We start from the raw sequence: 57,671 nt of genomic DNA on the forward strand, positions 1-57,671 counted from the left end.
CCCCCGGCGTGACAGGCCGGTATTCTAACCAACTGAACTACCACTCCATATTTTCGTTGCTGTTTAGGTCTCCCTGACAGCGGCGTGAATAATACGAACCAACCCCTATTTCGTCAAGGGCTTTTTTGTTTTTTTATAGGTTTTTTAGTCATCTGTCATCGAAAGGTTTAAAATTTCACCTGATCTGTCATTTTTTGAGCCGTTTTTACCAACTTGATTTTTTTCTGTGTCGGCAACATCACCTTCACTTGTTTTCTTTTTCTTTAAAAAAGGCAGCTTCACTTTAAATTTAATCGGTTTTTTCTGAACAAATATACGAATTAACAACCAACCGAGTAATAAAATGAGCGTATTGCAGCCTACAATTAAGCTAATAATTGTAGACGTGGCCATTTTTTCTTCAACAGGTTCATTCTCAATCATTTCATCTGGGGTAATAATCGTTGCAGGATCAATTTCGGGCACCGCTTCTATAGGTCGTTCTATCTCAAATTTGTACGTTGGTAGCGTTGCCATAAATTCGCGGCCATTAATATTAGTCCCAAAAACTGACAGCTCAACGCTATACCTACCCCAATCATAATTTTTAACACTCAGTTGGCGTAAATCTTTAGCTGCAGCATCTATGGTAAACATTTGCTCTTCGTTATTGGGATAGTAGATTTTTCCCTGGATGATGACTGTTTCTGGCTTAACAATACTTGAGTCTATATTTATAGTTAACAGATGCTCGTCTGTGTCTTGCTCTGCTAACGCGATTTCGGTTACAAAAGGCGGCTCGTGCACTTCTATTGTATTTTGCACAATGCGGCGCTGCAGCAGAGGTGTTGCAACGTAAAGCTCTGGTGTCCATTCACCCGCAGGGAAATCTAAAGTAAACTCGCCAGTAAACACACCATCTTTAGGGCGCTCATCAAATCCACGTCCATCGTCTTTAAATTCAGCGACTTCTTGAATGCCTGCGCCAAAGTTAGCAAAGTTTTCATTGTTAGTACTTACAAAGTCGACATTAAGGCTCACAACATCTCTAAATAGGTTTGTATTAATTGGCTCACCGTCATTTAGTATTTTGCCAGTGATTTTTATTGTCTCCCCTCTAAACAACATTGAAGGAAGAGGCTCTGCCTCAAGAGATATCTCGCCTAATACGACTATTCGGCTGTCGGGCAAAATACTGCCTATGACTTGCCAAGGACCNCCTGCCATAGGTTTTTTTATGGTTACTAAATCGTAGCTGAGTTCGTCAAACCATTCTAAGTTAGGGTTTTTAACAGAGTCAGCAGCAAAGTACTTACTGCCATCGGGCCTCACTAAAATAACAGCAGGTGCACCTGATTTTCTAAAAAAAAGCAGTGTTATTTCATCTATTTTGCTATCTATGCGAAAACGATTATCAAGTAAAGGGATCTCATTTTGATGCCCATCGCGCTTGAGCACTTCTACTTGTTTTACGCCATATGCATTGCCAGTAAATAAACTAGCTGCACATAACGCTGTTAAAAAATACATCGTTTTCATTAAATCGCCTTATTCAGCGCGCCAGATACATTGGCCGCCTTCATTATTTACAAGATCCAATCGTGCCTCGTGTGCGCTTTGCTCAGCGTCACTTGCTCGCAGAACAACTAATGGGGCTCTATCACTATTTAAACGCTTTATACCGCCCTTCTGTTGCTCGCTGCCGTCATCTTTGTTTTGATTCAAATTCAACTTTGTTTGACCGCCCGTCATGGCAAGGTAAACATCGGCTAAAATCTCAGAATCCAGTAGCGCGCCGTGAAGCGTTCGTTTACCGTTATCTACATCGTAACGACGACATAATGCATCAAGGTTGTTCTTTTGACCTGGATGCAAGTCACGCGCCATTTTAAGCGTGTCGAGAACTTGACAAAAAGTATCTGTTTTAGGATAACCCTGATTAAGCAACGCAAATTCGTTATCCATGTGGCCAATATCGAACGGCGCGTTATGAATAACTAACTCAGCCCCTTCAATATAGTCGAAAAACTCTTGGGCAATTTGATGAAACAACGGTTTATCACGTAAAAATTCGTTAGTGATACCGTGAACGTCTATCGCTTCTTCTTCACTTGGCCGTTGTGGATTTATATAAACGTGAAAGTTATTGCCTGTTAAACGGCGATTTACTAACTCCACACACCCAATTTCTATAATACGGTGCCCTTGTTTAGGGTCTATGCCGGTGGTTTCTGTATCTAAAACTATTTGTCTACGTGCCATATCGAATTTAGCCTGATTCTGGTATCTTTCTATAATCACTTTATTGTACATAAGATCAAGGTAAAACAGTGCAAAAAACCGTAGAGATTTACACCGATGGCTCATGTTTAGGTAATCCAGGCCCCGGCGGTTATGGTATTTTTATGATTTATAACGGCCACGAAAAAGAAATGAGCCAAGGTTATAAACTCACAACAAATAACCGAATGGAAATGCTCGCGGCTATTGTAGCCCTAGAATCACTCACTCGAGAATGCGAAGTAAATCTAACAACCGATAGCCAATATGTTAAGCAAGGTATTGAATCGTGGATCACTAACTGGAAAAAACGTGGCTGGTTAACATCAGCTAAAAAGCCGGTTAAAAACGTCGATTTATGGAAACGCCTAGATAAAGCCTGTAGCGAGCACAATGTAACCTGGAAATGGGTTAAAGGGCATAGCGGCCATAAGTACAACGAAATAGTTGACGATTTGGCGCGCGATGCAGCTGGCAGCAAAGATTTACTAGAAGATGTAGGCTACCAGCCTTAATTAGCTGTTGTTACACCAATTTTATTAAAAACAAGTTCATTCTATCGCATTAAATAACTCACTAACTGCGTTAAAAATGATTCATATAGAACAACTATATGTCACAATTTTCGTCTTGTTAATGTGCTATTTTCTTAGCGCTATAATAGATCACTTATTTAATGCAATTGGTATTATTTTCTTGGTCGCACGTTTTGTAATGCTGCTTTGACGTTTGTCTAAGCCCTGCCCCTTTTACTGGTGCAAACTGCGGCCTTGCATGCCACTTAGGTTTTATTGGCGTAAGTGGCGCAACTCTTTTTCGTGCCACCAGCATATAAACACTGCCCATTGGTTTTAAATACTGTTTTGCAAAAGTACGCCAAAACTCAAACCTTGATAGCCTATTACCTCTTGCCAGTGATGAATAAATAAAACGTTCATCACTTACAATTTCAAAACCAAGTAAGTTTAGCCAATCTTTAACCCGTGCGGGTGTAAAAAAGCGCCCCGTCCATGGTAATTTCTGACCACTAAAAGGCAGCATTTGTGCAAGTCCGCATAAACTAAATGGATTAAAGCCAGTCACTACTATATAACCACCCGGAATAAGCGTGCGATGTGCTTCTCGTAAAATGTGATGTGGGTCTGAATGATACTCTAAGCAATGGCTTAGTATGCAGGCATCAATACTGTGCTCGTAAAATGGTAATTCGTCTATGTCAGCGACTACCCCGGTGTAAGGCCCAGGCTCTGCAACACACACTTGGTGTTTAATCGTACTTATACTTGTGTTTAATTCGCCACTTAAATTACCTAGCTTAAGCATATGATAGCCAAACATACGCGGCAGCCACTGCTCCATCTTACGTTCAATATCTGCACGCAAATAATCCCCATGAGGAAACTGCTGCCACGACAGTGGTTTGGGTCCTTCTTGAAAACTAAGGGCTGGTTTCATTTTTTGAGCTCGTTATACTATGCGATAAGTGTCACTTTATAGAGCAATTTACCATGGTGCAAGTCAAAGCAATTAAAGCCTTTTCTGATAATTACATTTGGTGTTTAACTACCGATAACAGTAACCAAGCATGGGTAGTCGATCCTGGCCAAGCACAGCCCGTATTAGCGTATCTAGCTGAGCACGAACTTACGCTTGGTGGGATTTTAATTACGCATCATCACTACGACCACACTGATGGCGTAGCTGCATTAGTTGGCGCCTATCCAAATATATCGGTTTATGGCCCCGCGAATAGTCCATTTAAAGGCATTACTCACTCACTTACTGATGGTCAAAGCATTAGCGTACTTAATATTAACTTTACTATTTTAGCGACGCCTGGGCATACACTTGATCATATTTGCTATACAAATGATGAACTTGCTTTTACAGGCGATACATTGTTTAGCGGTGGATGTGGGCGCCTATTTGAAGGCACGCCAAAGGAAATGTGGGAATCGTTTAATAAACTAAGAGAGTTGCCTGCAAGCTGTAGTGTGTATTGCACGCACGAATACACGCAAGCTAATCTTGCCTTTGCCAAAGCGGTTGAACCACGCAACCCGGAACTCCTTGCGTACAGTAAAAAAGTAAATGAGTTACGCAGTAATAACCAAATTTCCCTACCAACTTCTATTGGACAGGAGCTAAAAATAAATCCATTTATGCGTAGCGATTTGCCAACCATTACAGAGTTAGTGCCAGGAAAATTCATCTCGGTTACAAAAAACAATGAACCTTGGGGAAACTTTGCTAGTCTGAGACAGTTCAAAGACAATTTTTAATGCACAAACTAATACTTTAATATTTATTTTATTAGAATCATTAACTTAAGATATAGTGATGATTCTATTTCTGCGTTTTAAAAAGTCATTAAGTGGCAATGTTAACTCATAACAGGTAGTATTCGCCGAGTTTTTTACCCGATGTATTGGTATTTATGAATAAATCTCCCCTATTAGTAGCCTTGGCGTTAGCGCTAAGTGGTTGTCAAACTGTGGCAACTCTAGACTCAGACTCTCAAGTCGCCACGCAAGCAAACCAACAACTCGAAGGCGCAAGTCCTAACGACATTAACAATGCATTGATGGTAAACGCACAATATCAGCAAGTTGACCCTGATGAGCAAGAAGCTCCCGTATTTGATGATGTATGGGAGCGAATTCGCTACCAACTTTCTATCGAAATACCGCAAAACCGCCCTGTTGTTACTGAACGTAATTATTACGCTCGCCACCAAGCCTATTTAGATCGTATTTCTAAACGTGCAGAACCTTACTTACACTTTATTGTTGAGGAAGTAGAAAAGCGCGAAATGCCAATCGAGATTGCACTACTTCCTATTGTAGAAAGCGCATTTGACCCATTTGGATACTCTAATCGCAGTGCGTCGGGCATTTGGCAGTTTATGCCTGCAACTGGTGAGCGATTCGATTTAAAACAAAACTGGTGGTACGACGGTCGTCGCGACATCGTGCAATCGACTCGCGCAGCACTTGACTACTTATCGTATTTACACAAAACCCTTGAAGGCGATTGGCTAAATGCGATTGCTGCTTACAACTCGGGTGAAGGGCGCTTGATGCGCGCTATTAAAAAGAATCGTAAAAAGCATTTACCTACCGATTTTTGGTCTCTTGATTTACCAAGTGAAACAACAGCCTACGTACCAAAGTTATTAGCACTTGCCGATTTATTAAAACGCTCAGATGATTTTAACGTTACATGGCAACCAGTAATTAATGCACAAGTGGTTGAAGTGGTTGATGTTGGCTCGCAAATAGATTTAGCGCTTGCTGCTGATATGGCTGATATGACGCTTACTGAGCTATACAGATTAAACCCTGGTTTTAATCGCTGGGCAACTGATCCTAATGGCCCTCATTCTTTATTATTGCCTGTTGATAAATCAGAGGAATTTAGTCAAAAACTAGCAAACACTGATGTTAAAAACAGATTACGCTGGCAGCGTTATATTGTGGCTCGAGGCGACAGCTTATCGGTAATTGCCAAAAAGTTTACAACAAGCTCAAGTGCAATCCGATCGCTTAATAAACTCAAATCAAATACGATTAAAGTAGGCCAAGAGTTATTAGTCCCCCTTACTGATGGCGCTATAAATAGCGAACATTTACCAAAGCAGATGCGTTTAGCTGCTAATAAAGCAACTCGCACAAAGCTTTCGCACACAGTTAAAAGTGGCGACACATTATGGGACATTAGCCGCGAATATGACGTAACTATGGATGAGCTGGCTAAATGGAATAAGCTAAAGAAAAACTCTGTATTGCGCCTAAATCAAAAACTAACTGTTTATAAATCAGCTAATAAACCACAAGCAACGGCAAGTACCAACCGTACTATTACATACAAAGTACGCCGTGGTGATTCACTGGCACGTATTGCGTCTAAATTTAATCTCAGCGTTAACGAAATTATTAAGTGGAATAACTTAGCCGGTCAAAAATACTTACAACCTGGCCAAAAGCTAAAACTTAAAGTAGATGTCAGAAGTAGTTAATTTATAAAACTATATTAAAAGTAAAAAGGAGCGCATGCGCTCCTTTTTCAATACTTTAACGTTAAGGATTAAGCAGGTAGTTTCTCCAGCCATGCTTTTAACCAAGGCTCGGCTACCGGCCATGGTTCAAAATCTTCACATGCATCTATTTCTAGGCGGTTGCCCACAGGCTTTGCTTGTAAATCGCGTAGTAACTCGTCAAAGCTACGTCCTGCGCCACAAAATGTATCGCCGTAACATCTGTCACCCATTGCAATTACACCAAACGGTTTATCGGTAAGCATTGGGAAAGTGCTATTCATTGCAAAGTACAATCCTGCCAAATTACTCGGTACATCACCTTGGCCTGTTGTGGAGGTAACAATTAAAATATGCGATGCATTTTTTATATCATCAAGTGATGCTTCAGTAATTAGCGTTGCAGTATGACCCGCTTGCTCAATTGTGGCTGCNCCGCCATTAACGCTGCCTACAAAAATACTAATATGTGCCATTAATAATCCTTTTCTTGCTTTGGCCAACCTAGCTGCTTACATATTTCAAGCATGTCTTCACCTAGTGGCGCTTTAATTGTTATTGATTCATTACTATAAGGGTGCAAAAAACTAAGCTCTGTTGCAAATAACATTAAGCGTCTTAGTTCAAAATGCTCTCTAAAAAATTGATTATGCTGATTATCACCGTGATTTACATCACCAATAATAGGCAGTGATAAGTGCTTTAAGTGTCTGCGAATTTGATGCTTGCGCCCTGTTTTTGGAAAACACTCAACTAACGAGTAACGCACTGTTGGGTACTTACCAATAGGAATAGGCAGTGCAGCTTGGTGCAGACAATTAAACTGGGTTTGCGCTTCTTGCGGTGCTTTATCTTGATCTGCAAACTTATCGGCTATTTTATCAAGTTCTTCTTTAAGTGGTTTATCTAAAAATACTGACTCTGGTGCAAAACCGCGCACTAAGGCCAAATAGCGCTTAGCAATGGTACCTTCAATAAATAGCTGGTTCATATCGCGAGCTGCTTCAGAGCTCAGTGCAAACAGCAATACGCCCGACGTAGGTCTATCGAGCCTATGTACTGGAAATACATGTTGCCCTAGCTGGTCACGCAACATTTGCATAGCAAACTGGGTTTCGTGTTTATCTAAAAACGAGCGATGCACTAATAAACCTGAAGGCTTATTTATAGCCACATAATTTTCATCTTGATACAAAATAGTCAGCTCGCCATATTCAATAGGCGCTGGACGCTCACTCATTTGGTTCTCCTAAAAAGGTATCAAGGGCTGTTAGTAATTCAATTATTTCATCACTCCCTGCTTTATTCACAAGTGTCATTTGCGCCATAGGCGCAATAGCAAAGTTACGTGGCAGTGGTTGCTTGTGCGTTATTAATTTTTGTATTTTATCAATAAATACAAATTGTAACCACTGCTCAAATGCCATTGTATCGTGACAAAAAGGAGTATTTGAAAGCAGTGCATCAGCGTCTATTGGCTCACTTTGCCAAAGCTGATGCTTTTTTAAAAGTGCCGTTAACTGCACTAAATAAGTTTGGGTTTGCTGGTACATAACCACCCTCTTTTATATATGTAATGCAATTATACCCTGTTCCCTCATAGGCGGCTATGGCGTATAATTGATGTAATTTTGCAGTAAAAACAGTTGAGAAAACAATGAGTGATCAAATAGCTACATTAGGTCAGCTTTTAGATGGTGCGGGTACTCAGTGGCGTGCTTTTGATATTGGCAGGCATATTACTAAGCTTGATAAAAAACAATTTTTAGCTATTGAACAAGCTCAAGTGCCTTACCCTTATCCTCTTGCTGGTCATGCTTGGCTAGCTATTCAATTTTGGGATACTAAAGCCAGTAAAGAACCTTATGTATGGTTTTTAAAGTTTCCACTAGACGAGCAAAGTATACTTGTAAGTGCTAGTCGCGATCATTTTGCTGATATGATTATTCAAGCCCTAGGCACTGAAATTACAGGTGAGCAAGCCGATGGAAAGCTTGATAATAACCCTTATGTTTTTACGCCAAACGCAAATAAATTAGCGGCATTTAATGCCCAAGTAAAAGTACTATTAAAACAGCCTGCGTCGCAGTATTACGAGCATGCACAATTATACTTTAGCGGTAAAATTGGTTTTGATAATTGGCAAAGTGTTGCACTGCAGGGTATTGCCGATTTTGCACTACGCTTAGACAGCGATACAAACTTAAGTAATCTTCAAAAAGCATGGGCGCATTTACCCATTGAAGTACTGCAACCACTCAGTGCCATGCTTGAACACGTTGAAATACCAACATCAATGAGTGAGTTACTTGTTAATTACACGCAGGCCGCAATTAGTAACAACGACACAGTGGCTATAACCGCAGCACTAAGATCTGCATCAAAAGGTCAAGCTCAAGGGCTATGCGCTCAATTAGTTGATAATGTATTAAGCTCACCGGTGGGACAAGACTCTGATGTATTATTAACAATAGCTGGACGGTGTTTTAAGCAATTAGAGAACCCTGAACGCTTACATGTATTTATGGATAATTGCGCACATCATCAAAAAATTGAAGAATTGTTTCCAAGTATTTTTGCTGACTTAGTTGCAATACCGACTATTCGCCCGCATTTATTAGGCTTATTACGTAAAGAAAATCGTAGCGAAACCCTCGCGCGTGCAATTGGAAGGTTATTCTCTTAAATGGCAAGTTTATGGACGTTCATACTTATTGGTAGTGTAATTTACTTATTTTGGCTTAACCGAAAGGTTGCTGAAGCGGCGAACGTTCATGCTAAACGTCAAAGTGAGCAACTGCAGGTGCAGTTGATGAGTGTTGCATGCACAAAACGCCGCTTTGGTTTTTTAAAGAACGGCAAGCCAGGCATCAAAAGCGAATTTATATTTGAGTTTTCAAGCGATGGTGAAAATGCTTATCAAGGTGTGTTAATTATGGAAAATGAGTTTTTGAAAAGTGTGGTTGTTCCGCCGCATAAAATATAAAGCTTATACCTTAAAGGAATTTGTTTTGATTTAATAAACTTAATTCAGCACAAAAAACTAAGGCGTAACTAAAGTTACGCCCCAATTGGACTGCATCCTGCTAGATATCCATTATCTTAAATCCGTATTATCATCCCCTGAACGAGTAAACAACCTTGTTTACCCTCACATTGCATCCTGCAATATCCATAGCCACCTTGGCAAACCCACGAAATCTATCGTTTGGCTACATACCGTAGCATCATCCTTGGTAATCCTTTTAAGTAGCTCCTGCCACTTATTGCATCCAGCAATATCCATAGCCATCTTGGCAAACCCACGAAACCTATCGTTTAGCTACATCCCGTAGCATCATCCCTGGTAATCCTTTTAAGTAGCTCCTGCCACTTTTTGCATCCTGCAATGTCCACTTGCCATCTTGGCCGTCCTGCGTAAACTAACGCTCCTGCTACTTCCTGTAGCGCCATCCGTGATTATCCTAAAGTAACTCCTATCTACTAAGTGCTTCATGCACTTCCTTATTCTTCCTTGTATCCGTTTTAGCTTGTCCTTTATGCTTCCTGCTAGCGTCTGCTATGTTGCCTATTCCGTATCCTTGGCAGTTACTCAATCATTGAGCTATGTCGTCTTGACAAAGAGAAGTTTAAAGCAATCAGGGGGGAGAAATAGGACTTAACATTAAATAAATAAACGTCACAAAAATGAAAAATAAAAATAGACTTTAAATAACAATAGCTTGAATTAAAAAAGGCTACTTATTAATAGCCTTTAACTGAGAATGCTCACGACAATGTAAGATATATCTCACGGTCTTATGTCCGTTTGGGCGCATTGGCTTACATTATAATTTTAAATAGTTGGCTCAATTATTGATTTAAACAGTAACTCGCCCTCTACTTGGTTAAAAGTAAGGTGTTTAAATGCTTCAAATTTTTCGGTTTTAAAAAATTCAATGTGTTCTTTGCGCGTTACAAATACAGCCATCCCCGTTGACTCAGTGTTACATTTAACTAAATCATCAAGCCCTCGTAGTAAGTAACGACCAAACCCTTGCCCATGAAAATGCGGATCTACGGCAATAAAAGCTAAAAAGTAGTAATTGCCTTTCTCTTTAAGGGCATCTCTAATTGTTTGTTCTTTATCTATTAATTGATTTGTTTGTAAGTAGCCCGCACTCAGCATTAATTTTAAACGCCAGTGCCAATAACGCTGCGCTTGTAATTGGCTATTAGATTCAAATACACACGCTACTGCTTTTAATTTATCGTTGCGGTATAAACCAATTAATGGCTGCTTTTCTTGCCAAAAACTACTGAGCTCTTCGCGAATTAATGAGCGTAATTTTTTTTCGTAAACTGATTTATTTTCGTCATTGGAGCTAAGCATGTTTAGTAATACAGGATCGTCATGGTAAGCCTGATAAATTAAGCTCGCTGCAGTGCTAATATCTTCTGCGGCTAAATACTGTACGCTGAACGTATCAGCTGGTGTGGTTACACTCATTGTATTTCCTTTATTATTTTAGCTATAGACTGTTTAACTTTATACCTAACTATATACCTAAAATTATTAACCGTAAATTCAGCGAGAGTTTAACTAGCTAGGAGTAGAGTTAATCCTTAGAATAAGTTTTCATTTAGTTAATACCAATTGCATTAAATGAGTGTTCTATTATAGCGCTAGGAAAATAGCACAATAACAAGGCGAAAATTATGACATATAGTTGTTCTATATGAATAATTTTTAACGCAGTAAGTGAGCTATTTAATACGCTAGAATGGTCATGTTTTTAATAAAACTGGTATAAGGAGCAATATCATGGATACGACTAAACACGACATCAATACACTATTTGCACAACTTGGATTACCTAATTCTGATGAACAAATAGATGCATTTATTGCCTCACATGAATTAGAAGACACAACGCTACTCCAAGAAGCTTCTTTTTGGGATGAAGCACAACAGCACTTTTTAGCTGAATCGCTTGCACAGGATGGTGATTGGTGTGAAGTAATTGACGAGTTAGATGTACGCATTCGTCAAAGTAAGTAACTTTATTTAATGTACCCTCCCTTATTTATTGCTAACATAGCATCTGCGCAGCATTTATATGCTGCGTATTTATTTTATTAAAGAGTTATATATCTAATGAATTCAGTTGTATTTGATGCAATTAAAGCCCTTCTTGATGAAGGCAAAACCCCTACTGTAGCACTAACTAAAAGCCGTTTGGCGCAACCGGTTCCTATGCCGATGATTATTGCAGCAGTAAGCCAATATAAAAACAATCCTGATTCAATTAATAACTTCATGAGAAACCCACAGCAGTCAGATAATACTGAGCTTAAAACAAGTCAATTAGATAGAATTGAGCAAAAACTCGATAAACTTCTTGCACTGCTAGAACAAAAATAATTTGAGACTATAAATGTTCGTTGTTGATTTAACTTTTGATTGCTACCAAGACACCACCTTAGAACAAGCCGAACAAGCAATAAATCGCTTAGTCAATGCACTTCGTTTTAATGGTCAAATAATGGGTGAAGAATTTCCAACCGTTTTAAAAGATGGATTTTTTATTACCCGTGTAATGTGCCCGACCGAAGATGCAATGCACCCGCTAAATAACAGCCCGTTTGTTAAGCACAGTATCGAAAAGTTGCATAGTGCGGGGCTACTTGCGCCAAAAGTAAAAGTGATTGGACAAGATATTCATTCCAACGGCGCTGATTGCTGTAAAGAACCATCTAGTTATATTTTATACACAACCTATGTACATACGTGTAGCCCGCTTTATTGTGGTGATGACTTTTTGCCTGTGCCGCTATTTCGTATTCCGGCAATTGCTAATGGTGATTACAAAACACTTATAAAATGGCAAGAAGATTGGCAAGCCTGCGATCAAATTCAAATTAACGGCGCAACCCGTTGTGAATTCCCGGCACTTGAAGAAATATCGAGTATTAAAAGCGACTTATATAGACGCGGAAAAGACATAACAAAGCGAATTAGTTTTTTAACTAAAAAGCCAACCTATTATTATTTATACCGTGTAGGCGGCGTAGATAAAGCGTCTGAACTTGAACGAAAATGCCCTAGTTGTAATGGCGACTGGAAATTACCTGAATCGTGGTTTGGGTTATTCGACTTTAGGTGTGAGCCATGTGGCTTAGTGTCTAATATATCGTGGGATTTTCAATAACCACTTTAATGAGTGCTTAAAATCAGCTTAGTGATGACACTAAGCTGATTTATTAAACACGTTTTAAACCTCTAATGCCTTTAAAAAAGCATTAATGTTAGGTGCAAGTACATGGTGTGTTTTTTTGCCTACGTGCTCTAAACATACTTCTCCAGTGTGCACCAAAACACTCACTAGTAAATCATCTTGATCTGTTAAACCAATAAATACTGTTTCTGGCTGCTTGAGCTTGCGTTTCATTAAAACGTGACCCGTTATATTTTGCTGTAACAAATTAAAGTCTTCTTCGTTCCATGCTTGTAGTAATTCAACCTGATGCCCATCAATACTTGCTGAAATGCTTCCACCGTACATATTCCCATATAGCTCGCTAAGCTCTTTTGGAAACTCAAGCTCAAGTGCACTGGCTAAATCATTAAGCGAACCTGCAGGTTGCTGACGCGCGCCCTGCCATTGAATGTTACCTTGCTCGTCAACCTCACCAACTTCACATGGGCTTGGCCATTGATCGTCGTGTGTAATAAGTGGGTACTTTGCAGTGTTTTTAAGGGTATTTTCGCTAAATTTTTGATGAAGTTGTTCTATAAGCAATGCAACAGACATACTGTGAAACTCATTTAAATTAGATATAATGTTCCCATTGTAACTATTTAAGAGCAAACATGACAGATTACAGCAATTCTCCAGACCTTAAAGGTAGCGTATTAGGCCAATCTACTGAGTATGTAGATGTGTACACGCCAAGCTTGCTTTTCCCTATTGCGCGCAAATTAAATCGTGATGCTTTAAATATTGACGAAGCTGAGCTGCCATTTAAAGGCCAAGACATTTGGACAGGTTACGAGCTTTCATGGTTAAACATTAAAGGTAAACCCCAAGTTGCCGTGGCCTTATTTACCTTTGAATGCCAAAGCAGCCATATTATTGAGTCAAAGTCGTTTAAACTTTATTTGAATAGCTTTAACCAAACCCGATTTGAAAGCATTGATGTAGTAAAACAGCACTTAATTGATGACTTATCAAACGCAGTTAACAGCCCTGTCAAAGTGACTTTATATAATCCTGATGATTACAATTGCTTACCGTGTACGGCGCTGCCAGGTGAATGTATTGATGACTTAGATATTGAAATTAATAATTACGATATTGATGCTAATTCACTTAAAGCAAAAAGTGATAACGTAGTTACTGAAACGCTCTACAGTCATTTACTCAAGTCAAACTGTTTAATTACCTCCCAGCCTGACTGGGCAAGTGTGATTATACGATACACAGGCGAGCAAATATGCCGCGAGTCGTTACTGCGTTATTTAATTTCGTTTAGAACGCATAACGAATTTCATGAGCAGTGTGTTGAGCGTATTTATAGCGATTTAACAACACAACTTAATATTAAAGAGTTAGAGGTTTACGCGCGTTATACTCGTCGCGGCGGGCTTGATATAAACCCGTATCGCTCTACGCACTATAACGATACGCCATTTGCCGTTAAAATTAATCGTCAGTAGGTTATTTTAAACTGGAATATTAGGGTCTGTTGACCTTTCAAGGTTAAATTTGCAGCAGTCTGTTTGGTATTTAGGCAAGGCAGAGCCTAAGTAGTGTGGTTGTTCCCCATAAATAGGCGATAACGTAGCATTAATGCCAAACAGGAGTTGCCCAAAGGGTTCTGCCTAGGGGCTATTCACTCTTTGTTGCTCGGTTTTTACTTATTCTTACATGGATGTAAGCCAGTAGAATAACGCAGGAGCAGTTATCGAGCCCACTAGGTTACAAACCTCGCGCCGCGATTAAACAGCCCCTAGGTTGAACAAATTCTAATCCGCAAAGATCGACAGACCCTAGTATTAAAAAAGGAGCCTGGGCTCCTTTTTACATTCTTTAATTAATACCAATTCCATTAAGTATGTGATCTAAATTTTACGCAGAAAAAACAATTCAGTTCTAGGCGTAAATTGATGTAAATGGTTGTTCCCTTTGTGAAATTTACAACAAAGAAATGGGTTGTTTTAGCAAGTAAAATAGATCAGCTATTTATTGGAATTGGTATAACTTCGCGCTTAGTAGGTATGGGCATACCACACACATCAACGTAGTTATGTGCTTTAACAAACCAAGGTTCAACACGGTTTTTACGAGCACTGATTAAGTTTTTAAACACAGCTGAGTTTGTTTTCATCACTTTAAATATACTTTTATCGCTTTGGACATCGCCAAGGACTTGTATATTGGTAATTGGATTAAATGCTTTTCCCTCAGTTGGTGTACGCGCTAACCGGTTAAAATGCTCTATACCTTCGAGCACTCGACCAAACACCGTAATATTTTTATCAAGGTAGCGCGGGCCTTGCCCTATCGTTACAAAAAACTCCGTGCTCGCACTATTTATATAGTTATCGCGCGCCATTGCAAACACGCCACTACAATGCACTTGCCATATTTGCGTATGTGCTGAGTTTTGAGCCACTGCAAAGCCGTTTAAAAAGCCAGTAACTGGTGCATATCCGTCGCCATTTAGCTCAGTAATTAAAAGTGGCTTGTTTGTTGTTAAATAAAACTCAGCAGGAACTGTTTTATCCGCTGTTTTAATTAATTTTTTACCCGATCTGTCGCCACCTTGCGCTACAAAACCTTCAACAAACCGATAAACGCTGGTATTTTTATAAAACCCTTCTCGTGCTAACTTTTTGATGTTTTGAACGTGCTTTGGGGCAAGCTGTTCATTGAGCTCAATGTACGCATCGCCCGTTGGGAGCGTTATCTTTAAAATATTTTGAGCGTCCACTACTCGCCAGTCATTATCTGTTGCACTAGCAATAACTTCACTCGCGCTCAATAAAGATAGCTCTTGATTAACAACATTATTGCCGAGTTGTTGGGCACAACCGCTTAATAAAACACTAAGCAGAGCTGGTAATATAATTTTTTTCATCACTCATATCCTTATAATTATTATAGTTTTGGTTATTCCCAGTCAAACTTATATAGCACATCAACATTTTGGTATAGGCCGCTCGTTATTTCTATGTATAACTGTGAAAGTAACTGATATCGCACAGCCACCTCACTAAGCGAATCAAATACACCCACGCTATATTTAACTTGTAAGCTGGGTGCTACGTAACCTGATATTTCTACTTTGGTGCTATCGCCACTACCAGATGAGCTTAAACTTACATCTGATAACCCAAAGGTTTCACCCACCTTAGAAACAACCCCTTCGCTGCGGCTAACCCCTTGAGAAAGTAATAACTGTGTGAGCATGGCATCGCTTGACGAACTTTCCCCGTCACCCAAAGGTTGGCCATTAAGTAAATATGCAAGTGCTTGAGCTTGATCCATCGCAGGCTCAGAAAATATTTTGAGCGTTGGTTGTTCAACATTTCCCGTGAGCGTGACCCCTGCAATGACTCCATTTGCAGTGGTATCTGGGTTACGTATAGCTTTTATATTCAAAAATGGTTGTTCAATTGAGCCGCTAAAACCGACTTGCCCGGTGCTGATTATTAAGTCTTGCCCAAAGGCTAAGTAAGTACCTTCAATTAAGTTAAGCTCACCTGTGGCTATAATTGGCGCCCCCTGACTCATTTTTATCGCTAAATCACCCGCAACTTTTGATTCCAAGCCAAACGATTCTACTTTTACATCGTTTTTAACAATCACTTTTAAATCTATGTCGTAATCAAACGGGACTTTTTCGGTAGCTTCAGTTTTTTGATCAACAATAATTTCATCATCGCTAACTTGCACCGCCCCCTCAGGGAGCTCTTCAATCATTATACGGCCGTAAGGTACTACTACCTCACCAGCAAGCTTGAGTGCATTATTAGCCAAACCTATTTTTAAGTCTGGCGATACTTTAAAAGTAACTCCCTGCTGCGCGCGAACATAAAACTGCTCGCCAACTACCGCAACATTTACAGCAGGCTGCGCACCTTGCCAATCAACATCACCTGTTAGGTTTATTTTACCGCCCTGATTGTCGTTTAAGTTGCCTTTTATTGTGGCTGTTGTTTTATCAAACAATACGTTTATGTTTGATTTTTGCAGCGCTATAGGTAGTTGCTCGCCCTCTAAACTAATATCGCTAACGTTAAGCTCGCCATTTAATAAAGGATCTTTCAACGTACCTGCTAACGCGACTTTCCCGCTAATATCTCCTTTTAACTGCTCGAGAGTTTCAAGAAATGGTTGTAAGTCTGAAAGGAGTATTTTATCTATATTAATGGTGCCATTAAGCGCTTGAGTATTTTGTATATCGTCGATATTAATTTGTGTATTTATTTTACCAAGTACACTTGATTCTAAGTTAGCTTCAAGCTTGCCAATTTGAGAATCCGAAAATGCACTGATACTTAACGTTTCGATAGGTAATTTGAAACGATCTTCATCAGAGATTAAAACCGCAGTTAAATCGCTAGAATCGATATTTGCACGTAATGTTTTAAGTGCACCGCCATGCCAATTAAGTGCAACATCGCCAGCAATATTACCGCGAGTCCGAATATTATCAGGCAAAAAGTGCTTAAGCTCTTCAAGTGCTAAGTTACTTAATTTTGCATTTAACTGACCAAGTTCTTTTGTTTGAGCTAGCGTGTCTATACATAATTCACTTTGCTCAGATGCCCAACAATGCGCGCTTACATTAAAGTCGCTGGTTTGAGTATTAACCATAATGGCAATATTTTTAGTGTTACTAAAGCTTAGCTTTTTATCACTAAGTGTTATATTGCTAAGCTCGCCATTCCAAGTGGTATTATTAATTTTGCCATTAACTTCCAGCTCTACACTGCCTTGCTCGGCATCTACTGATGCCGTAAGTTGGTGATCAGTTTTATCGCCGCTGGCATCAATTTTAACGCTATTAATTTTTTGGTCGGCCACAAGCGCCGAACCAACACTTACCGATATATCCGTTTGCCAATCGGCAGCGGTATCTAACTGCCCTTTTACTGATAATTTATTAATGTTTATTTCATCAAAAATAAAGCGATCTAGTATTAACGTTAAATCAACAGAGGGCGTTAATCGCTCACCTCTCACTTTTAAATTTGCGTTGCCATCAGCAGTAAATGGAATATTAGCTTTTTCATCACTTTTTAGCGTTACTTTGCCATCAACCTGCCAAGTATCATCAACTTGTCCGCTTAGTACTAGCTTATTGGTGCCGCTACTTAAATAAAAGCTATCAATGTTCGCTTTTAACGTATTGTCGAGCTTAAAGTTTGAAGCAAATTCTAGTGGTACATCGTTAAGTAATCCGCTTAACTTTGTATTATCCATTTGTAGCTGCCACGCATCAGCTGCGGCATTATACGAGCCTTTAAACTGCCCCGAAATATCACTAGTGACAGCGTCAGTTAAGTACTGCGCTTTTAAGTTAGCAAGCGTGCCGTTAAAGCTAGCCTGTATTCCTTTTTGCCAATCAACATTGGCTTTTATAGTTGCACTGCTTTCGTTCGCTTTTATGCTTAGCGCTTGTAATGTTGCTTTGGTGAGACTGCCTTTTAATTGGGTCTTTAAGTCAACAGCTGGGTAAGCGCCTAGTTGGCTATTCGCCTGCAGGCTAAGCTGATAGTCGTCAGCATTACCTTGTGCGTTAAGGTTAACATTTCGTACTTTAAGCTCATTACTTTGTGCATCAATAAGCCACTGCTTAATTTTGCCATTTAACTCAAACGGGTAGTTTTTTTGCTTTAAATTTGCTGTTGCCGTTAAATTAAGTGGATATTGCCCCTGTGTTTCTAAATTTAAGTTTAGGTTTGATAAGTCGCCACCTAGCTCCAAGTTAGCTTGGTGTTCATCACTTTGTAAAACAACACTCCCTTTTAAAGGTAAGTTTCCTGCAAGCTCAGCGTTAAGATATGTATTGAGCTGCCACTGTTCATACTTTGCTGAGAATGACTCTAAATTAACAGCCGCATCTTCTACATTTAACCGCAGCGCTATATTTTCAATAATATGCTGGGCTTCGCCTTGTTCTATCGTAACTTCAGCTATTTCAAAGTCCTCAACGACTAAATCAAGTGGCGAAGTAAATTCTATATTAGGCAAAGCAGGTAGATGCGTTAAAGGCGCTTGAGCATTTTGCGCAGTTTGTGTTTTCGCGTCTTGTTCTTGCTCTTTTAAAGCAACCAGTATGGTAGGGATATTCAGGCTTTTAACCGTGAGCTTAGAGCCCTCTGCTTTTGCTGAGAGTTTAAAGTTATCCACACTTACGTTTGCGCTTGGATGCTCTAGAGTAAATTTGTTTATCGCAATATTTTTTACAGCAATATTAAAAGGTAAGCTGATTTTTTCAAGCGGCTCTGTCGGGGCTTCTTCTTGTGATTCTGCAGTTTTTGGTAACGTTAAATCTATAGATTTAGCACTTAAGTTATCTATACAAATCCCATCGCATTGCCACCAAAACAAATCAATTTTCAATTGTTGAGCATTAAAATCCAAGCCATTGCTAGTAAAGCGCACATTAAAGGCATCATTATAAATAAAACGGCCATCTTTAATTTCAATATGTAGGCCATCTACGGCTTTGTTTGCACTATAGGCAATAAATTGATTACCGGGTGCGGTAAATAACAAACAAAATAGTGCAACAACTAACGTGACAAAAATAGCACTTACGGCGGCTGTTATCTTTTTTAATACTGACATTAAATTTCTGGCCCTATGGTAATACTTAAACGTGTGCTTTTACTTTCTTTTGTTAATCCCCAAGCGTGATCTATACGCACAGGGCCAACGGGTGTTAAATAACGAAAACCAAAACCAGCGCCTACTTCAAAGTCATCAGAAAAATCATTCGTCGCAGTACCACCGTCAACAAATAAAGCCGCGCGCCAGTTTTGAGCAAACTGATAGTTGTACTCTATTGTACTGGTTAGTAAGTATTTACCACCGATGAGGTCACCATCATCATTTTCTGGCGATATTGATTGGTACGCAAAACCACGAACACTTTGATCGCCACCTGCGTAAAAACGCAGTGAGTAAGGTACGTTTTCAATATCATCAACTAGCATTGCACCTACATTTGCTTTTAAAAACACTAAATGCTTATCTAAATAAGTACGTAACCATGCATGTTGCATTTGCACCCTAATCAAATTAGTACTCGAAAGTACATCATCTAAACCAAACTCAGCAGATATAAGCCACTGCTCTCCCCAATAAGGAGTCGTGCCGCCTTTTGATTTTTTGCGCGCGTAGCTAATGCCGGGCATTAACATTTCGGTGCTTTCTTCAGGCTCATCACCAATGCGATAAGTTTCTTGGTCGCGGCGTAAAAATGCAGTACGCACCCACTTATTTTCGGTCAACCATTGTCGCTGAACTTGCCCCGTGAGTATTTCACTGTAAGTGTCGTTTGTTAGTTCATCTTCTAACTTGTAGCCAACAGAGAAACGCCATAAATCATCATTAGGATCATCAACTGGAATTGTATAGGCCATGGAAATATCTTGCTGTTTTTGTGCCACATTTAGATTAGTTTCGAGGTAATGGCCGTCTTCTGTGATCCACGGTTTACTCCATTTAAAACGCACTTTGGGTCCTAAGTCAGTGCTATAGCCGCCACCAACTTCATAGCTATTAGCGGGCTTAGGGAGTACATCTACTTTAATAGGAACTTGGCTATTTTGACGTGCTGCAATGTCAGCATAAACACGCACACTTGCGAAATAAGGGGTGCTTGATAGATCTAAATTATAATCAGCAATATGTGTTGATTTATAAGGTTGGCCCTGCGAGAAAGGCGCTATAGAGCGTATGTATTTTTCAGCGGGTGTATTAGTGGCAATTTGTATATTGCCAAACTGATACCTGACTCCGGTATCAATAACAAAAGTAATAACAGCACTATTTTTTTTAACCGACACTTCTAATTTACGTGCTGGCCACTTAGCATCAAAATAACCAAGTTCTAATAGCATTGATTCTATTTTTTTATGGGTTGAGTCGTATTTACCATGATTTAGAACATCGCCTTGTTTTAAGCTGATGTTGTTAATTAATGCCTGTAATTGGGTATCGCTTTGGCCATCCCCATTTAAAGTAATGTTAATTGCTTCTATACGAGTTGCAGGCCCTCGCTCAACTTTAACGATTAATTCACTGTCGTCTTTATCAAACTCAACTTCAACGGTTGGGCTGTAGTAACCAAGTGCTTTGATACTATTTTGTACTTGCTTTTGAGCATAGCGGCGAAGTGTACGGGTTGGCTTCTCACCAATTAATTGCTTGAGGTAAAGGGCTACGTTACTTTCTAAATCACCATTTAACCCTTTAATTTCGTAATCTTCTATGACTTTTTCTGCCGCATAGCTATTTGTCGCAATTAAAGCGATCACAACACACATGCAACGTAAAAACTTAATAAACAAGTAAATATCCTTACTTTTAATATCTTAAATACACAGTTAACGAATTAAAGGCATATTAGCATAGCCATAATGAGCAACACATTAACTTAATGACAATCTAAGGTGATAAATTATGTATTGTATAAAGGTTGATATAATGAAAATTAGTACGCGTTAGGACAATATTTTAGTTACAATAGTGCCTACGAATACAAAATTAATTTTAAATGAGTTTTTAATGCAATTCCCTGATGATGATAACGGCCAACTTTTAGCCGAAATAGCTGCTGCTGGCATTGATTTAAATAAAATGCACCAAGTCGATTTTTTTATCTTATTTGAACAAGAAGCCGATGCTGAAAAATTTGCTAAAGAAATAGTCTCTGATGCATTAGTTCAAAACACTGAGCTTGGAAAATGTAAAGACACTGGCGTTTGGGAAGTAATCACTCAAGTACAAATGGTGCCAGAGCACACCCTTCTTGGACAAGCCGAGCAATACATTGAAAGCATTGCTAACAGCTTTAATGGATACGGTGACGGTTGGGGATTGATGGATGATGACGAGGCTTGATTGCCTTTTAATCTAATGTACTCGATCAGTTAAGCTTATCGGCTTAACTGATTTGCTTTTCTAAAATTCCCTTTATAGTCAAATAACTTGTCTGCCACTTTCCAACCATACTTTTTACTTTTTCGTGCAATCACAAAATCCGGTGGTACTAATTCAAATTGTGCTTTTACTACTTGCTCTGCAGTTTTAAAGTCTATCGGTGTTTGCCCAAGCCCCACGCGTTGACCAAATTGCTTATTAAATATAAATTGCCCGCCTTTATTTGCCAGGTTATATACCTCATCGCAACTTGTGCCATCTTCATCAAAATACGTTATTTTAAAGAGCTCATCTTTAATTTGAGTTACTGATAAACCACTACAACGAAGTACAAGCGCGTCTTTTAGGTTTAAGGCATTACGTAACTTATCATCAGGATCGGCCATTACCGCGCCGCAATCGTGGCATTTACGTGCAGCAATATCATTTTGGGCACCGCACTGCTCACACTCTTTAAACCTAAAACGATAATCGCACTGCTCTTTATGCCCATCATCATCTTCTAACAGCCCTTTACATCGCCTGCCAAAGTGCTCTATTACTTTTCCTGCAGAATCAGTTTTACCCCAAAATATATTTGCAAAACCACAGCCAGGACAAAGTACCTGCACAGGTTCATTATCACTATCGCTTTTTTTATCGCCTACTTCTGGGTGAAATAAATTAAAACCATTGCCGGCATAATCGATTACTAAGCAATCTGTTTTTGATTCAGATAACCTGAGACCTCGCCCCACAATTTGTTGATATAAACTAACTGATTCTGTAGGTCTTAAAATAGCTATAAAATCGACGTGTGGCGCATCAAAGCCGGTCGTTAGTACCGATATATTAACTAGATACTTTAATTGCTTAGCTTTAAATTGCGTAATGATTTTATCGCGCTCATTGTTTGGCGTATCACCTGTTATAAGTGCGCTTTGATGAGCTGGCAAGTAGCTTAATATTTCCTGAGCATGCATTACCGTGGCTGCAAAAACCATAACACCTTCACGCTCTTCACTGTATTGAATAACTTGCTGTAATATAGCTTTCGTAGCGCGCTCACTGTTTTTTAAAAGCGCATTCATATCATTAGTCGTGTATTGCCCAAATGCATTACTATCTAAAGACGAAAAATCATAATGACTTATCGCTGCATCAACTTCGTTTGGCGGCGTTAAATAATTATGTTTGATCATATACCTGAGCGGCAATTCAAAAATACAACTTTTAAACGGACTTTCTTGAGTACCTTTAACAAAGCCATGATAATGATGATGGTATATCCACCCCGTTCCTAGCCGATAAGGTGTTGCTGTTAAACCCAATACTTTTAACTGAGGGTTATATTCTTTTAAACTGTTTATTACTTTACCGTACTGACTTTTTTTATCCCCATTTACCCTGTGGCATTCATCAATAATAAGTAACGAATAATGCTCATTTAATTTATTTAAATTACGAGAAAGTGATTGCACACTAGCAAACGTTACTTGATGGTTTAATGACTTTTCTTTTAAACCTGCTGAAAATATACTCGCCTCTAAACCAAAACTTTTATATTTTTGCGAATTTTGCTCTACCAACTCTTTTACATGAGCAAGTACTAATATTTTTTGCTTAGCAATACGGGCAAGTTCAGCAATAACAAGGCTTTTACCTGCACCAGTTGGTAGCACAATAACGGCAGGATCATTACTCTTTCTAAAGTGTAAAACGGTGCGTTCTACGGCTTCTTGCTGGTAAGGTCTTAGTTTATAGCTCATGGGAAAACAAATAGGTTTGAGTAAGGAGATTTTAGCAAATAATAGCTGGGAGTTTTAAACTTTAATTATATTTTATTGAGGGTAAACAAAAAAGAGAAGCCGAAGCTTCTCTTATATTTAGCTTTAGGCTAAAAATTTCTCAAGCTCAACACCTTCAAACGCTTTAGGACGACGGCCACGGCCTGTCCATTCAATAGTCTCACCATTAAGTTCCATACGGTACTTAGGCTTAACTTTAGTACGCTTGTCAGATGCTCCATCTTGCAAATCTTCTAGCGTAAGTCCTTTTTCTTTTAAAAGATCCAAAACTTCCTGTTTCGCTTTTTGCTGCTGGGTATATTTTGAAATTGCATCATTGATAAGCTGTTGAGCTTTTTCAAGATCCGTTAATGATGCTGTTTTAATAAAAGATCGGACTTCTTTCATTTATATCTCGCTAAATTGTGTGATTGGAATTATTTAATTATTCTTTTTTAGTATAAGGGTATTTTTCAGGAATGACTATTACAAGATATAAACTAAATAACCCCTCTATTAAATATACGCTATTAGTCTTACGTTATTAAATTAGGAGTAATTTAATATAAATTGCCGATGTATAAGGGAACTTCATTTTATAAGATATATAGTCGATAAAAACACTACTAATCCGTTGAATAATAAATGTCAGCTTTTAGTACAATAAAGCAGCTAAGAACTTATATGTAATTTGCAAATATCATTACTTCGACTCAATTAAAAAATCACATTATTTATTCTTAGTGTCAGGTGAATATAATCGGAAATCACAAAGTAACAAGCTTAAAAATGAAGTGGGCCAGTAAGCACATACAAACTATAATTTAAATTTTAAATAGCAAACCAAATGCAAAAAGGTCAGAAGCATAAGCAACTGACCTTTTATTATAGTCGTCAGCGTATTAAAGACGAAACATAATCTATAAACGATTTTTAGAAGTTTTGTTCAACTTTTAAAAATACAGCTCGGCCTAAAACATCATATAATGATGTTGAAGCATCGCGATAACCTCTAGTGCCATCGTTTAGCTGAGGCGCTTCTTTATCAAACACATTGTTCACACCTAGTACAAACTTACCATTCCATTCATGGTTATATGATACTTGGATATTGTGTTTAATATAGCTTGGAATATCAGCTAAGTATGTTACACCATACTCCTCATTGCCTGAGTCTTGGTCGCCTATGTAGTATGTAGTCCATGCTGCACCAAATGCATCATTTGTCCAATCAAAGGTAACATTACCACGAAGCTCTGGGTACTCTTGCAGACCAGCGTAATCGAATGCGTCAGCACCCTCTTCTGTTACTTCTTCAAAGTCACTTACATAACTTAACTCACCTTTAAGAGCAAAGTTACCAATGCTAGACTCAAACATGTAAGCTGTTTTAAAATCAAAACCTGATGTTTCTAAACTCGCCATATTTTGGTCAAAGCTGTACATTACATCAATACGACCTGTATTTGGATCGCGAACTACTGCAGGGTTAGAGCCATTGTCTTGCTCGTCTTTTAATAGGCGCTCAACACTTACTGCTGCGATTCTATTTTCTAGCTTGATATTATAGTAAGAAAGCTCTACAGATAAGTCATCTGTTACATTCCAAACAAAACCTGTTGTAAATGATTCACCTTCTTCTGGCTCAAGATCTGGATTACCACCAAACCAAGTTTTATGTTGCTGTGAAGCATTTGGGTTACAGTAAATAGCATCAGAACCTGCATTGCCTTGCGTATCACACCAAATTGTATCGTAAGCTTTTTCGAAGCTTAGCGCCTGACTAGAGAACATTTCGCCCATGTTAGGTGCACGGAACGATTCACCCCAGCTAGCTCGAACTAATAGCGCATCAGAAGGACGCCATGCAACACCAATTTGAGGGGCAACATTATCGAATGTTCCTGATACAAATTGTGAACCAACGTCACCTTCTTGCTCGTATTTGTCATATCGAACAGCTGCTTTAATATCAACATTGTATGGTAGGTTTACTTGTAGCTCTGAATATACAGAAGTTCTGTCACGCTCTGCATTAACATCATCACCACCTGAACCACCTGACACTCGACCTGAAGCCGATTGAGGGTCACTCATTTGTTCAAATTCTACTTGCTCAAATTCAGCACCGACTACGCCAGCAATCGAAACATCACCATTATCAAACAATAATGTAGATGCTACTGTATCAAATTGAGTACTTGTAAAACGAGCTTGATACACACCTGTGTGAGCGGCTTGGCCATACAAGTCTTTCATGCTGCTATCCCAGTTAGCAAAGCTCATTCCTGATGTATTAAAGATATCATATTCGCCGCTATCAATTAATTTCTGAACAACATCATCATTTATAAGATTTGTATTGAATGAGTTAGTTGTAGAACGGCTGTGTTGTACATTAAATTCCCAGTCAATACCATTTGCAACATCTACAAAACCGACTAAACCACCTAAGAAATCAATACTATTAATTTCAGTACGAGTATCTCGCTCACCAATGTTAGCTGAGCGCATGTATAGAGTTAAATCTTCGCCTACAGGGTTTAAAGGATTATCAGCCAACATAGTTGGTTGATTTGTAGATACAGGTGTACCTGCATAGCGAGAATCAGTTTCAGAAAGTGATGCACTTGCGCGTCCGCGGAATTTTAAGTTATCAGTGAATTCATAATTGAAATTTGAAAGCATTGAGTTCTGAGTAGTATCACCAAATAATTTAGTTACTGCACCATAGTTATATAAACAGCGAGTGCCTCCATCAACCGTGTTATTTGATTCTGCACACATAGTAGGGCTTGTAACCCAACCACTAGCACCATTACCATTTGGAACTGAGCTAAATGACGAATAATCAGCATAAGTCTCATCATTTAATTTCCAAATATCTCTATCGTATACTGATTCAGCATCATAATATTCATAAGTTAGTGTAATATTACCCTTCTCACCAGAGTAACCTGTACTTACGTTAAAACGATTTGTATCACCACCTTCAGCACTAGGTAGTTCAGTATCATATGAAAAACTTAAACCGTTAAAGTCTTTTTTTGTAATAATGTTAATAACACCTGCAACAGCATCTGAGCCATATACAGCAGAAGCACCTTCACGAAGAATCTCAATTCTTTCTACTATTGCCATTGGAATACGAGAAGTATCTGCGGCGGCGCCTGAAGACGAACTTGTACCAGGCATACGGCGACCGTCAAGTAGCACTAATGTGTACTCAGCCCCAAGGCCACGCATGTTAATATTACTTGTTGCTGCTGCGCCGTTACCGTAGCCAGACATACCACGCCATGAACCAAAGCTATTTACAGAAGTATTATTTAAAACATCAGCAACTGATGCTTCACCTGATAATTGTAGATCTGCAGCGGTAATAACAGTTACTGGTGATGATGTTTCCATATCAACTTGTTTAATGCGAGACCCAGTTACTTCTATACGCTCAACTTTTTCTTTTTCTGCTGCAATAGAGCTTGCAGAAAAAGTAGCGGTTGATACCGCACTAAAAGCGATAGCTAAGCGAACTGCCTTTGAGATTTTATTATTTAACATTGGATTATCCCTAGAATATTTTTTTAATTATTTTGTTTTCAAAACGGTCTGCAATTCATCACAGTACCTATTTCGGTTTGAATAGTAGTCCCAACCTAACCAAAAGGTCAACACTCTGACAACGAAATAAACACATTAATTTACAACAACTTAAAGAAACAAAAAATCAACACATTGCCATATATTCACCATTAACCAAAGTGCAATATTCCACCTTTTGGGTTCATGCTAATAAAATGAAATTAAATGTAAACAAACCTTGAAAGTGAATTAACATTTGTAGATTATGGTGTTCCTAACAAACAAAGGAATTGCTATGAAAACCTACTCCGCATTTATTTTTATACTTCTTGTCTCTTGTTCAGCTTTCGCTGACTTAAAAGAACTTCCGGAAGAATTTTCAGATTTTAGTTTAAACAGAGACATTACTGTCTCTTACGATGACCTAGACACTCTTCTAAGTTTTACTGTAATTGATACTGGAGCATCAGATCGTTCCAAACTAAATTCTCAGGCCTCTATCGGCACAAGAATGAAATCGCATAAAAATAACGACACAGCATTAGAGGCAAATCGTTTCTTTTTTGAAGAAGTAACAAAATCAGAGATTAAAGATGGTTTTTATAAGATTAGAGTTAGCCTAGAAAGTCTTCCAAATGAAATCTCACTTAACGAACTCAGCCTTGATGAGCAACTTGCTTATTGGTTAAACCTTTACAATACGGCTATGTTAGAAAAACTAATCACACACTATCCTATTCGCGATACAGAAGATTTACTCTTTGGCAGCAATTCAATTTTAGAGGATGAGTTTTTAAATGTTGCTGGCCACAAACTTTCTTTAAACGATATACAACAAAATATTGTTTTTAAAAAGTTTGGTATAAAAAAACCAATAGTTATGTATGGGTTTTATCAAGGAAATATAGGAAGTCCTAACATTCGTGCCGAAGCATATAAAGGAAACAAGGTTTATCATCAGTTAGTTGAAAACGCTGAGGAATTCGTCAATTCAAACAGAGGAACTAGTATCAAGCGAAAAAATCGCCTTTATGCCTCTAAGTACTATGAGCAAGTTAAACCATTATTCGAAAACTTCGAGAAAGATTTACGAGAACACCTAAAAGACTATGCTAACCCGCCAATGAGCTCTGATATAAAATATGCTAAAAGCTTTAAAATAGGTATTGAAGATTGGAGAATCACTGATATTTATGGCACAGAGCGAAAGTTTGGTGGCGCAGCGTCAACAAATCCTGCCGCCATGCTCAATGCTGTTGCAAATAACTCATCAAAACCAATAGGAGCTGATGGCGCAGGTTCAGGATTAGGTGCTGTTAACATAAGCTTTTTATCTAATTCTATTTCGGAGAAAACGATGGACTTTGGCCGTTTTTCTCCAGAAATGCTCGAAAAAATTAGAGCTCTCAAGCTAAAAGAAACTGATAATAGTGGCTCTGTAAAAATAAAAGACCTTTAATAAATTTTATTATTTAACTTTAAAAAACACCCTGTTAACATGGTACGAAAAATAGGGTGTTTTATGTCTAACTTTCTTAACTCTGCGCTCACTGCTTATAATTCACGCCAATATAACCAAGCTATTCTTTTTTTGAACAAATGTGATATTAAAACTGTTGATTGGTATATTTTACTTGCCGCTACATATAGCGCACTTAACCAAAATGAAAATGCCGAACAAACATATTCTTACGCAGTAAATAAGTTTCCTTCATCCCTCCCTCTAATTGAAAACTATACAAACTTGCTATGCAGAACTACTAAACATTCGTTATGTTTAAACTTTTTAAAAAACACAAGGTATTTGGCACAAAGCGAAAAGGTATCTCTGAATTTTATAGAAAGCTTGATCAAAACCAACCAGCTGTTACAAGCAAAAAAGGAACTTTCTAAAACCGTATCTGATGAAACCTTAAAAGAGAGGTATCACTGGTTAAAGCTTGAATTACTAGAACGTTTGGGTGACTTAGAATTAGTTGAAAGCTATTACCTGTCTTTACCTGCCGATTTAAAAAATCAATTTTTATTTAAATATAAACGTGCTTGTAATTTTCGCAATATGGGTAAATTCGACAATGCTTTAGATATATTTTTAATGCTAAGCGATAAGCAGAACAAGTATAGCCCCGAGGTTAACTTTTTGATTGGCTGTACTTACTATGATTTACTAAAATTTGAGCTCTGTGAGCAGTATTTAAAACGATGTCTTGAACAGGCTCCTAACTATATACCTGCGCATGAATGTTTAAATAAATTATACTGGGATCGTGCAAACAAATCAGCCCTTATGAGCTCCTACACTAGTACATTCTTAAATCATGCTAAAAACCCACAACTAGTTCAATCACAACTAGCTCAGCTTTTACATTTTAAAAATTTTAATCAAGCCCTTGATGTATCTTCACAAGCAATTAGGCTCTTCCCTGATAACTTAGACATAAAACATGCTCATGGCATCATTTTAGGTAAGCATGGGCAAAGTGATAAAGCATTCACTATATTAGATGAGCTTGTATCACAGGCTCCCCAGTCAGCAAGATATAGTGTAGATTTGGCAAACTACTGTATTGAAAATTTTGAATATAAAAAAGCAATACTGCACTTAAATACTGCAGCTAAACACAACCCTTTTAATCAAGAAATCTGGGCTTATTTATCCACAGCTTGGCGCTTAGCTAAAGACGATAAATATCATTGGTTAACTAATTACGATATGTTTGTTAAAACAATGGCTCTACCTACGCCTAAAGGCTACAAGTCGTTTGACTCTTTTGGGAAGGATCTCAAGGAACTCTTACTTACTTTACACACTAAAGAACAAGACCCGCTTGATCAAAGTGTTAGAAGAGGAAGTCAAACTGAAGGACACTTACTCTATCGCTCAAATACGTTACTCTCATTATTTAAGCAGTCAATGGAGTCATGTATATCTACTTACTTAAATAATTTACCAGCAGATAGTATGCACCCATTAACGGCAAGAAATAGTCTAAACTTTACTGCCAAAGGCAGCTGGTCAGTAAAACTAGAAAATGGAGGATATCATGCCAATCATATTCATCCTCACGGTTGGTTGTCAGCACCCAGCTATATTTCTATACCTGATGAAATGAGTAAAAATGATCCACTTAAAAATGGCTGGTTAAAGTTAGGAGAAACATGTCTTGATCTAGGAAAAAGAGAATCAATAGATCGCGAGATATGCCCTGAAAGTGGACAAATTATCATTTTTCCTAGCTATATTTGGCATGGCACAAATGAGCTTAAAAGCGATAGACCTCGCTTAACAATACCTAGCGATATTATGCCAATTGGTTAATCTAGTTGATTAAAATTCAAACTAGTGCTATAAAAATAAACAAAAACAAAGGATTGATCATGATAAAATGCTTGCTACTTATAATCGCTATTGTTTTTATTCCAGTGAAAGCTGAAGAATTCTCTTTACCCGAAGAGTTTTCAGATTTTGGCTTAAATAGGGATATAAGCATATCTTATGAAGACCTAGACCAACTCCTAGAGTTAACCGTTATTGACATGGGTTTATCTGATAGGACTATTCTAAAACCAATAGTAGGTAATGGCACAAGGTTACGATCTAATAGAGACAGAGATACGGCTTTAGAGGCTAATCGCTTTTATTTCGAAGAAGTTGTAAAATCGGATATTAAGCTAGGTTTTAAAGTAATTCGCCAAAGCCTAGAAAAAGTACCTGAAGAAGTCCCTTTAAACGCATTAACCTTAGATGAGCAATTAGCTTATTGGCTAAACTTATATAATACAGCCATTATTGAAAAGTTAATTGAACATTACCCAGTTCGAAATGCAAAAAAATTACTCGAAGGTGAAAACTCAATACTAAACGATAAATTTATAAATGTTTCAGGCCATACCTTGTCACTTAATAATATTCAACATGATATCGTTTTTAAGAAATTTGGGAATAAGAAAATAGTAATGTATGGCTTCTATCAAGGGATAATCGGAAGTCCGAATTTACGTAACGAAGCTTACACAGCTGATAAGGTATATAAACAACTTTCAGGTAATGCTGAAGAGTTTGTAAACTCCAACCGTGGCGTTCAAGTTAAAAGAAATCGTCTAAATGTTTCTATTTTTTATGATCAAGCAAAAATTTTATTTCCTGACTTTGAAAACGATCTATTGAAGCATATTTTAAACTATTCCGATTCTTCTATTGACTCGCAAGTAGAAGATTCGGAAGAATTAATTCTAGCTATTGAGGACTGGAATGTAACCGACATATACGGCACTGAGCGCTCATTTGGTGAGGGTAATGCCACCAACAAAGCGGCCTTACTAAATGCTGTAGCAGCCAATAGTAACGTGCCTGGTGCAGGCGCTATGAACCTTAGCTTCCTAAGCGATATGTTATCCTCTAAAGTTAGCTCTCAATCTCGCTTTTCACCTGCAGTATTAGACAAAATTAATAAGCTTCGTCTCAAGAAAAAAATCAATAGTAGTAGTGTTAAAATAAAAGACTTACCCACTAAATAATTAAATTGTATTCAGCGGTCTATTGAGTGCTGAATACTCTCAGTGATTAATCTAATACATTATTAAACTCTTCAAAATCAGAAATAGATAAGCTTTCTTTAATATATCTACTGAAATTTTTATATCTTCCCGATGAAGATGTATAAAGAGGCTTTCTCACCTGCCAAACACTAGCAGTACTTACAATATTTTTTTGTTGATGAAATAAACCACTTTCACCTTGATATTTTACACCTAAAAATTCGAACAGAGGCAATAATACCCCCTCGGGCTGTGAAACAAGTTCATCATAATTGACTGTAAAAATATCATTAGGATACTTTTTTAGCCAATGTGCTTTAACACGCTGCTGCGCTTTATGGTAGTGCACTGTATCATTCAGTGCTGTCGCATAATTCAAACTTGGGCCTAAATGTTGAAAGTAAGCTGATAAACTGTTATCTCTAATATCCCGCTGTGTCCAGATAATCTTAGCTTCAGGGTACATAGCTTTAATTACATCAACGTATAAGTAATTCTCGGGCCGTTTATCAGTAACCAGACTACTATTTCCTGCTCTTAACTTTAATTCTTTCTCATAACCTTGCTGAAATAATGGTGAGTTAACCCTGCTTGATAATTTCTCAGGCTTATCAATTAAATTAAATAACTGCTTATGTAAGAAGTCAATTTCTCCTCCATTGCTAATCACTTCAGAAGCGCAAACTATTTGTTCTATTAAGGTTGAGCCCGACCTAAACATGCCACAGATAATAATTGGAACAATATCGCCAGTCTTACTTTTTACGTTACTAAGCTCTCTTGCTAATGTGTTATTTACTTGATGTTCAATATCAACTCTGTTGTATTGCGGGATATATTTTCGGTTAAAACTATTAGCTTTAGTATAATAAGACCATGATTTTTCATAATCTTTGCTATCGTCAAAAGCTTTCCCAAGCGCATAATACATATCAGCTTTTAACACATCATCTTCTGTAGCTTCTAAAATAGATAGGCTTTTTAGTTCGTACTTTAACGCTTCACTCTTATCAAATGTTTGTATATCAGCAATTCTCGCATGCGCCAGACCATCTAAAGGATTTATCTTTAATACCTGATTAAAGCTCTTTAAACAGTTTTGCTTATCACCAAGCTGCTCATATATATTAGCAAGATTAAAATAGGCATTAATTTTATTTGGTTCAATCGTAATTGCCTGCTGTAAATAATTAGTCGCAGTCTCATAATCAATTAAAAGCTCAGAGTAGACGGATGCTAACTCCACATAAGCGGTATATATGTCGTGGTAACCAAGCTCGATAGCTGCTAAGAAAGATGTATTTGCAAGACTGCCTTCGCCATTTTTTTTTGCCATCTCACCTAATTGAAAATACGACATTGCGCTATCTGGTACTATTTCAGTGTATTTTTTAAGCAAGTCTATTGCTAAAGAGAATTCATTACTGGCGGCATATAACTGACAAAGAGTATTTACATAATCGAATTTTTTGGGGGCTAATGAAATGAGCCTTTTACAAACTTCCTTACTTTTTAGTAAATCGCCTTCATTCATAGCGACTTTAAACAATACGGCTAGAGCTTGCTCATTAACCNCCTGCCACAATATTTCCACTATTCAATTGCTGTATTGCCAACAGTAAACTTTCTTTTGCCGATTTCATTTTTTCCCCATAAAAAAAGCGAGCCTAAGCTCGCTTAATAATACATTAATTAATTCAAATTAGAATTTTAATGAAAGGCTCGCATGGAAGTAACGACCTAACGAATCGTAGTAACCAGCAATAGCATTTGCGTTTGTTGATAATGAACCACCAACTAGAGGTGCTTCTTTATCCATAACGTTGTTAACACCTACTAATAAAGACGTGTAATCATTAATAGTAAATGTACCTTTAAGGTCAATATAGCTTTGTGAGCTAATACCGTCGTCTTGTACTAATGTATCAGCACCAGTGTAATCGTTTACACCGCTGAAGAAACGCCATTTAGCAGTAGCTCTCCACCAGCTGCCAGTATCGTAGCTAGCTGATACAACATGACGCCATTCTGGTTGAGGGAAACAACCGTTATCTAATGAGTCAACACAGTCATATACTTCACTTACACCAGGAATATTATCAAATTCCTTAGTTAACATGTAGGTACCAATGATACTAGTTTTTAATGTACCTTCAGCAATTTCCATATCGTAGTTTGCGCTTAAATCGATACCTTCGTAATGGATATTACCTAAGTTAGTATTTGTAGCAACAACTTGGCCAGAACCTATCCAAAGGCTACCACTACCAGGTGTACGGTCTACGTTATCACAAAATACAGCCGCGCCGCTTTTACCACATTGTGTAACTAGAATTTCTGGGTCAATATTACCAATCGCGTCTTCAAGTTCAATATCCCAGTAATCGATTGAGAAGTTGAAGTTTTCAAATGGGTTACCAACAACACCTAAAGTAATAGTATCAGCGATTTCTGGAGATAAATCTGGGTTACCACCAAACAGAGCATTATATTGATCCGCAGGGCTCTTACCTACATTGCCGTACTGGCTTGCAGAAACACCTGTATTTGCACACTCAGCTGCTGATAAAGTTGGTGTACCAGCACATGGATCTGTACCTGCCCATAAACCAGTGCTTTGTTGAGCAAATAACTCACCATTGTTTGCTGCACGAACTGCACGGTTGTAGCTTGAACGAATTTTCCAATCGCTAGTTACATCCCAGTTCATTGCCACTTTATAAGTCGGCTCAGCACCTGAAGTGCTATAGTCTGACCAACGGTAGCCTAATTCAACAAGTAAACTTTCAACTAACGGTAAATCTTCAACGATTGGTAGGCTAAGCTCACCAAACACTTCACGTACTTGATAACCACCATTTAAACTCTTAGTAGTACCACCTTGGCCAAGTAATAGACCTTGTGCGTATACTTCATCAGCTGTTCTACTGAATGTTTCTTCACGATACTCTGCACCAAATACTGCAGCAACTGGGTACTCTGAAGATGGAAGTGAGAAATCGAATTCGCCAGTAACAAAACCACTTACAATCAATTGCTCAGTAACACCGTTCAAAATTGCCGTACCAGTAAGTGACTGTGCAGCTTCTTCAGTTACACCATCAAACTGAAAAACATCATATGGGATACAACCAGAAGTCGCGCTACAATCTTCACCATTTGCTGATAAAGCTGTGATTATACGCGGACCAAAGAAGTCATTTTCATATGCTGAAGAAGATGAAGTTGAACCGTATTGAGCAAATGCTTCGTAAGACCAAAGGTCGTTAATTTCGCCTTTACTACCTAATACTAAACGGAAAGAGTTATGTTCAAGGCTGTCTGCACGAGCACCACCTTCAACGTTACGCTTACCAATATAAGTTGCAAACTGATCGCCAGAAGTCAAACCAAAGCGCTCAGTTAGTTGTGCACGTTGTGTATCATTTAGTAATGGGCTATCAAAATCAATCGAGTAATTATCATTAAAGAACGTACCAGACTCAGCAATTTGCGCTGTAGTGCGGTTACGCATAAACATTGCTTCCATAAACGGACGGAAGCTATCATTGATTTCGTAGTTAGCGAACATACCTAATGTATGACGTTCATCAGGACGCATAAAGTGGTTAATTGGCGCATAGTTATATGTATTACCAACTGAAGGAATAAAGCTGCTATCTTGACCTAGAGTCCAGTATTCGTATTGGCCTTCGCCAAAATCTACAACACCGTCAGCATTAGGAGCTGAGATATAGAAGTTAGGGTTAACAGCATTACCTGAACCGCCACAAGCTGTGCCAGCTGCATTTAGAGCACAAGATGAGTAATCACGAGCACCTTGGCGTAATTCGTTTTGTCTGTTGTAAGTAAAGTAAGCTACTGCATGGCCCTTACCGCTATCGAATGCACCACCTAAAGTCGCAGCAAAATCAAATGACGCACCATCAAGACCAGTATTACCTTCTTCATAGTCAAAGCCAGCATCATCCATTAGGCCTTGCATGTATTCATTATCGTTATTATGTTGGTAAGCAGTTGTACCTACATTAACTTCAAAACCTTCAAACTGATCGTTCATTACAAAGTTTACAACACCAGCAACAGCGTCTGCACCGTAAGTAGATGAACCACCACCAGTCATTACATCTACGCGTTTAATTAGCGCAGCAGGAATTTGGTTAATATCAGCTGATTGTGTGTATATACCACCAGCTTGCATACGACGACCGTTTACAAGAACAAGAGTACGCTGAGCGCCCATACCACGTAAATCAAGCGTTGCAGTGCCCGAAGCGCCATTTGATTGGAAAGAAGTGTTAGACGCTTCTAGTTGCGGTAAACTATTCATCATGTCTTCAACACGAGTAAAACCTGCAACAGCAATTTCTTCTGCAGTTGTTACTTGTACTGGGCTAGCTGTTTCCATATCTGTACGTTTGATACGTGAACCAGTAACTTCAATTCGTTCAACTTTATCAACTTTTTCTTCTTCAGCAGCAAAAGAACTTGCTGAAAACGCAGCTGTTGAAGCTGTACCAAAAGCTATCGCCAAGCGAACAGCCTTAGAAACTTTATTATTTAACATTTGATTCTCCCAGAATACTTTTATATTTTTTATATTTTTTTACGATCACTACTTGTTAACAAATAGTAATCATACGTTATGATAATACCAGCAGCACAACATGGTCAACATATAATTAACTTAATGTTAATTAACAATGTATCCACAGTTAAAATTATTACAATTTAAAATCACAACATTTACATTATAGTTGTTTAACAGCACCATTAGTGCATTAAATAAAACTACGGAAGGGTGTTTAAATTCAGGAGGGTTAACTTTTAGCTTATAATCACTTAAAAGAGAGAGGTTTGGGAGTTCTCTGATAGAGTCACTTGCATTGCACTAAAAATCATTTCGGCTATTGGGTCTAACTGTTTTTTTATATACAAAGAATAATTCAGTTTTTTATTTGTATTACTGAGTTCAGGTCCATCAAAAGTGTACACATATTCTATAATTTGCCCTCGTTTCACCTCAAAGTTTGGGTTTGAGGCTTTATATTTTTTAACAGCTTGGACATGAGGTGGTATATTCTTTTGATATTCAGTTAAATTTTGCCCTAATCTTTTTCTGTAGATTAATTTATCGTCAAATTCTCCGTTTTGTAAACGTCGAGAATAAGAATTAACTAATTCCACTAACAGACTTATTTTATAATCACTACTAAATAAAGCCTCAAACAATTCAACTTGAAACTCCTGAGCGAACTCAGTCCAATCACTTCGAACTGCTTCAACACCTTTGAATACAAGCTCGTCGTGATTTTTATTAATTTTCTTACCTACATACCGTTTTTTAGAGCCCATAGTTTTCCCCCTAATTGTAGGCATAAAAAAGGGGCTGTATAAGGTCTCAAATTCAATTTCCAAAAAGCTCTCTAAGTTGTGGGTCTGATTTATTTCTTGTACCCACTGTTGATTGATCTTGATAGCTAATTGTTTACCAATTTCATAACATTGAAGTGTGTCTAAATTGTCATCTAAAGTAATAAATATTGAATCTGTATCACCATAAATTACATTGTGCCCGCACTCCTCAATCCACTTTTTTGTAGTTTGCATTATATCGTGCCCACGTAAGGTTATTGAACTTGAAAGACGTGGATCGTAAAAACGACATCCTCGAGAACCAAGCACTCCATATAAGCTGTTCATAATAATTTTTATAGCCTGCGATAACATAGGTTTTTGGCTATCTTTTGCTTCTTGCCTTGTTACTGATAAAGTTTTTATAAGAGTTGGTAAATGATTTTTATGTCTTGAAAAAAGTGCATTATTATATCCTGGTATTGCATCTGTTGGATTTAGCAAACCTTCAATTAAACCAAGAGGGTCAATACAAAAAGTACGCATAATTGATGGATATAGGCTTTTAAAGTCGAGTACAACTACATTTTTATAAAGCCCAGGTTTTGAAGACATTACATAACCTCCTGGACTATCAAAACTTAAGCCATGTTCTCCTAAATTGGGTGCGACATAACCACTTCGGTGGAGTAAGGGCAGATAAAGGTTAACAAATGAAGCTACCGAACCGCCCATTCTATGAAGTTCAAGCCCCGTCAATTGACTCCTAACAACAGCAAAATCAAGTAAATTTAATTTGTTAAAAATACGTAGAACAAGTACACAATCTTGTCTATTGTATTTGGCAAGGGATAACTTATCATCATTAAATTGGCGTTCAATTTCTGCTAGCTGGTCACTTGAACTGATGAATTTTTTCTCACCAAGCTCCTTAGCTGCTACATTTGACAGGCTAAAGCTGTCATAGTGATAGGTCGCATTTTTTAACGTGTCTATCCCATCTATAACAACTCTTCCAGGTATAGTTAATCGAGTATAATGACCTACTCGTAATTTTATTTTTTCGTTATTACGCCCAAGACGCAATTCTATACCTAGAGTTTCAGCTCTGGAGTTAAGAACAGAAAAATCAAACTCAATAACATTCCAACCAATAATAAGATCTGGATCTGTTTGGGCTATAAAATGCTGTAATTTATGTAAAAGATCGATTTCATCAATGCACCATATTACTTCAATTGCATCATTATATTTAATCGGACTACCAATCATTAAAACACAATCTATGCCATGACCGACCAAACCTATCGAGAATAATACCCCTTCTCCGTTACATTCTATGTCTAAAGAAACTGTTTTAAACTTAGGACTTACATCGGGGTTATTTTTAAATTGGCAATTGGTTAACAACCTATACCCGTCTTTATGTGTAATATCTCCTCTCACCCATATAGAGCCTTTAATAAATCGCTCCATTAAAAAGCGATCTATAGGTCGTATGTCATCTTCGTATGTCACAATGGCTTCTAAGCTTAGAGCCTTTAACGCATTGTAGTAGTGCTTAAGTGATTTAAAGTAGCAACCAGCCACATTACCTTGCTGGAAGTTTTTTAATTCTACTGGGACAATGTCAACAGAAACACCTGCGCACTGCAGCACTTTTTCTGCCGTCGTTTTATCCGTTAACTTGATAAAAAAAACAACTGACTCTGCTATGCTAATTGTCTTTAATGGCCCTTTTTCAGTTAAAAGCCAAATAACAAAACTTACGCCCAAAGTTGAATCGACTGTTTCTGTAGAGAGAATAAACCCCGAGTCTAAGTGCATTAATGAAATAAGCCTCGTAATAAAAAACAACAAAAATAAAATATGTAAAGCAGGTTATATTTTATTTCTTTCTAAGTTAGTCTTAAGAAAAAATAATATGAGCATTCAATGAGCCCTTCTGAAATCATCCAACTCGCTAATAATCTACTTCAACAAAACAAGCTTCAACAAGCTAAAAAGTTAATATTACCTCTAATTCAAAGTGCACCAGAACACCATCAAGCTTGGCAAATATTAGCCCAAATACATCGACAACTAAAAGAGCAAGAGCAATACCAACAAGCCACAAAGCAATATGAGATGATTGCTTGGTTTAACCAGCGTTTAGATAAAGCGAATCAGCATCTATTAAACAAAGAATTAAAGCCAGCAGAAACCATTGCCCATGAGTTGCTCAATCTTGTTACGAATGAATACCGTGTTTTAGTGTTATTAAGTAAAATAGCTTTTCAAGCAAGCGACTTAAAAACGTATTTGGCTATTACTTCTCATAATATAAATATAAACAATACAAAATCAGCCGCTTATGATGCGCACATTGAAGCATTATTTAATACAAAGCAATATTTAGAACTAATCTCCTTTTATAATAGGTCGACGACATTAGTTACTTTACTACCAAAATCCCAAAGTTTACTCGCTGCTGCCTATGTAAAAATGATGGACTTCAAAAATGCATTTCTAAATTACCAATCTTTGCTAAATAAAAATTATCACCCCGCATATTGCAATTTAAGACTTGGGAACATAGAAAAGATAGTTGGAAATAATCAAAGTGCGATTGCATTTTATTGCAAAGCAATAAAACTAGCTCCTCATATAGGTGAAGCCTATTGGAACTTAGCAAACTTAAAAACATATACTTTCACTCAGCTAAATGTAGCTAATTTAGAACAGCAGATAACAATAGACTCAAATAAATTAAATAAAGCACAACTTCACTTTGCTTTAGCTAAGGCATACGAACAGCAAAATCGATACGAAGATGCCTTTTTACAGCTAAAAATAAGTAACGATTTACAAAAATCACTTACTCCTTACATTACTAACGACTTTAATGAACGCTGTAAAAACTACATAACTAAAAAAGCTGCCAATGAAGTACTTCCTTTAAGCGAGAGTGAAGTCCAGCTAATATTTATTGTAAGCCTGCCAAGAAGTGGCTCTACACTTATTGAACAAATACTAGCATCGCATAGCCATGTTGACGCCAGCTATGAATTATCAGAAATCAACTCTATTGCAGTAGAGTTAGAAAACCTTCAAATAAAAAGCAACGTACCTTATAAACTAAGTAGTTTGACTCAAGAACACTTGGCAGGATTAGCCAAGCGCTATTTGAAATTCATTGAACCTTTGCGCAATAACAAACCTTACTTTATTGATAAACAACCAGTCAACTTTCAGCATATTGCTCTTATCAAAACTTTGTTCCCTAATGCAAAAATAATCGATGTACAACGTGACAAAAAAGCAACAGCATGGAGCCTTTATAAGCACTCATTTTCACAAGGTCATAGTTATAGCTATGATCAAGAAGATTTAGCTCACTACATGAATGAATATTACAAGTTGATGACGCACTGGCATACCGTATACCCAGACGAAATATATACGATTAATTATGAGAACTTAGTAAATAACTTTACCGAAACGGTTAATGCTTTATTTCAACATTGCAATTTAGTAGTGGAGCAAGCGTGTTATGAGTTTTATAATAATCAACGCCCTGTTTTAACTCCCAGTTCAGAACAAGTACGTAAACCCATTTACAAAGAAGCGCTGACTGATTGGAAAAACTATGCAAATCATCTTACCCCACTGCTTAATAGGCTAAATTAATAAACAAGCTGCTTGTAGTTACACCCTTATAACTCTAAAATCCATAGCACTGTAATTATATACATACTTTAGGTAAATCATCCCATGCTTTCTGACTCACTAAAAAAAACAATTAGGCAAGTACACCAGCATGTGGCTAGTAACCTAAACGATTATCGCCCTCGTAGCAGTCAAAACTACCTTGTAGCTGAAATAGCAAAAACCCTTGCAGGCGAATACCATAAAAAGCAGCGCATATGCGTAATTGAAGCTGGCACCGGTACAGGAAAGTCTCTTGCCTATTGTTTAGGCGCATTACCGCTTGCCTTAGCGCAAAAAAAGAAGCTAGTTATTTCTACCGCAACCGTTGCATTGCAAGAACAATTAATAGCAAAAGAACTCCCATTTTTTAAAAAGCATTCAGGCCTCGACTTTAAATTTGATTTAGTAAAAGGTCGCCATCGTTATATTTGCGCCCACAAATTACATAATGCTGTAAACGGCGATAGCCAAACACAAATGGACTTTATGCCAACACTTACTTCACCATTGAGCGCAATGGAAACCAAGTGTTTAAATGAGCTATATAACGCCTATGTGAATAAGAAATGGCAAGGCGATAGAGACAGCTGGGCCGATACTGTACCCGATAGAGTGTGGAACTTAATAGCCTGCGATAAACACTCATGCCAGCGCCAAATGAAGGCACACCAAACGTGCCCGTTTCAGCTTGCTCGTAATCAATTGATGCAAATGGATGTACTGGTAATTAATCACTCTTTATTACTTGCTGATTTAGACCTAGGCGGCGGTAAAATTTTACCAGAGCCCGACAACACCATTTACGTTATTGATGAAGCGCACCATTTAGCACATATAACACGCGACTTTTCATCGGCTGNGCTTGATAAGCTCACCAAGTTTAGCGGGAAAATGGCGAAGGTTTTAGTGGGGCAAAGAGCTATTGGGCAAAACTTTAAACTTTGCGACAGTATTAACGACGCGAATAAAGATTTAAAAGTAGTTCGCGATATTCTTGATAATGCCGACTTTGAATATTCAAAAGACGATACTTATCGTTTTGAGCACGGCGCAATTCCAGAGTCACTGCACAGTAAAGCTAAAGATATTAGCGAAGCCACGCAAGATGCGCTGCGCTGCTTAAACAAAATGCACGACACCCTTACCCAAGATGTAAGTGACGGCGATATAAAACCTTATGTTGCCGACCCCATATTGGGCGAAAGCGGACAATACATAAACCGATTAGAGCAATTAAATAAACTGTGGTTTAGTTACGCTAAAAAAGGGGAAGGAGCTCCCCATGCAAGATGGATAAAACGCCTTGAATACAAAAGCCATCACGATCACCTATTAAGCGACTGCCCTATCGAAGTAGGTTACTACCTAAAAGATAAATTGTGGAGAGAATGCGCAGGCGCTGTTTTATGTTCGGCCACATTAAGCGCGTTGGGTTCGTTTGATCACTTTGCCTACGAAACAGGACTTGCTAAAGAAGAAGGCGTTAAATTTATTAAAGTACCTTCTCCATTTGATTACCCCAAACAAGCCACTTTACGTATTCCGGTATCAAAAGTAGAACCTACTGATAAAGACTTTAGTGACCACTTAGCTAAAACATTACCAGAGTACATAGATGATAAAAAAGCGAACCTAGTATTGTTCGCTTCTTACTGGCAAATGGACCACGTAACAAAGTTTCTTAGAACAAAAGGTTTTAACTTATTAGTACAAGGTGAAATGTCGCGAGAAGCATTGCTTAAATTACACACTAAAAATGTAGACGAAGGCAAAGGCAGTATTTTATTTGGAACACAAAGCCTTTCGGAAGGCCTTGATTTGCCTGGAAAATATTTAGAGAACTTAATAATCACTAAAATTCCGTTTGCGGTACCTACTTCGCCAATAGAAGAAGCGCAAGCAGAGTTTGTACAAAGCAAAGGTGGCAACCCGTTTTTAACGATTACCGTACCAGACGCCGCAAAGAAATTGGTGCAAAGCTGTGGTAGACTGCTGCGAAAAGAGAGTGATGAAGGCTGTATTACTATTCTCGATAGACGCTTAGTTACTAAGCGGTACGGTAAAGCCATGCTCGACACCCTACCACCTTTTAAAAGACAAATAGATTATTAATGTTTGAACTCGCACTCGATCCAACAACCTGGGCTGTTTTATGTGCTGTTGCACTTGCCGCAGGTTTTATAGACGCTATCGCCGGTGGCGGTGGCATGTTAACTGTGCCCGCTTTATTAACTGCAGGCTTACCTCCACATTTAACATTAGGCACCAATAAACTCGCGGCTAGTTTTGGCTCCTTAACAGCTAGTTATACGTACTATAAAAAGAATTTATTTAGCCCGAAATTTTGGGCAGCCTCCATCATAGCTACTGCAATAGGTGCATTGATAGGTACTGTTATTGTTGATCATTTAAGTATCGATTTTTTAAACAAACTACTACCCATTATTATTATTTTAGTTGCCGCCTATAGCTTATTTGGGAATTTAAGTACCACAGAAGGCGATGAACTGCCTAAACTAAACAAAGCGATGAAAATAAAACAATGGCTACAGGGTTTAGCATTAGGCTTTTTTGATGGTTTAGCAGGCCCAGGTACGGGTACTTTTTGGACTGCTTCTAATGGCATGCTTTATAAAATGAACTTGCTACTCAATTGTGGTTTAGCGCGTTCAATGAACTTTGTTTCTAACTTTATATCTTTAATTACCTTTGTAGCACTCGGACATGTAAACTTTTTACTTGGCATTACTATGGGCTTTTTTATTATGCTTGGTGCATGGATTGGAGCGCATTCAGCAATACGGTTTGGTAGCAAATTTATTCGCCCTGTATTTAATACTATGGTTATACTTTTAGCATTAAAGCTAATTTATGAGGCTTACTTTTAATATGCACCCTACAGCTTTAGATAAACTACGCCAACAAGTTGCAACGCTAAAACAACAAGCTGAGCAATTTGATAAAGCTAAACTTTTTTCTAAAAATCGTTACATGCAAGCACAACCTAGCTTGTTTGACCGCGCCGTTTTTAGTACAAAAAGCATGAACCTAGTCGATTACGTAATAGAAATAGAAGACGAAGTGTCACGATTACCGCCAAGTGAGCATCGCCATGCTTATACCTACGCGCTTGAACGTATAGGAGCTCAGGTACAAGCTGTATTCAATGTTATTAAATCAACGCCTATTTGGATTAAAGAAAACAAAAGCCATTATAAACCTCGCCCTAAGCAAACTGTTTATAAGCACGCTGTACAAAAAATAATGCAATCATCGCATGAGCTTTACGACGAATTAAAACAAAACCATGAGTTTGAACGCCGTTTAGTACTCATGATTGAAGAACGTAAGATGCAAATGGATAAAGCCTCGCCAGCTAAAGCACAAAAACTTAACCTTGAAATATTAAGCACACACGCTCGATTAGGTCGCTGCAGAAAAGCAATTTCTGCCACCGAAGACAAAATACAACAAGTAGAAAAACAGCAGCTGCGTTAAGGCGCACTTTACTATGCAGCTTTATTATCATCCATTGTATTCAGACCTTATACTCCCAGAACGTCATCGATTCCCTATTCAAAAGTATAAGTTACTTAAAACCGAAATAGAAAATCTAGGTGTTTCGGCTATTCACTTTAAAGATCCTAAAAAAGCAACCGCATCTCAACTTGCGCTATGTCACAGCCAACGTTATATAGATGATTTTTTAAATGGAACGCTAAGCGATAAAGCAATTAAAAAGATGGGATTTCCCTATTCGCAACAACTTGTAGAGCGTACTCTTTTATCAATTGGCGGGAGTATTCAAGCTGCTGAAGCGGCTTTTAGTCACGATCTAACCTTCAATTTAAGCGGTGGTTATCATCATGCCTATAGCGATTTTGGCAGTGGCTTTTGCATTTTTAATGATTTAGCTATTGCAGCAGCACATTTAATAAATACAGAGCAAGCCGACACTGTTTTAATTTTTGATTGCGACGTACACCAAGGCGATGGCACAGCGCAAATCACTCAAAAGAATGACCAAATTATTACCTGCTCAATTCATTGTGAGCAAAATTTCCCGCGTAATAAACAACAGTCTACTTACGATTTTGCATTACCTGCTAAAACAACCGACACTGAATACCTTGCTACAGTAAGGCAAGCACTCGATTTTTGCGTGCGCATTCATTACCCTGATATTATTTTGTATAATGCAGGCGCTGATATTTATACTAAAGACGAGTTAGGCTTGTTTATTGTATCGCTCAATGGCGTATATGAGCGCGACTTGTTTGTTCTCAACTTCTGTAAGCAACATCAAATCCCACTAATGTGCGCTTTAGGTGGCGGTTATCCGCGTAATTTGAGTTCACTAATTAATGTTCATAAACAACTATTTAAAGCCGCTATCGATTTATAGTAAGCCTTAGTATAGACTCAGTTAAACGGATTATTTTAAAGCGGTGGGAATATGCGATTACACGAAGATATACACAACTATTACGAAAAGATTGTAGTTGAAGAAATCATCAAACTTAAACTTGATGAAAAATATGGTGAAGATGTAATGGCTGACTTTTGTTGTACAGTACTAAACCAACTCCCGCCACGATATATTCGCTACGATGTAGATATGGCGTTTTATTTACCGCAATCAGAACGCATACATATGGAACAGCGTGTGCAAACAGCAATAAATGTCGCCATTAGTCAAATATCAAAAAAGAAAGAGTTAAATGACCAACCCACTTGATCAAGCCCCTACACATATTAAACTTGCAGTAGATTTAATTATGATACTAGAGCAACACGATGTTGCTCCAGAAGAGGTCTTAAAAGCACTCGATATTGTTAAAAGCGACTTTGAAAAAAAGCTAGAAAAGCCATAACTCTATTCTATTATTTGTATGTCGTACTCGGTAACGATACCTTCGTGCTTAGTGCAATCAATTTTAACTTCACCAAATGTGCGCCTAGGCGAAGTTGAACGACGACAGGTCATATTTTGTGCTTTAACGCCAAATTGCGTTATATACAACGCAACTGTTTCATCTATTAGTTGTTTTTGCTGTGTACTCGCTGCACTATAAAATGCATCGTATTGCGCAGTCCAATTTTCAACCCCCGCTTCTTTTGCAACGCCTAGCCAGCCCATCCCTAGTTTAGTAGATTGCTCCAAGTATTGGCCTTTCAAAAACATAAACGCCAACGTGTATTGTGCGCTTTTATAGCCTAGCCCAGCAGGCTCTTTTAAATAATTAAAAGCGGCCTCAAACTCCCCTTTTCGATACGCTTTAATACCATTATATTCATTCTTTTTCATGGTGGTATCACTGTAAAGGTTGATTGGGCTTGAATTACATCCACCCAACAAAGTGATAAATACCATAGAAGCTGCAGCAACTGAGAACTTTTTCATTCTTATCCTTAATTTATTATTTTTATATGCCGGCTCCGAATATGGCTTACAGTGTTTATAAACCCTGCTATTCTAAAAGCCAATCAGCATAATTAAAATACTATCATGACCTTAGCAAGCTTACTGCGATTATTTTTTCTGGCCGCTATTTGGGGCGCATCATTTTTATTTATGCGAATGGCCGCTAACAGCTTGGGGCCTGCGGTATTAATTGAGTTTAGAGTAGGCTTTGCTGCAGTTACTTTATTTATTGTTGCTTTGTATTTAAAACGCCGCTTAGCCTTTACTGAACACAAAAAACACTTTTTTATTATAGGCGCGTTTAATTCTGCTCTGCCATTTTTATTTTTTGCTTACGCAGCTCAAACTATAAGCGCTTCTACTTTATCAATTTTAAATTCAACAACCCCTATTTGGGGCGCAGTAGTTGGTATTTTATGGACAAAAACAAAGCCCACCAAAAGTATAGTGCTTGGCTTATTGCTTGGCTTAATAGGTGTTGCAATACTCGTTGGCCAAAATCACTTTGTTGTAAATAGCCAATCAATCATAGCTATAGTAGCGGCATTGAGCGCTTCGTTTTGCTATGCCATTGCATCGCATTACACAAAAAATGCGCCCAAATTGGCTCCATTCGATAACGCTCATGGCTCAATGTGGGCTTCAACCTTTATGGTATTGCCGCTTATCTTATTTATGCCAATACGAGAAATACCAAGCACCAACGTTATGCTAGGTGTATTAGTACTGGGCGTAGTATGTACCGCGCTTGCGTATATTTTATTTTTTAAACTTATTGACGATATAGGCCCAACCTCTGCACTCACTGTCACCTTTTTAATTCCATTATTTGGCATATTTTGGGGGCATTTATTTTTAGATGAGCAAATAGGGCCAAATACATTACTAGGCGCACTATTTGTAATTGTAGGCACTATGCTGGTTACTGGTTTTTTACCACGAAAGAAGCACTTAGCTAAAACAAGCTAAGTGATTAAAAGTGCATACTACTTCTTGCGTTAAGATTTACTGCTTATTCACTACTTTGGGATTGCTGAATAAGTAACAACAACTCTGCAGTCGCGGTTGCATCGGCAAGTGCCCGGTGATGGCTGGTCAAATTTAAATTAAAGTGCGATGAGAGATTGCCCAGCGAATACGACTTTAAGCCTTTAAACGCTTTGCGCGACTCAACCACGGTGCACATTTTTGGCATTTTAAAAAAGTGCCCTGCCATCTCGCATTCTTTTTTAATAAAGCCGTAGTCAAAGTTAACGTTATGGGCTACAAAAATACTGCCTGCGAGTTTATCTAATAGCGGCTTAACTATATCGACAAATACAGGCGCGTTGTAAACCATACTGTCGCTAATACCGGTTAATGACGTAATAAAGCCAGGTATATGGCGCTCGGGGTTAACTAAGCTTGTCCAAGTATCAATTACTTTACCGTATTGCACTTTTACAAGGCCTATTTCGGTAATACGGTTACCGCCTTTTAAGCCGCCGGTGGTTTCTATATCAACGATGCTGTAAATACGGTTAGGATCTACAAACCATTTAACCGCGGCAATATGTACTGTAAAGCCCACATTTTTTAAATTATCTATGGTGGTAAGTTGGTTACGCCTAAGCTTATCGCCTGGGGCTTTTACCTCTTCAAAATGTACTTGGCCATTATTGATAACCATCAAGTCGGGGTAGCCGTCTTTTAGCTGTAAATAATGTTTACTCATGGCTGTTAAGTGCGCAATTAACGCCTTAATAGGGCTGTTTAAAATAAGCGCTTCTAGTGGCTCTAATAAATTGCTATGCCATCTAAACAAGCCGTTAGGTTGGTCAAAGTATTGTGCTGCATTTTTGCATACCAAATTAAGTAATGCTTGCGACGTCTGGCATTGTGCTAAGCGCTCATTTATCTGTGTTTGCTGCGCTTCATAAAAATTACCAAGCCTTAATACTTGCGGATAAATATCAAACTCATTGCATGGAGGATAAGGCGACTCCACAAATAACTCATGCCAAAATACTAAACCAAACAAACTTTGCCAAAGCGTGTTTTCGGTATTAAATACAGCCATACCTTGGCGAGTATAATAATCGTTTACGCCCTGCTCTACTTCTCCTCTGTACAGTTCATCTATTTCTAGCACGCACTGAGTATCGGCAAGCATGGCACTTAAACGCGAACGTGTTTTTTTATTAAACTTACGCATTAAAAAGTCGTCAGCAAAATACAGTAAATCATCAGTAAGTGGATTTTCGATAATGGCTTCTAATCGAGCTTTTACCCACTCTTTATTACCAAGCCTGTATTGCTCTCTTATTTGAATTTCTTGTGCTTCGCTATCATCCACGCACCCTTCAAGTAAACTAAAAGCAAGTTCGCTATCAACTGTTTTTAGCTGCCTATAAAGCCTAACTAATAGTTTGTTTTTTAATACAACGGCTATTGCACCATGTGCAGCTTGCACTAAAACCTGCGACGCTAGAGCAACATAGTCGCTCTCATCTGTTATATTTTTAAATGCTAACCGGTAACGGTTTAGTAAATAGTTTGATTGCGCTTCGTCAAGTGTTTCAAAGCGTGACAAGCTCTCGCTATGTCCTTCGCGTGTAGCGGTTAAGCCTAAGTCTCGCATTACAAAACGGTTTTGATGATTCACATCACCACTGCTTAGTTTACCTGCAAATAAAAACTCAAAATACTCGTAGTAATCACTGCGGTTATTAATTACATACTGGCTATTAAGTGGCGCAAGCTCTTGTGGGCAGTCTTTAAAAAACTCCCGCGCAATATCCACCAGTGCGCCTTTAGCGGCGCTCTTTTTAAAGCTTATTCGCTCGCCGTAATTACTTAGCAACTCAACCAAAGAAGGCTTGGTTAAGTGCGCTAAAAGCTGTGAATAATGCTGCTCGTTTGGCTCAAATAAAATGCCCGCTTTTTTTAGCGTATAAATAGCCTGATGCGGCGATGTTATTTCTTCATAATTGAGCGATTGCGCCTGCACCAAATAAGGCTTTCGCGAGTACACACGCGCCAACATGCACTGGCTTTGCTCATCTAGCTGGTTAATTTTACTAATAAATTCACTATGTTTAGGCTCAAGTAAATGCATACATTTACTAGTTACAAACTCAATAAGCTCTCTAAAATGCGCTAAATAGTATTTTGCTGGTAATTCTTTTTTCATAATACCGCCATGACTGTATATAAAAACAGTATCTAGCATTTGTGCTTATTATTCAATCTTAAACTTGTAACTAAAACACGCTATAGTTAGCTTATTAAAGCAAATTCATTAAAAAATAAAGGACTTACCATGAGCGCGCACCCACACGATGTTTTATCACTTAATAACGGCGCAAATATTATTTTTACGCCTTGCTCAGGGCCTGCTGACCTTTCAGGATTAAATTTGTTCAATCTAGGGGGGATTTAATCGCGGCGCGAGGCTTGTAACCTAGTGGGCTAAGTAAAAGCCGAGCAACAAAGAGTCAATCCCCCCTAGGCAGAACCCTTCGGGCAGCGCATGTTTGGCATTTATACTGCGTTATCGCCTATTTATGGGAAACAACCACACTACATAAGCTCTGCCTTGCCTAAAAACCAAACATGCTGCTGCAAAGTTAACCTCGAAAGATAAGCAGGCCCTAGTACAAAAACGCAAAACCTAGCGGATTCAATCGCCACATTAAAGGCCGCTGGCACTAACATACTGCTTTCGCTTATGCCGCAAAAGGAGCTTGAAAAAAACAACGTAGAAACAATTAATAGCGAGTGCAATAAGCACGATATAACGTGGTTTCATTTACCTATAAATGATGACGAAGCACCCGAACAGCCTTTTACATCAAGCTGGAACACCCACAAAACCGACATATTACAGGCCATACAACACAAACAAACCATTGCCATACATTGCAAAGGCGGCACTGGCCGCACAGGGTTGGTGGCTGCGCTTATATTAAATTCGGCAGGTTACACAAAAGAAGAGGTTTACAGCCTAGTACAAGGCATTCGCCGTAAAGCACTGACTATTGAACTGCAAAAAGAGTACTTTGATAACTTTGAAGTATAAGGCAGAAATTGCGGAGGATTTAGCACTATAAATAGTCCTAAGGATATTCTTTTAAATGTTACTCTACGGCCTCAATCAATCGTCCAGTCATTGAGATACCAACAAGACTAATTGGTGAGTCAGCAGCGAAAACGTAAAACCAAACTATTTGCATTTTCTGATCTATTAAACAAACTTGGCTCTTTAGGTGAACAAATGCAAATATCACGTCTTCAACACTGTATTTATCACGAAGAAATGACATAACTTTTTCTGTTGCATTACCAATTGATATTGGTGGTTCGCCATCACCTAAGTCCCAATTAGGATGGTTTAACAAATCATCTGGTGTAATAAATAGCTTTTTCCCATATTTCTCAAAAGTAGAGGACTCAAAGCAGCTGGGAAAGTAAGCATCAGCACTTACATTTATAGAAACTAAAATTAAAAGTAGATAAAGCGCTCTCATATCCATCCGTGTTTATAACGTCTCAATCAGCTGGAAACGCGAGCGCTTTGGCTCAGCCAGCGAGTGTTTTTCCGATGACTTGACTTGTTAGTTTTCAATTTTTTACAAGCCCTTCTCATACTTCCCAGCGCTCTTTAGCATATGCATATTTTCGGAAGTCCCAAACTTTATCGTTTGGTTTAAGCGAGAGGGAGAAATTTTACCAATAGTTTCTATAGGAATTGATTTTTCACTATATTGGTTCAATGATTGTTATATACAAGCCCGGATGGATAATATTGCACTCAAAGGAGTTGCCGACTCTTATTCCTTCTTCAGCACCAGTAATCCCATAAATACTTGCATATCCAGATGCGAACATGATTAAAATAAGACAAAAGAACCTCAAAATTGACTCCGTAAGATTATTTGAAAACTAACGCTTAGACAACAGGCTAAGTAATGGTTGGCTAAACTGTGTAGCGAAGCGAAACGTAGCCAACTGTTACTTGTTATGTTTACCTACCACCAGAATCTTGATTGTTATTAGGTATATCATTACATACAGCACAATTAATATTTTTGCGATAATTGTAGAAACGCCTAATAGCAAAAATGGTTACCGATACTAAGGCCCACAAAATACCGAATTCAATAGAGTATTCTAGACTTCTGCCTTTTAAGTATTGAACGCCAGTCAGCAGAGAAAAAATAATTGGTAGAGCTATAGCGTATTGAACAATCCATTTTTTTATTGGCATAAATATTCTATTAACACTCTGAGCTTGAAGTAAACACAACAACTTAATCGACGACCTTCGTCGTTTTATAAACCGACAAATGTTCCTATATTCAATGCATTTACCTTATCCACCAAATAGCCAACTGTAAACAATTACTTAATTTCGAACAGATTATGTAATTGCAGAAATTCAGCCTGTGTTATTTAAAAGGCGGTTACTTAAACTAAAACCTTTAAAAATGGCTCACTTTATACTCGCCAAACTCGTTATACCTGCACAAATGTATTCAGCCATAGCGCTTTACGATATTATGCTCTTTTATATTTAATTTAACTTTCAGGGCATATAATGACAACGCACACACCGCCTTCCCACTCAGCCAACACAGCTGAAAACACCTCTCTTTTTTACGTAATATTTATATCGGCCGTGGCTGCTATTGGTGGCTTTTTATTTGGTTTTGACTCGGGCGTGATTAACGGCACGGTATCGGCACTCGGTAATGCGTTTAGTTCTAGCAGTGTGGCTACGGGCTTTAACGTAGCGTCTGTGTTACTTGGCTGTGCCCTAGGTGCACTTGCTGCGGGGCCGCTGGCTGATAAATTTGGCCGCCGTGCAATTATGATCATCACCGCGATTATTTTTGCCATTAGTGCGTTTGGCTCAGGCATTAGCGAAAGCTCTGCGGAGTTTATTTTTTACCGTTTATTTGGTGGCTTAGGTATTGGTGCTGCATCGGTATTAGCGCCGGCTTATATTGCAGAGGTTGCGCCACCAGCACTACGTGGTCGTTTAGCTACATTGCAACAACTCGCTATTGTACTGGGTTTGTTTGCGGCGTTTTTAAGTAACTATTTAATTGCTGATGCAGCAGGTAGCGCGCAAAATATTTTAATGCTTGATACAGCCGCTTGGCGCTGGATGTTTTGGGCTGAGCTTGTGCCTGCAGTATTGTTTTTAGTGGGTGTGTTGTTCATTCCTGAGTCGCCTCGTTATTTAGTGGCACAAGGTAAAGTAGCCGATGCCAAAACGGTATTTAGTAAAATATCGAACGACAATGTTGATGCGCAAATAAGCGATGTTAAAAGCTCCTTGCATAGCGATAAAAAGCCAAGTATTCGTGATTTATTTATTGATGGCAGTAAAAAAGTACACCCAATTGTTTGGGTGGGTGTGGCACTGAGTGTATTTCAGCAATTTGTGGGTATTAATGTGGTGTTTTATTACGGCTCTGAGCTTTGGCAAGCCGCTGGGTTTGATGAGTCGCAATCGTTATTTATAAATGTATTAGCGGGCACCACTAATATTGTATCGACCTTTATTGCCATTGCCCTAGTTGACAAAGTTGGCCGTAAACCACTGCTGCTTGTAGGCAGTATTGGTATGTTTATTAGCTTAAGCGCGCTTACTTATATATTTGGCAGCGCAGGCCTTGATGAAGCAGGCAAACTTGCCCTTAGCGATAATATGGGTACTTTTGCGCTTATTATGGCTAATTTATTTGTGGTATTTTTTGGCTTAAGTTGGGGCCCTATTGTATGGGTATTATTAGGCGAAATGTTTAATAACCGTATTCGTGGTGCTGCCCTCGCTGTTGCAGCAAGCGCACAATGGATTGCTAACTTTGCAATTACCATGACCTTCCCTATTATGCTGGCTAACATTGGCCTTGCCGGTGCTTATGGCTTTTATGCGTTATCGGCACTTATAAGTATATTTTTTGTTGTTAAATACATTAAAGAAACACGCGGTAAAACGCTTGAATCTATGTGATTTTTTAAAAGCGGTGATATTAATCACCGCTTTGCTTTTACATACAATGGCGTTATTTAAGAATGATTGTTTAGATGAGCTAAACGTTAATTAATAAATATATTTTAAACTGCTGTTAATACGTAAACGCTGCTTTACCAGCAAACTTTAATACCAAAGTGTATAGCTACCGATTGCATGCTAAAATACCATTATAGCTCAATACGTTAGCGAACATTTTAACTTAAGCTAAGGCTGAATAGCAATCTACGCTCATTTATTTAAACTTTATAACCATTGCCGTATTACCTTTTATTATAACTAATCTATTTAAATTCCTTTTTAGAATATCAAAAATTAGCTATTGTCCGCCCATTCCAACTTTATGTATTTACTAAAATGAAAAAACAGTTAATTTCAGGCTTAGCTTTAACGTGTGCGTTAGGTTCGTTCAGTACATTTGCTACTAATGGTTATTTTACCCACGGCTATGGCATGACCCACAAAGGCATGGCTGGCGCAGGTGTAGCGCTGTCAGAAGAGTTAATGTCTGGCGCTAATAATCCAGCAACCTTTTTACCTAACGGAACAGAGCTATCTCTGGGATTAGAGCTTTTTTCACCTGAACGAAAATATACTGCATCAAAAGTAGATACTTTTTACCCTGGCGCATTTTATCTTGAAGCAAAAACACAAAAAAGCGACAACACCGTATTTGCAATTCCAGAGTTTGCTATTGGCCATCAATTAAATGAAAAAGTAAATATTGGTTTATTAGTGTATGGCAACGGCGGTATGAATACCGAGTACGGCGCAGAATCCTCTACTGAGGGGACTTTTTACGCTGGTACGGCAGGCGTTGATTTAAAACAACTCTTTATTAGCCCAACAGTAAGCTATAAGTTGAATGAACAAACACGCCTTGGTGTATCCCCTATTTACGTGGTGCAACAGTTTGAAGCACAAGGGCTTGGAAGCTTTGCTCCTTTTTCGCAATCGCCAGAAGCGCTTACAAATAATGGCACCGATACAAGTACAGGCCTAGGTATTCAACTGGGTATTAGCCAAGATATAAATTCGTCATTAAGCTGGGGGGCAAGTTACCGCTCAACAGTGTCTATGCAAGAATTTGATAGCTATAAAGGTTTGTTTGCAGAGCAAGGCGGATTTGATCTGCCAAGTTCGTTTCAAATTGGTGCTGCCTATAAGCTTACCCCAAGTAATCAGGTTGTATTTGATTGGCAAAAAATAAATTACAGCGAAGTAAAAAGTATTGCAAATCCAGTTAATAACTTGATGTCAGCGCCTTTAGGGGCTGATGCAGGAGCTGGGTTTGGCTGGAACGATATGACTATTTATAAGCTTGGCTATCAATGGCAGCGTACATCGCAACAAAAAATTCGTTTTGGGGTGTCTTATACCGAGCAACCGATTCCTTCTTCTCAAGTTATATTAAATATTTTAGCGCCGGGTGTTCAAGAGTGGCATTTTACTACTGGCCTTAGCCATTCTTTTACCAACAAGGTACAATTAAATGCTATGGCTTTTTATTCGCCAGCAAAAAAAGTAACGGGTGCTAACTACTTAGCGCCTAATCAACAATTATCAATCGAAATGAAACAAACCGGTTTAGGCGTTTCTATTGTTTGGGAAATTTAAAAATGATAACAGAATTCACCCCAGTATCGGCTGCAATAGGCGGTGCATTAATAGGTATAGCGTGTACGTTATTACTGGTTTTATATGGAAAAATTGCGGGCATATCAGGCATTGTTAAGTCTGTATTTGCTAAAGCAAATTCAGACTCTCGTTGGCAATTATACTTTATTTTAGGGTTATTGTTGGCAGGTGTAGCGGTAAGAGTATTTGCCCCTTCTTTATTAGAAGGCGAATTACAGTTACCATCTTGGCTTATTGTTGTTGCAGGGCTTTTAGTTGGCGCGGGTACAACTTTAGCTAACGGGTGTACAAGTGGCCATGGCGTGTGCGGCATGTCGCGTTTTTCTGCTCGCTCTTGGGTTGCAACATGTACATTTATGCTTGTTGCCTTCATTACAGCAAACCTTGTAGGATAAATAATGAAAGCAATTATGATGGTTGTTATAGGCTTTATATTTGGCTTAGGGCTTATTATTAGCGGGATGACAAACCCTGCTAAAGTGATTAACTTTCTTACCTATGGAAACCAATGGGATGGAAGCTTAATTATAGTGATGGCTGTTGCCATGCTAATAATGATGCTTACATGGTTATGGGTTGCAAAAAAAGAGAAACCACTTATTTCAGGAACATTTAATTTAAGTAATTTAAAAAATATTGATGTGCGCTTAATTATCGGCTCAGTATTTTTTGGTTTAGGCTGGGGTTTAAGTGGTATTTGCCCAGGTCCTGGCTTGGTTCAATTGGTATCTCTTAAAATGGAATTTTTGTTATTTTTTGCAGCCGTCTTAGGCGGTATGTGGTTAGCTAAAAAAGTATAATATTTGCTGCCGACTAAAACTCGGCAGCTACTTTTCCAAACAAAGGTACATAACTTGCTGCAATATATATAAAACTATATTGAACAGGTTTAAGTTATGCTAAATAAAGCGCTGGAATTTTCCAACAGCACCCCCTGGTTAAGCGCGATTTCATCTCTCTTACTTATAGCTATACTACTGTTTTTAATTCGCTTTTTTGTAATGTACTGGCTAAAAAAATGGACTTCAAAAACCAAGTTTATATTCGATACTTTACTAATAGAGTCAATATCTAAACCGCTAACACTGTGCACAATTATTGTGCTACTCACCATTTTAGAGCACGACACCTTCATTATTAGTACTTCTATTTCTCAACAAATTCCTTTTAATAGCATTAATATTGTACTAGCTCTACTGGCACTTATTATGTTTTTAGACCGCTTTATTATTGGCACTATTAATTACTATGGTAAACAATCTGCCGTTGTTTTTAATTCAAAAAGCATAATTAAAGGCGTGATACGCGTTACATTATCATCCGTCGGAATACTAGTATTAATGGGCACGTTAGGTATTTCTATTACACCCATTATTGCCTCGTTAGGTATTACATCACTGGCAGTTGCCCTTGCTTTACAACCTACCCTCGAAAACTTTTTTTCTGGCGTGCAGCTAGTGATAGATAAACCCATAAGAGTGGGCGATTTTATTGAGCTTGAATCAAAAGAACAAGGCTTTGTAGATCACATAGGCTGGCGCTCTACATGGGTTAAAATGCTACCTAATAATATGATTATTATACCTAATAGCCAATTATCTAAATCGCGTATTATTAATTACTTTTATCCTGAAAGAGAGCTAAGCGTCCCTGTAGATATAAGCGTGCATTACGATTCGGATTTAGAATTTGTTGAACAAGTAACACTTGAAGTGGCTCGTGAAATACTTATTTCACACGAATGGGGCGTTGATGATTACAATACCTTTGTGGTTTTTCATACCTTTGACAGATCAAGTATTAACTTTACGGTTATGCTGCGCGCAAAAGAATACTTTAATCGCTTTTGGGTTAAATCTGCTTTTATAAAAGCCCTGCATAAACGCTATAAAAAAGAAGGCATTGTAATTCCCTTCCCTATTACGGCTATTAACACTACACAAGAATCCGCTAAATTTAATAGTGATAAAAAGGGGCAAGGCGATACTTAAAACAAAGCGCGAGAGACTCTCGCGCTAATAAGTATTAAAACTTGTAGGTTATTTGCCCAACAATTTCTCGCGGGCTACCCGGAAAGTGACCGTTACGCTGGCTAAATCCGCTTACAGCATATTCCTTATCAAACAGGTTGTTAATATTTACACTTAGTAATACGTCATCAAAGCGACTCGTCCAGCTCATATCAAATACGGTAAACGGTTTTACTTTTTGACCATCGGAGCTTACTTGCTCACTCACATAATTAGCGCCAAACGCAATAGAGGAATTAATCGAATCGAGCCCAAAGCGTGACCATAAACCCGCCTGATGGCGCGGCGCATTAGCAAAGCGCGAGCCATCACCAAATGTATCTGAAAGCGTATCACCCGTTACGCCATCTACTACTTGCGTATCGTTGTATGCGTAGTTAGCCGTTATTGTCCAGTGCTCGGATAAATCACCTACTAAAGTTGTTTCAAATCCACGGCTTTCTACTTCACCTATATTTAAAAGTGCGGCAATACCATCACCCGCGCCCGTATCGTCAGGGTTGCTCATTACCACGTTTTCTTTATTAATTTGATAAACAGCAAATGTACTCATTATTTTGCCGTCAAACCATCGGTTTTTCATACCCAGCTCGGTTTGCTTACCTGTTTCTGGGTCTAAGTTGCCCTCGCCAACCACATCTTCCTGATCGCCCGACGATGTAGGATTAAAGCTTTCAGAGTAGTTTATGTAAACAGAGGTGTTTTCTATTGGCTGGTACGTTACTGCAACGCGAGGCGTTACACCGTTGTCAGAATAGCTAAAGCCTGTTTCCTTATTTAATTCTTTAAAGTAATCGTAGCGTAAGCCTGCAATTACGGCCCATTGTTCGCCAATACTTATAACATCTTGAGCGTATACACCAAAGCGATCGGTATCTACACCATCACGATCTAAATCGGTTAAGTTATAGGTGCTAGGGTCTGTTTCACCGTAATTAAGTGTATAAATATTTAAGTTTGCTACACCATCAGCCTCATATCGGGCACGCAAGTAATCGTACTGCGTTTCTACCACATGGTAATCGCCACCAAATAAAAATTGATGCTCTAAATTACCTTGCTCAACGTTATATACAAAATCAGTTGTTAAGCTTATTTCTTCGTTTGCTCGAAACTGTTTGCGGTATTCTCGTCTTATAGTTTCATCATCTATATTAGCAACG

General features: G+C 38.3%; 48 protein-coding genes and 1 pseudogene (1 of these 49 running past the window's edge). 27 read left to right on the top strand and 22 right to left on the bottom strand.

From position 1 onward, the window contains the following. Positions 1-144: 144 nt before the first annotated feature. Entirely contained in the window at positions 145-1,518 is a 1,374-nt protein-coding gene (locus tag L656_RS0114630) for a TIGR03503 family protein (protein ID WP_024599754.1), read from the bottom strand. Positions 1,519-1,527: 9 nt separating this feature from the next. After that, positions 1,528-2,241, bottom strand: a complete 714-nt coding sequence (gene dnaQ / locus L656_RS0114635; protein WP_024599755.1) for a DNA polymerase III subunit epsilon — start codon at positions 2,239-2,241, stop codon at positions 1,528-1,530. Between the two features lie 68 nt (positions 2,242-2,309). Here dnaQ and rnhA point away from each other — a divergent pair, with 68 nt between their 5' ends. Beyond that, positions 2,310-2,774 (top strand): ribonuclease HI, encoded by a 465-nt coding sequence (rnhA, locus tag L656_RS0114640; protein WP_007378210.1) that lies wholly within the window; start codon positions 2,310-2,312, stop codon positions 2,772-2,774. A gap of 154 nt (positions 2,775-2,928) precedes the next feature. Here rnhA and L656_RS0114645 read toward each other — a convergent pair whose 3' ends face one another. Next, on the bottom strand, positions 2,929-3,714 hold the full coding sequence (locus L656_RS0114645) for a class I SAM-dependent methyltransferase (RefSeq protein WP_024599756.1): 786 nt from the start codon (positions 3,712-3,714) through the stop codon (positions 2,929-2,931). 53 nt (positions 3,715-3,767) lie between these two features. On the opposite strand from L656_RS0114645, the gene gloB reads away from it, so the two are divergent. Continuing rightward, positions 3,768-4,541, top strand: coding sequence for a hydroxyacylglutathione hydrolase (gene gloB, locus L656_RS0114650; protein ID WP_024599757.1), 774 nt, complete (start codon positions 3,768-3,770; stop codon positions 4,539-4,541). A 155-nt stretch (positions 4,542-4,696) separates the two neighbouring features. Beyond that, positions 4,697-6,277 carry a LysM peptidoglycan-binding domain-containing protein gene (locus L656_RS0114655; RefSeq protein ID WP_024599758.1) on the top strand — a complete coding sequence of 527 codons (1,581 nt, stop codon included), beginning with the start codon at positions 4,697-4,699 and terminating at the stop codon, positions 6,275-6,277. 68 nt (positions 6,278-6,345) lie between these two features. On the opposite strand, the gene L656_RS0114660 is transcribed toward L656_RS0114655, so the two are convergent. From L656_RS0114660 to L656_RS0114670, 3 genes are read right to left on the bottom strand one after another with little or no spacing between them, the layout of a single operon-like run. Next, positions 6,346-6,771, bottom strand: coding sequence for a flavodoxin domain-containing protein (locus L656_RS0114660; RefSeq protein ID WP_024599759.1), 426 nt, complete (start codon positions 6,769-6,771; stop codon positions 6,346-6,348). Continuing rightward, entirely contained in the window at positions 6,771-7,535 is a 765-nt protein-coding gene (gene truC, locus L656_RS0114665) for a tRNA pseudouridine(65) synthase TruC (RefSeq protein WP_024599760.1), read from the bottom strand. The genes L656_RS0114660 and truC overlap by 1 nt, the downstream gene beginning before the upstream one ends. Then, on the bottom strand, positions 7,528-7,848 hold the full coding sequence (locus L656_RS0114670; RefSeq protein ID WP_024599761.1) for a YqcC family protein: 321 nt from the start codon (positions 7,846-7,848) through the stop codon (positions 7,528-7,530). Before L656_RS0114670 ends, truC begins: the two co-directional genes overlap by 8 nt. Before the next feature lie 104 nt (positions 7,849-7,952). Here L656_RS0114670 and L656_RS0114675 point away from each other — a divergent pair, with 104 nt between their 5' ends. Then, entirely contained in the window at positions 7,953-8,981 is a 1,029-nt protein-coding gene (locus tag L656_RS0114675; RefSeq protein WP_024599762.1) for a DUF3549 family protein, read from the top strand. Further along, a complete protein-coding gene (locus L656_RS0114680) occupies positions 8,982-9,281 on the top strand; it encodes a DUF3301 domain-containing protein (RefSeq protein ID WP_002963032.1) in 300 nt (99 codons plus the stop codon). 849 nt (positions 9,282-10,130) lie between these two features. Here L656_RS0114680 and L656_RS0114695 read toward each other — a convergent pair. After that, positions 10,131-10,784: a GNAT family N-acetyltransferase gene (locus tag L656_RS0114695; protein WP_024599763.1), complete on the bottom strand. Its 654-nt coding sequence runs from the start codon at positions 10,782-10,784 to the stop codon at positions 10,131-10,133. Between the two features lie 315 nt (positions 10,785-11,099). On the opposite strand from L656_RS0114695, the gene L656_RS0114700 reads away from it, so the two are divergent. The 3 genes from L656_RS0114700 (at position 11,100) to L656_RS0114710 (ending at position 12,486) form a co-directional block, all read left to right on the top strand. Continuing rightward, positions 11,100-11,336 (top strand): DUF2789 domain-containing protein, encoded by a 237-nt coding sequence (locus L656_RS0114700; protein WP_024599764.1) that lies wholly within the window; start codon positions 11,100-11,102, stop codon positions 11,334-11,336. 96 nt (positions 11,337-11,432) lie between these two features. After that, entirely contained in the window at positions 11,433-11,699 is a 267-nt protein-coding gene (locus tag L656_RS0114705) for a hypothetical protein (RefSeq protein ID WP_007378199.1), read from the top strand. A 13-nt stretch (positions 11,700-11,712) separates the two neighbouring features. Continuing rightward, the gene (locus tag L656_RS0114710; RefSeq protein ID WP_024599765.1) at positions 11,713-12,486 is read left to right on the top strand and encodes a Zn-ribbon-containing protein; all 774 of its coding nucleotides are present in this window, start codon (positions 11,713-11,715) and stop codon (positions 12,484-12,486) included. Between the two features lie 63 nt (positions 12,487-12,549). On the opposite strand, the gene syd is transcribed toward L656_RS0114710, so the two are convergent. Next, positions 12,550-13,089, bottom strand: coding sequence for a SecY-interacting protein (gene syd, locus L656_RS0114715; RefSeq protein WP_024599766.1), 540 nt, complete (start codon positions 13,087-13,089; stop codon positions 12,550-12,552). Between the two features lie 59 nt (positions 13,090-13,148). On the opposite strand from syd, the gene queF reads away from it, so the two are divergent. Further along, positions 13,149-13,994, top strand: coding sequence for an NADPH-dependent 7-cyano-7-deazaguanine reductase QueF (gene queF / locus L656_RS0114720; RefSeq protein WP_024599767.1), 846 nt, complete (start codon positions 13,149-13,151; stop codon positions 13,992-13,994). Positions 13,995-14,512: 518 nt separating this feature from the next. Here queF and L656_RS0114725 read toward each other — a convergent pair. Genes L656_RS0114725 through L656_RS0114735 form a run of 3 tightly spaced genes read right to left on the bottom strand, consistent with a single transcriptional unit; the run spans position 14,513 to position 20,867 of the window. Beyond that, entirely contained in the window at positions 14,513-15,418 is a 906-nt protein-coding gene (locus L656_RS0114725) for a peptidylprolyl isomerase (protein WP_024599768.1), read from the bottom strand. Positions 15,419-15,450: 32 nt separating this feature from the next. Next, a complete protein-coding gene (gene tamB, locus L656_RS0114730) occupies positions 15,451-19,140 on the bottom strand; it encodes an autotransporter assembly complex protein TamB (RefSeq protein ID WP_024599769.1) in 3,690 nt (1,229 codons plus the stop codon). Continuing rightward, on the bottom strand, positions 19,140-20,867 hold the full coding sequence (locus tag L656_RS0114735; RefSeq protein WP_024599770.1) for an autotransporter assembly complex protein TamA: 1,728 nt from the start codon (positions 20,865-20,867) through the stop codon (positions 19,140-19,142). The genes tamB and L656_RS0114735 overlap by 1 nt, the downstream gene beginning before the upstream one ends. A 217-nt stretch (positions 20,868-21,084) precedes the next feature. Here L656_RS0114735 and L656_RS0114740 point away from each other — a divergent pair, with 217 nt between their 5' ends. Further along, the gene (locus L656_RS0114740) at positions 21,085-21,420 is read left to right on the top strand and encodes a ribonuclease E inhibitor RraB (protein WP_024599771.1); all 336 of its coding nucleotides are present in this window, start codon (positions 21,085-21,087) and stop codon (positions 21,418-21,420) included. Positions 21,421-21,455: 35 nt separating this feature from the next. On the opposite strand, the gene L656_RS0114745 is transcribed toward L656_RS0114740, so the two are convergent. From L656_RS0114745 to L656_RS0114755, 3 genes are all read right to left on the bottom strand, one after another. Continuing rightward, positions 21,456-23,207: a DEAD/DEAH box helicase gene (locus L656_RS0114745; RefSeq protein ID WP_024599772.1), complete on the bottom strand. Its 1,752-nt coding sequence runs from the start codon at positions 23,205-23,207 to the stop codon at positions 21,456-21,458. Between the two features lie 123 nt (positions 23,208-23,330). Continuing rightward, positions 23,331-23,633 (bottom strand): H-NS histone family protein, encoded by a 303-nt coding sequence (locus L656_RS0114750; RefSeq protein ID WP_007586043.1) that lies wholly within the window; start codon positions 23,631-23,633, stop codon positions 23,331-23,333. Between the two features lie 525 nt (positions 23,634-24,158). Then, positions 24,159-26,786: a TonB-dependent receptor plug domain-containing protein gene (locus L656_RS0114755; protein WP_024599773.1), complete on the bottom strand. Its 2,628-nt coding sequence runs from the start codon at positions 26,784-26,786 to the stop codon at positions 24,159-24,161. A gap of 316 nt (positions 26,787-27,102) precedes the next feature. Here L656_RS0114755 and L656_RS0114760 point away from each other — a divergent pair, with 316 nt between their 5' ends. The 3 genes from L656_RS0114760 (at position 27,103) to L656_RS1000000122615 (ending at position 31,325) form a co-directional block, all read left to right on the top strand. Next, positions 27,103-28,266: a DUF547 domain-containing protein gene (locus tag L656_RS0114760; RefSeq protein WP_158000893.1), complete on the top strand. Its 1,164-nt coding sequence runs from the start codon at positions 27,103-27,105 to the stop codon at positions 28,264-28,266. 63 nt (positions 28,267-28,329) lie between these two features. Further along, positions 28,330-30,126, top strand: a complete 1,797-nt coding sequence (locus L656_RS0114765) for a 2OG-Fe(II) oxygenase family protein (RefSeq protein ID WP_024599775.1) — start codon at positions 28,330-28,332, stop codon at positions 30,124-30,126. 5 nt (positions 30,127-30,131) lie between these two features. Continuing rightward, the gene (locus tag L656_RS1000000122615; protein ID WP_139016068.1) at positions 30,132-31,325 is read left to right on the top strand and encodes a DUF547 domain-containing protein; all 1,194 of its coding nucleotides are present in this window, start codon (positions 30,132-30,134) and stop codon (positions 31,323-31,325) included. A gap of 46 nt (positions 31,326-31,371) precedes the next feature. Here the strand turns inward: L656_RS1000000122615 and L656_RS0114775 are convergent, their stop codons facing one another. The 3 genes from L656_RS0114775 to L656_RS0114785 form a co-directional block, all read right to left on the bottom strand. Further along, the gene (locus L656_RS0114775) at positions 31,372-32,880 is read right to left on the bottom strand and encodes a tetratricopeptide repeat-containing sulfotransferase family protein (RefSeq protein WP_446727583.1); all 1,509 of its coding nucleotides are present in this window, start codon (positions 32,878-32,880) and stop codon (positions 31,372-31,374) included. A gap of 168 nt (positions 32,881-33,048) precedes the next feature. Then, positions 33,049-35,913 carry a TonB-dependent receptor domain-containing protein gene (locus L656_RS0114780; RefSeq protein ID WP_024599778.1) on the bottom strand — a complete coding sequence of 955 codons (2,865 nt, stop codon included), beginning with the start codon at positions 35,911-35,913 and terminating at the stop codon, positions 33,049-33,051. 275 nt (positions 35,914-36,188) lie between these two features. Further along, the gene (locus L656_RS0114785) at positions 36,189-38,528 is read right to left on the bottom strand and encodes a DNA polymerase II (RefSeq protein WP_024599779.1); all 2,340 of its coding nucleotides are present in this window, start codon (positions 38,526-38,528) and stop codon (positions 36,189-36,191) included. Positions 38,529-38,636: 108 nt separating this feature from the next. Between L656_RS0114785 and L656_RS1000000122620 the strand changes: the two genes are divergently transcribed. From L656_RS1000000122620 to L656_RS1000000122830, 7 genes are all read left to right on the top strand, one after another. Beyond that, the gene (locus L656_RS1000000122620; protein WP_024599780.1) at positions 38,637-40,370 is read left to right on the top strand and encodes a tetratricopeptide repeat-containing sulfotransferase family protein; all 1,734 of its coding nucleotides are present in this window, start codon (positions 38,637-38,639) and stop codon (positions 40,368-40,370) included. An 84-nt stretch (positions 40,371-40,454) separates the two neighbouring features. Next, on the top strand, positions 40,455-42,503 hold the full coding sequence (gene dinG / locus L656_RS0114795; protein WP_024599781.1) for an ATP-dependent DNA helicase DinG: 2,049 nt from the start codon (positions 40,455-40,457) through the stop codon (positions 42,501-42,503). Further along, complete coding sequence (locus L656_RS0114800; protein ID WP_024599782.1) at positions 42,503-43,279, top strand: TSUP family transporter; 777 nt, start codon at positions 42,503-42,505, stop codon at positions 43,277-43,279. Before dinG ends, L656_RS0114800 begins: the two co-directional genes overlap by 1 nt. A 1-nt stretch (position 43,280) precedes the next feature. Further along, on the top strand, positions 43,281-43,889 hold the full coding sequence (locus L656_RS0114805; RefSeq protein WP_024599783.1) for a primosomal replication protein: 609 nt from the start codon (positions 43,281-43,283) through the stop codon (positions 43,887-43,889). Positions 43,890-43,902: 13 nt separating this feature from the next. Then, complete coding sequence (locus L656_RS0114810; RefSeq protein ID WP_024599784.1) at positions 43,903-44,796, top strand: histone deacetylase family protein; 894 nt, start codon at positions 43,903-43,905, stop codon at positions 44,794-44,796. A gap of 51 nt (positions 44,797-44,847) precedes the next feature. Continuing rightward, entirely contained in the window at positions 44,848-45,129 is a 282-nt protein-coding gene (locus tag L656_RS0114815; protein ID WP_024599785.1) for a late competence development ComFB family protein, read from the top strand. Continuing rightward, complete coding sequence (locus L656_RS1000000122830) at positions 45,113-45,265, top strand: DUF2496 domain-containing protein (protein ID WP_076915774.1); 153 nt, start codon at positions 45,113-45,115, stop codon at positions 45,263-45,265. Before L656_RS0114815 ends, L656_RS1000000122830 begins: the two co-directional genes overlap by 17 nt. A 2-nt stretch (positions 45,266-45,267) precedes the next feature. On the opposite strand, the gene L656_RS0114825 is transcribed toward L656_RS1000000122830, so the two are convergent. Next, positions 45,268-45,795: a sel1 repeat family protein gene (locus L656_RS0114825; protein ID WP_024599786.1), complete on the bottom strand. Its 528-nt coding sequence runs from the start codon at positions 45,793-45,795 to the stop codon at positions 45,268-45,270. A 105-nt stretch (positions 45,796-45,900) separates the two neighbouring features. On the opposite strand from L656_RS0114825, the gene L656_RS0114830 reads away from it, so the two are divergent. Beyond that, positions 45,901-46,785: a DMT family transporter gene (locus L656_RS0114830; RefSeq protein WP_024599787.1), complete on the top strand. Its 885-nt coding sequence runs from the start codon at positions 45,901-45,903 to the stop codon at positions 46,783-46,785. A gap of 43 nt (positions 46,786-46,828) precedes the next feature. On the opposite strand, the gene L656_RS0114835 is transcribed toward L656_RS0114830, so the two are convergent. Then, positions 46,829-49,027 (bottom strand): exonuclease domain-containing protein, encoded by a 2,199-nt coding sequence (locus L656_RS0114835; protein WP_024599788.1) that lies wholly within the window; start codon positions 49,025-49,027, stop codon positions 46,829-46,831. A gap of 420 nt (positions 49,028-49,447) precedes the next feature. On the opposite strand from L656_RS0114835, the pseudogene L656_RS0114850 reads away from it, so the two are divergent. After that, positions 49,448-49,876, top strand: a pseudogene (locus L656_RS0114850) (phosphatase domain-containing protein); the annotation flags it as partial. 58 nt (positions 49,877-49,934) lie between these two features. Here the strand turns inward: L656_RS0114850 and L656_RS0114855 are convergent. Together L656_RS0114855 and L656_RS0114860 are read right to left on the bottom strand one after the other, a co-directional pair. Beyond that, positions 49,935-50,324 (bottom strand): hypothetical protein, encoded by a 390-nt coding sequence (locus L656_RS0114855; RefSeq protein WP_024599790.1) that lies wholly within the window; start codon positions 50,322-50,324, stop codon positions 49,935-49,937. A 497-nt stretch (positions 50,325-50,821) separates the two neighbouring features. Then, positions 50,822-51,064 carry a hypothetical protein gene (locus tag L656_RS0114860; protein WP_024599791.1) on the bottom strand — a complete coding sequence of 81 codons (243 nt, stop codon included), beginning with the start codon at positions 51,062-51,064 and terminating at the stop codon, positions 50,822-50,824. Positions 51,065-51,394: 330 nt separating this feature from the next. Between L656_RS0114860 and L656_RS0114865 the strand changes: the two genes are divergently transcribed. From L656_RS0114865 to L656_RS0114885, 5 genes are all read left to right on the top strand, one after another. Next, positions 51,395-52,819 (top strand): sugar porter family MFS transporter, encoded by a 1,425-nt coding sequence (locus L656_RS0114865; protein WP_024599792.1) that lies wholly within the window; start codon positions 51,395-51,397, stop codon positions 52,817-52,819. 378 nt (positions 52,820-53,197) lie between these two features. Next, positions 53,198-54,457 carry an OmpP1/FadL family transporter gene (locus L656_RS0114870; protein WP_024599793.1) on the top strand — a complete coding sequence of 420 codons (1,260 nt, stop codon included), beginning with the start codon at positions 53,198-53,200 and terminating at the stop codon, positions 54,455-54,457. A gap of 2 nt (positions 54,458-54,459) precedes the next feature. Further along, on the top strand, positions 54,460-54,873 hold the full coding sequence (locus L656_RS0114875; RefSeq protein ID WP_024599794.1) for a YeeE/YedE family protein: 414 nt from the start codon (positions 54,460-54,462) through the stop codon (positions 54,871-54,873). A 3-nt stretch (positions 54,874-54,876) separates the two neighbouring features. Continuing rightward, a complete protein-coding gene (locus tag L656_RS0114880) occupies positions 54,877-55,278 on the top strand; it encodes a DUF6691 family protein (protein WP_024599795.1) in 402 nt (133 codons plus the stop codon). Between the two features lie 96 nt (positions 55,279-55,374). Further along, the gene (locus L656_RS0114885) at positions 55,375-56,469 is read left to right on the top strand and encodes a mechanosensitive ion channel family protein (protein WP_024599796.1); all 1,095 of its coding nucleotides are present in this window, start codon (positions 55,375-55,377) and stop codon (positions 56,467-56,469) included. Between the two features lie 34 nt (positions 56,470-56,503). On the opposite strand, the gene L656_RS0114890 is transcribed toward L656_RS0114885, so the two are convergent. Next, positions 56,504-57,671, bottom strand: partial view of a TonB-dependent siderophore receptor gene (locus L656_RS0114890; protein WP_024599797.1) — the 3' portion only. It continues 968 nt past the right edge of the window; 1,168 of the gene's 2,136 nt are visible here — the last part of the coding sequence; its start codon lies off the right edge, out of view; its stop codon occupies positions 56,504-56,506.

Source organism: Pseudoalteromonas sp. TAE56 (assembly GCF_000497955.1).
Lineage (GTDB): Bacteria > Pseudomonadota > Gammaproteobacteria > Enterobacterales > Alteromonadaceae > Pseudoalteromonas.

Coding starts and splice junctions, on each gene's coding strand:
- syd (WP_024599766.1), bottom strand. CDS start 13,089: ATGTCTGTTGCATTGCTTATAGAACAACTTCATCAAAAATTTAGCGAA.
- L656_RS0114780 (WP_024599778.1), bottom strand. CDS start 35,913: ATGTTAAATAATAAAGTTTCTAAGGCTGTTCGCTTGGCGATAGCTTTT.
- L656_RS0114825 (WP_024599786.1), bottom strand. CDS start 45,795: ATGAAAAAGTTCTCAGTTGCTGCAGCTTCTATGGTATTTATCACTTTG.
- L656_RS0114745 (WP_024599772.1), bottom strand. CDS start 23,207: ATGAGCTATAAACTAAGACCTTACCAGCAAGAAGCCGTAGAACGCACC.
- L656_RS0114860 (WP_024599791.1), bottom strand. CDS start 51,064: ATGCCAATAAAAAAATGGATTGTTCAATACGCTATAGCTCTACCAATT.
- L656_RS0114830 (WP_024599787.1), top strand. CDS start 45,901: ATGACCTTAGCAAGCTTACTGCGATTATTTTTTCTGGCCGCTATTTGG.
- L656_RS0114755 (WP_024599773.1), bottom strand. CDS start 26,786: ATGTTAAATAATAAAATCTCAAAGGCAGTTCGCTTAGCTATCGCTTTT.
- L656_RS0114785 (WP_024599779.1), bottom strand. CDS start 38,528: ATGCACTTAGACTCGGGGTTTATTCTCTCTACAGAAACAGTCGATTCA.
- tamB (WP_024599769.1), bottom strand. CDS start 19,140: ATGTCAGTATTAAAAAAGATAACAGCCGCCGTAAGTGCTATTTTTGTC.
- L656_RS0114875 (WP_024599794.1), top strand. CDS start 54,460: ATGATAACAGAATTCACCCCAGTATCGGCTGCAATAGGCGGTGCATTA.
- L656_RS0114750 (WP_007586043.1), bottom strand. CDS start 23,633: ATGAAAGAAGTCCGATCTTTTATTAAAACAGCATCATTAACGGATCTT.
- L656_RS0114695 (WP_024599763.1), bottom strand. CDS start 10,784: ATGAGTGTAACCACACCAGCTGATACGTTCAGCGTACAGTATTTAGCC.
- L656_RS1000000122620 (WP_024599780.1), top strand. CDS start 38,637: ATGAGCCCTTCTGAAATCATCCAACTCGCTAATAATCTACTTCAACAA.
- L656_RS0114710 (WP_024599765.1), top strand. CDS start 11,713: ATGTTCGTTGTTGATTTAACTTTTGATTGCTACCAAGACACCACCTTA.
- L656_RS0114700 (WP_024599764.1), top strand. CDS start 11,100: ATGGATACGACTAAACACGACATCAATACACTATTTGCACAACTTGGA.
- L656_RS0114705 (WP_007378199.1), top strand. CDS start 11,433: ATGAATTCAGTTGTATTTGATGCAATTAAAGCCCTTCTTGATGAAGGC.
- L656_RS0114835 (WP_024599788.1), bottom strand. CDS start 49,027: ATGCTAGATACTGTTTTTATATACAGTCATGGCGGTATTATGAAAAAA.
- L656_RS0114810 (WP_024599784.1), top strand. CDS start 43,903: ATGCAGCTTTATTATCATCCATTGTATTCAGACCTTATACTCCCAGAA.
- L656_RS0114805 (WP_024599783.1), top strand. CDS start 43,281: ATGCACCCTACAGCTTTAGATAAACTACGCCAACAAGTTGCAACGCTA.
- gloB (WP_024599757.1), top strand. CDS start 3,768: ATGGTGCAAGTCAAAGCAATTAAAGCCTTTTCTGATAATTACATTTGG.
- L656_RS0114680 (WP_002963032.1), top strand. CDS start 8,982: ATGGCAAGTTTATGGACGTTCATACTTATTGGTAGTGTAATTTACTTA.
- L656_RS0114645 (WP_024599756.1), bottom strand. CDS start 3,714: ATGAAACCAGCCCTTAGTTTTCAAGAAGGACCCAAACCACTGTCGTGG.
- dnaQ (WP_024599755.1), bottom strand. CDS start 2,241: ATGGCACGTAGACAAATAGTTTTAGATACAGAAACCACCGGCATAGAC.
- L656_RS0114885 (WP_024599796.1), top strand. CDS start 55,375: ATGCTAAATAAAGCGCTGGAATTTTCCAACAGCACCCCCTGGTTAAGC.
- L656_RS0114740 (WP_024599771.1), top strand. CDS start 21,085: ATGCAATTCCCTGATGATGATAACGGCCAACTTTTAGCCGAAATAGCT.
- L656_RS0114775 (WP_446727583.1), bottom strand. CDS start 32,880: ATGAATGAAGGCGATTTACTAAAAAGTAAGGAAGTTTGTAAAAGGCTC.
- L656_RS0114675 (WP_024599762.1), top strand. CDS start 7,953: ATGAGTGATCAAATAGCTACATTAGGTCAGCTTTTAGATGGTGCGGGT.
- L656_RS0114670 (WP_024599761.1), bottom strand. CDS start 7,848: ATGTACCAGCAAACCCAAACTTATTTAGTGCAGTTAACGGCACTTTTA.
- queF (WP_024599767.1), top strand. CDS start 13,149: ATGACAGATTACAGCAATTCTCCAGACCTTAAAGGTAGCGTATTAGGC.
- L656_RS0114815 (WP_024599785.1), top strand. CDS start 44,848: ATGCGATTACACGAAGATATACACAACTATTACGAAAAGATTGTAGTT.
- L656_RS0114765 (WP_024599775.1), top strand. CDS start 28,330: ATGTCTAACTTTCTTAACTCTGCGCTCACTGCTTATAATTCACGCCAA.
- L656_RS0114760 (WP_158000893.1), top strand. CDS start 27,103: ATGAAAACCTACTCCGCATTTATTTTTATACTTCTTGTCTCTTGTTCA.
- L656_RS0114880 (WP_024599795.1), top strand. CDS start 54,877: ATGAAAGCAATTATGATGGTTGTTATAGGCTTTATATTTGGCTTAGGG.
- L656_RS0114725 (WP_024599768.1), bottom strand. CDS start 15,418: ATGAAAAAAATTATATTACCAGCTCTGCTTAGTGTTTTATTAAGCGGT.
- truC (WP_024599760.1), bottom strand. CDS start 7,535: ATGAGTGAGCGTCCAGCGCCTATTGAATATGGCGAGCTGACTATTTTG.
- L656_RS0114870 (WP_024599793.1), top strand. CDS start 53,198: ATGAAAAAACAGTTAATTTCAGGCTTAGCTTTAACGTGTGCGTTAGGT.
- L656_RS0114855 (WP_024599790.1), bottom strand. CDS start 50,324: ATGAGAGCGCTTTATCTACTTTTAATTTTAGTTTCTATAAATGTAAGT.
- L656_RS1000000122830 (WP_076915774.1), top strand. CDS start 45,113: ATGACCAACCCACTTGATCAAGCCCCTACACATATTAAACTTGCAGTA.
- L656_RS0114800 (WP_024599782.1), top strand. CDS start 42,503: ATGTTTGAACTCGCACTCGATCCAACAACCTGGGCTGTTTTATGTGCT.
- L656_RS0114865 (WP_024599792.1), top strand. CDS start 51,395: ATGACAACGCACACACCGCCTTCCCACTCAGCCAACACAGCTGAAAAC.
- L656_RS0114655 (WP_024599758.1), top strand. CDS start 4,697: ATGAATAAATCTCCCCTATTAGTAGCCTTGGCGTTAGCGCTAAGTGGT.